Source organism: Bradyrhizobium sp. WSM4873, from assembly GCF_055811355.1.
Map to the genome: position 1 here is coordinate 1 of NZ_JBVVPS010000002.1, position 54,468 is coordinate 54,468.

Here is a 54,468-nt window from a genome sequence, read left to right on the forward strand (position 1 = left end):
GGCGCAGGGTCACCGGCGCGGTAATTTCCGCAGCGCGAATATTCTCAGGTCACGGCCGCTGCGGCCACCTGCGGCCGCCGGCGGCCGAGCAGGACCAGGATCAGCACCGTGGCGCAGGAGCAGACGAAGGTGAGACCGAGCGCGCCGCGGCTGCCGAACTGCGTGAGCAGGCCGACAAGGAGCGGCGGCGAGACCGCGGAGGCGAGATTGAGCGGCAGCGCGATCATCGACATCGCCTTGGCGAACTCGGCCTGATCGTAAAACACGAGCGGGATCGTAGCCCGCGCCACCGCCATCGCGCCGCTGCCGGCGCCATAGAGCAGGATGAAGGCCGCAACCGCCCAGGTCGCGCCATCGCTCGTCATCAGCAGCAGCATGGCGACCGGGAGCGCCGTGCCGGCGACGAGCCCGGTCGTGATTCCGTCCCACCGCCCTCCGCCGAGAAAATCGAGCCCGCGGGCGCTGACCTGGATCACGCCCAGCATCGAGCCAAACGCAAGCGCCTGCGCCGGGGGAAGCCCCTCCGCCCTCAACAATTCGATCATGATGGCGCCGATGCCGAAATTGACGAAGGCATTGAGCGTGATCGCGGCGACGACGAGGCTGAACGTGCTCCTGGGAATCGCGGGCGGCGGCGAAGATTTCGCCGGCTCACCACCACGATCACCGGCGATTTTCCGGCGCGGTGCGAGGAACGCATAGAGCGGAAGGTTGATGACGACCATCATCGCCGCATAGACGAGGCACATCCCGCGCCAGCCGAGCAGACCGCTGAGGAACGACGTCGTCGGCCAGAAGATGCTGCTCGACAGGCCCGTCACCAGCATCAGCGCGCCGATGGCATTCTTGGCCTGCCGCCCGGCGACCTCGTTCAGCATGATATAGGCGCCGGTCGAAAGCGTGGCGCTGCCGGCAATGCCGAGGACGATCCAGGCCGCGAAATACAGCGTCGGCTCGCGCGCGAGGGACAGCAGGATGAAGCCCGGCACGGTGAGGACCGTGCCTGAGATCATCACCTTTCGTGCACCGTGCCGTGCAAACGACTTGGCGAGCCAGGGCGCGCACAGCCCCATCGACACATAGAGAACGGACGTCCCGGCGAACACCGCCGGCAGGCTCATGCCGAGATCGGCCGCGAGATCACGGCCGACGATGGCGGGAAGACCTATCGTACCCCACCCGACAAGCTGGGAGACCGCAAGCACCAGCAGGACCCCGATGAGCCTGCTGTCAGATTTCAAGAACCGCATTCCAACCGTCGTCTGCCCGGCAGGCGCCGATCACGCCTGTGGCGCCAGTCTTAGCCGGAGACTCAGCGCACGGAAACGCCGGCCGACGAATGGCAGCAGGCGGCCGGGAGCATGTCAGGAGGCGGCAGGAGCTCCCTGCCCCGCGAGCCCGAGCAGGGATCGCGCCTCGGCCGCAGTCGCCACGCGCCGACCGTGGCGCGCGACAGCCGCACCAGCGATGGTCACCAGCTCGGCGTTGCTGGCCGCGAGGCGCCCCTTGTCGATCCTGATATTGTCCTCGAGTCCGGTGCGGACCGCATCGGCGCCCCGCGCGAGCGCCCAGCCCATGACCTCGGCCTGGTGGCGTCCGATCCCGGCCGCCGTCCAGGTCGCCTTCGGGATCAGCCGCCTGAGCTCTCCCAGCAGAATGTCGAGGACATGCTCGTCCGCGGGCATGGCGTTCTTGACGCCCATGACGAACTGCACATGCGAATGCTGGTCGATCAGCCCCGCCTCGATCAGACGGCGGGCGCCATGCAGATGGGACAAATCGAAGATCTCGATTTCCGGCCGGATGCCATTCGCCTTCATGCCGGTGGCGAGGGTCTCGACCAGCGCGGCGCTGTTCTCGTACACGATGGTCGGAAAGTTCACCGAACCCGTGGACAGCGAAGCCATGTCCGGCTTCAGGTAGAGCGACGATCCGCGCGCCGAGGGATCGCGACCCCGCCCGCCGGTCGAGAACTGAACGATCATGCCAGGACAATGCTTCTTGATCCCCGCCTGCACCATGGCGAAACGCTCGGGATCGGAGGACGGCGTCTCGTCATCGTTGCGAACATGGATATGGGCGAGCGTGGCACCGGCTTCGAAGGCCTGGTGCGTCGATTCGATCTGTTCGGACGGCAGGATCGGGACCGCGAGATTGTCCTTCTTGCGCGGAACGGAGCCGGTGATGGCGACAGCAATGACAGCAGGGTTCATCTTGCAACCTCATATTGATTGCGCTCACGCGCGCCAAATTCGAATCGGCAGCCTGACTATGTAGTGAGGCCCTGCCGCCGCGAACATCATCGATCGCGGCGGCAGTTGCCTCTACCATATCCGTCAGGTCCGAACCGTGGCAGCCCCGCTCACCGCATCGCCGGCGCGCTGACGGTCATAATCTGCCCGCGGCATCGGAACGGCATTGGGATTGCCGAGATCGTCGATCCTGATCCGATAGGTTTCCCGCGCGGTCAGGGCCGCCAGCGCGGCGATGACCGTGATAGCGAAGGCAATCGCCCCCACCGTCAACGGAATGTTGGTCGAGCCGGGAGGCGCGACGGTCGCAAACAGGGCGGGAAGCAATGCGGTGATGGTGGTTCCGATGTTCTGCGAGATCGCCATCGCCGAGACGCGGGTGCGGGTCGGAAACAGCTCCGGGTAAAAGCTCGGGAAGATCGCGTTGTAGCCCTGATAGACGACGCCCCACATCAGCAGCGACACCAATATTGCCAGCGGCACATTCCTGATGCTGATGGCATAAAGATAGCCGAAAGCGAGCGCGCCCGAGAGCAGCGCGCCGACGACGATCGGAGGCTTGCGGCCGACCTTGTCGGAGAGATTTCCGACGAAGGGAATGACGAACACCGCCAGCATATTTCCGAGCACGGGGATCCATAGATAGACGTCCTTGGCAAAACCGATCCCGTAGGCCGGCTGCACCGCATAGGCCGCGCCGAAGATGGTCGCAACCACAGGAATGACGTTCATCAGGGCCATGCAGATGACCCTGAGCATGTCGCGCCAGCTCAGCCTGATAGCCTGGACGATGGGCGCCCTCGGCGCTTCTCCCCGCTCGCCCTCTCGGGCAAAGGCCGGAGTCTCGTCGACTTCGCGACGAATGATGTAGCCCGCGACGATGACGAAGAAGCTGAGCAGGAAAGGAATGCGCCACCCCCAACTGTTGAAGGCCTCGGTCGGCATGTAGGCCGCCAAGGGCAGGAAGATTGCTGCGGCGAGGATCTGTCCGGCCTGCACGCCCTGAAGGGCGAAGCTGGCATAGAAGCCCCGCCGACCGAACGGCGCGTGCTCCAGGATCATCGAGCTTGCGCCTGAGATTTCGCCGGCAACGGCAAATCCCTGCACGAGGCGCAGAATGACGAGCAGAATTGGCGCCAGGATGCCAACCTGCTGGTAGGTCGGCAGGATACCCACGGCCATCGTCGAGATGCCCATCAGGAACATGCAGATGATGAGAACCGTCTTGCGGCCGTGGGTGTCGCCCCAGTGCCCGAGGACGAACGCGCCAATCGGCCGGGCTACATACCCGACGCCATAGGTCGCCAGCGAGGCGACGATCGCGACGGTGGGATTCTCCGACGGGAAGAAGATTTGCGGGAAGATCAGTGACGCGGCGGTCGCGTAGATGAAGAAGTCATAATATTCGAGAGCCGACCCGATCCAGCCGCTGGCTGCGGCTTTCCTGGACTGACTCATCTGATTGATCGCGGTCATCTCAAAATTCCTCCCTTGGGTTTTTACTGACGTCCCGTTGACGGGCTTCGCTCAAAATTGGGCAGCACTCTCCGGCCGCTCTGCGGAGTTTCGCGAGCGCTTGTCATTGCCGATCGGTGTCTGCTGGGTGGCGACGATAGGCTTTCGCTGGGCTAACACAATTACCCAGTTATTCGACAAACCTAACATGATGTTATTTGTGCGAGAGCCCACGTCCCGGCGAACACCGCCGGCAGGTTCATGCCGAGATCGGCCGCGAGATCGCGTCCGGCGATGGTGGGGTGGGAGGCGGTTGACATTGGACCATTGCATGGTCCACTTTATGAAAATTGAGGAAGGACAATGAGATGCGGGTCTCCGTTACCGACGCAAAAGGACAATTGACCGATCTTGTCCGCCGCGCAGAGGCCGGCGACGAGGTGATCCTGACGCGGCATGGACATCCCGCGGTGCGGCTCGTCCCGGTCAAGCTTGCGCCGGACCGCGCCGCCCGCCGGACCGTGCTCGAGGCGGCGCGAAGGACCGGCGGGGCCAAAGCTATTCCCGGACCGAGCGCCGCGCGCAGTCAGGACTTTCTTTTCGGCGACGACGGACTGCCGGAATGATCGCGGTCGATACCTCCGCACTGATGGCGATCGTGCTCGACGAACCGCAGGCCGATGCTTGCATCACCGCGCTGGACACCGCCGACGAAATCCTGATCTCGGCGGCCTCCGTTGCAGAAAGCCTGATCGTCGCGGCACGGCGGGGCGTCGACGAAGAGATGAACAAGCTGATTAACGATCTCGGTTTCAACGTGATCTCAGTGACCCAATCTTCGGCCGAACGCGTGGCGCAAATCTACTCGCGTTGGGGCAAAGGCATTCGTCCTGCCGGTCTCAACTTTGGTGACTGCTTCGCCTACGATGTCGCCAAGGAGCATGGCTGCGCACTTCTTTACGTCGGCGACGACTTTGCCAAGACGGATATCGTTGCGGCGGCGTAGTCGACGACCGCCGGGGCGGCGACTTACCGGCCCGAACAGAAAAGCTGCGGGGCAGCCGTCAGGCTGTATGGCCGGGATCCACGTGCTTCGGCGTTTTCTTGTCGCGTTGGGGGGTCATCTTGGCCGGATCCGGCGCATTCGGCACGCCGCGCGGCCCGAGCTGGTCGCGCTGAATGTCGTCTTCGGAGCGGGAGGGCTCAATGCCGTTCGGCTCACCGGGCTTGGTCATCGCAGCCTCCTGAAGTGTTCTGCTCGGAGTGTCCCATCAAATTCCCAGCGCATTCTCGCCGGCTTCGCGGCCGGGCACGCTGACATGGACTTCGTGTCCCTCGCGAAGCGCCAGCGAGGCGGCAGCCACCGCCGACTCGAAGGCCGCTTCCTTGGTGGAGTATCTGTTCCTGACGTCGCCGTCGTGCAGCACGCCCCATTCATCCTGCACGGGCACGATCGTGTATTGAGCAAGGCCCATGGTGAAACTCCTCGAGATCTATCGCTGTGTGAGCTGCGGGTGCGCGGCGGTCACGCGCCACACCGTGTTGCCGCTGTCATCGGCGACCAGCAGCGCGCCGGTCTTGTCGATGGCGACGCCGACGGGCCGCCCGCGCGCCTGGTTGTCGCTGTTGAGGAAGCCGGTGACGACATCTTGCGGCGGGCCGCTCGGCTTGCCGTCCGTGAACGGCACGAACACCACCTTGTAGCCGTTCAAGACCTGCCTGTTCCAACTCCCGTGCTCGCCGACGAAGGCACCGCCGCGATAGGCGGCCGGCAAACTCGCGCTCGTGTTGAAGGCCATTCCAAGCGGCGCGACATGCGAACTCAGCGCATAGTCAGGCACGATCGCCTTGGCGACGAGGTCGGGCCGCTCCGGCTTGACTCGGGGATCGACATGCTGGCCGTAATAGCTGTAGGGCCAGCCATAGAAGCCGCCGTCCTTCACCGATGTCATGTAGTCCGGCACGAGATCGGGACCGAGTTCGTCGCGCTCGTTCACGACTGCCCACAGCGCCCCGGTCTGCGGCTCGAAACTGAGGCCGTTGGGATTGCGCAAGCCGCTTGCGAAGATGCGCCAGCGGCCGCTGGCACGGTCGATCTCGAGGATGGCGGCGCGATTGTGCTCGGCTTCCATGCCGTTCTCGGTGATGTTGCTGTTGGACCCGACGCCGGCATAGAGCTTTGAGCCGTCGGGGCTTGCGACCAGGCTCTTGGTCCAGTGATGGTCGATCGGTCCGCCCGGCAGCTGCGTCAGCACCGTGCCCGGTGCGGTGATCTTGGTATCCCCCTCCGTGTAGGGATATCTGACGATCGCATCGGTGTTGGCGACATAGAGGTCGTTACCGACCAGCGCGACGCCGAACGGCGAGTTGAGATGGTCGAGGAAGACGCTTTGCGTGTCCGGGACGCCGTCGCCATTGCTGTCGCGCAGCAGCGTGATGCGGTTGCTCTCGCCGGTGTCGCCGCCGGATGTCGCCCAGGACTCGATATATCCCATCACGATTTCCTTGGGCCGCTTGATCGGGGCACCCTTCGGCGCCTTGGATTCCACCACCAGCACGTCGCCGTTGGGAAGCACGTAGAGGAATCGGGGGTGCTGCAAGCCGGTCGCGAAGGCCTTGGCTTGCAAGCCCTGCGCAACGGCCGGCGTCTCGTCCTTTTTCCAGCCGACGATGCGGGCGATGTGCATCGGCGGCAGCAGATATTGCTGGATGTCGGGTAGCGTCGGGTTGGCGCCGGTTTGCGCCTTCGGATCGCCGCTGCCGTCATTGCAGCCGGCCAGACACAGCAGCGAAGCACACAACAGCGCGCGAGCGATTGCGGAGTTCATCGCGCAACTCCTACGCCGTGGCGGTACACCATGGCCCAGCCGAGCCAGCCGGTGACCGGCAGGATCAAGACGGTGATGGCTGAAAGAAGGAGCCCAGTCGGCCACACCGAGGTCCAGGCATCGCGCGTGTGGATCAACGCATTGACGATGGCGAGGACCAGCGCCAGCGCGTTGCCGATCAGATGCGGCCAGGCCGGCGGCTGCGCCCGCACCAGGCGGTTACCGAGAAAATCGGTCAGACCGGCGATGGCTGCCAGCACGCCGAAGATGACGCCGACGACCAGAAGCCAGGCGGAAAAATCCGCCCACATGATCTCGGCAGTGACGACATAGGCGATGTCGGTCAGCAGCGCCCCGATGAAGCACGCGATCGGAATCGGCACCAGCATCGGATGAATGGGATGGCCTGCGATTTGCGCGGTGGAGCGCACACGCAAATTGTCTTGCACGGTTGGCCTCTTGTCAGATCGCCACCCCTCCCCGTTGGAAAACACCCGCTTCCAGCGAAGGTTCCTGATCGTCGGCCTCAGCGTCGCCGCTCCTCAACAGCTGCGGCGGCGAAGCACTCACGAGGAACCCCTCGCCGCTCCGGGCCTTGAGATGAACCGGCCCTTCAGGAGACCGCGGAGTGGACCAGCCTGGCGACGGCGCCTCCTTCAATCCAGCCTCGAAGCTCGACGGCGTTTCGCGGCGCCAGACCGAGCAGATCGAATCCCAAAGCCGGCCGAACGCCGCACTCATCCACGAGACGATCCGCGCCGAGGGTGAGCAGGAACTGGAGCGGCGATGGTGGGCTATCGTGCTGTCCGGTCTCGCCGCCGGTCTTTCGATGGGATTGTCCCTGATCGTCCAGGGCGAGTTTCACGCGCTGATCTCCGACGAGGCCACCCGGCGCCTGGTGGCTCCGCTCGGCTACACGGTCGGTTTCCTGGTCGTGGTGCTGGGACGGCAGCAGCTCTTCACCGAGAACACGCTGACACCGATCCTGCCGCTGTTGCACAACAGGGATCTCGCCACGCTGTGGAGCGTGATCAAGCTGTGGGGCCTGGTGCTGGCCTCCAACATCGCGGGAACCTGGGCGGTCGGATCCGTGCTCGCGCACACCAGCATCTTCGAACCACGCATCGTGGACGCCTTCGTGGATCTGAGCCGCCACACCATCGAGGGTACGTTCGCGACGACCTTTGTCCGGGCGATGTTTGCCGGCTGGCTGATCGCCTTGATGGCGTGGCTACTGCCTGCCGTGAAGGGATCGCGCCCGCACCTCGTCGTCGTGATGACCTATGTGGTCGCGCTCGGCCAGTTCGCGCACATCATCGCGGGCTCGGTCGAGTGCGGCTTCCTGGTGCAAAGCGGCCGGGCATCGCTCTCACAATATGCCTCGGACTTCTTCGTACCGACACTCCTCGGCAACATTCTGGGCGGAACGACCCTCGTCGCCCTGCTGAACTACGGACAGGTCGCCCCCGAAATCGACGACCACAGGGAATAAAGAGCCTGCACAAAAGCTGCCGCCTCGACAGGAACGATGGGCGTGAGCCGCGCTTGCCTCAGCAAATCAACGTGCGGCGACGAGCAGGATCAATCATGAGCACCAATACCAAGAGCCCATCCGACAAGGAACCGGCAGAAGGATCACGCGACATCGTCGATCGTGAATTGCAGCGTGCCGAAGACGCCGCCAACAATAAGGTCGATCATCTCCCCGGCGTGAAGGTCGGCGGGCAGCCCCAGGGCGGCGCAGTCGATCGTGCCCGGAAGCAGCGCGAGGAGAAGGATAGCGAACAGGAATAGAGTCGCTCTGCCGACCCGAAACGCACCCGGTGATCGCGAGACCACCTGCACCAAGCTCCAGCCGACATTGGGACTGGCTTGACCCGGGAAAGGTCGGTTCATCGAGATGCATCAATTGTTGGGATGGAGCGGGTGAAGGGAATCGAACCCTCGTATTCAGCTTGGAAGGGTGTCGAAAATCGAATGATTTCATAGCCGGTTCGGACAAACTCCCGCAAACATTGTGCTTAGAAGCCGACGGTTTTTCCCGAATGTCCGAATGTGTGTTAGTCGACGAGACTCTGGGGTAAACAAGGTCGGGCGCCAACTTGATCCACACCCACGACCGGCAGTAGCTCGCCGCCCATCGATGCCCCTACAAATCGATAATTTGCAGCCCGACAGGAGCCGCGTTTTCATGCCGGCATGCCACCCCCAAAGATTACCATCAGCGAGATGCGCGCCTCCGGCGTTCGAGGCGTCCTGGTCCATTGCGGCAACTTCCGCTGCCGCCGCCACGTCGCGGTCAACGCCGACACTTGGCCCGACGAACTCCGACTGAGCGAGATCGAGGAGCGCTGCGTCTGCTCCGCCTGCGGAACGCGCGGCGCTGACGTCCGTCCCGATTGGACCAGCAAGGGTCCTCGCGCCCTGACGTCGCGGTGATCGAACTAGGCTGGGGGACGGCCTTTCGACAATCCGATCAAGGCGCCGGGAGGCGAGTTGGTCACCTTGCTGGGCGCGGGCCGCTACATCGCAACCTGCCGGAGGCGGTTCACGACTGGCCGGAATGGCAGGCGGGATGGAGCGCTGCTGCTGGTCACGGAGCGCGGCGGGCCGGTGATGTTCGCCCAGATCGGGATCATGCACGCGCTCAATGCTGGGAAGGCAAACCCACAGATTGCGGCAGCTCGACGCTCAGAGCTCCAACACGAGATCGACAGACAACGGGTTGAACTCATTCAGCTGTCGGCCCACATAAGCTGCCTAGGTGTCGCGGCGCGCGCTGTCGAAAGCGCGCTTCTAACCACCGCCCCTCTCAGGGATGGATTGGAAGAAGCTGCCAAGCAATTGCTCGAAACCGTTGCCGATCAACGTTCCCAGCTTTTCGGCATTCGAGACGAGGAGCAGTGGAACTTGATAAGGTGCGCTATCGCGGCACGGCCTCGATCTGTATTCCTGACGTAAATGAGGGCCATCAGCCGATTGGCGTATTAGTCGCAACGAGCAGCAGGGTTGGACGTTACACTCAGGCGAACGTTCAACCGCTTAGAGATTTAGCCCAATCGATTGGCGCTATATTGAGCCCAAGACCAGACGTCGTAGACTCGATCGCAGCGGGAGCATGAGATGACGAAGCGCATCGAACTAAAGCCGGACCGCACTGCGGTAATCGACGGCAAGCTGCGCGGCGTCTTCCGTGAGATTGTTTCTGGCAAGAACGTCAGCGCCATGCGATCGAACGACGAGGTGCGTCGTATGTCGAACGAGCGCAGCGAGATCATCACATCTCGGAATACGCCACGGCCTGCAAAAAAGTAGGATCGAGGGGCCAGCACCGGCCTTGCTCGCCGGTTCTCGCGGGGCAGCCCGGAACCGTTCGCGGGCGCGACGCCGCGAACACGATCACCACCGTAGGTCCATCAGCCGGAACGATTCACGATTGCTCCCTTTGTCCAAGAGTTGCGTCATGCCTCATGCGCCGTCGATCGTGCCGCTGGATCGTCTCGACCGGGATGTCTCCTTGGTCCTGGAAGACTTCGGCGCCCGCGCCGGTTGCTCCTGGCGTGAGACCGACGAGCAGGACACCGCTATCGAGACCATTATCCGCGACCTGCTGTCTGGCCAGTATGCTTATCCGGTCCGGATCGTCGCCTTCAACGCCATCGAGGGCTGGTCTCGCGATGCGACCAGGGAGGTCGCCGATGAGCTGGCCGAGCGCGTCGGGGCCCGCGACCAGATCACGGCGGCCAAGCCAACGCTTCAAGGTCCTTCGCTGTCCAACTGGCGCTGCCTCTACGGGGAGCTGCCTGACCTCAACTCTGTGATCGTGATGTTGAGTCTGTGAGTGGCGTCCCAGCGTAAGGAGGTCGTGCCGATCGGGGTGAAGGCGCCGTATCCCGGTTTCATCGAGCCGCTGCTCGCCGAGCAGTTCGATCAGGTCCCACGCGGCGGCCGCTGGCTCCACGAGATCAAGTACGACGGCTACCGCGCCCAGCTCCACATCGTCAGCGAGGACTTCAAGGTCTTCACCCGGCGCGGCCATGACTGGACCAGGCGGTTTCGCAAGATCGCCACCTCTCGACCATGGGCGTTAATGGGCGCATTCTTGTGGACATGCATCTGATCTCGCTTCGACTCGCAACCGCTGCTTGCTCGGTTCAGACCAAACCGCCCCTCCCGAAAAGACCACACCTAGTCGGCCGGCTTGGTCGCCGCGCTGGCGAGCGCATCGCGCAAGATCTTTTCCTTGCTCTCGTCGAGAGATGTCTTCAACACAACCCCGCCGGCATCCTTGATCTCCTTGAGCACCTTGTCCGCGGTCATGTTCTTGACCAAGACGAACAAGGCGGCGTTGCCCGGCTGGATGCTGGCCGACAGCTCCTTCATAAATCCATCGTTGATCCCGAAATCGGACAGCGCACCGCCCAGCGCTCCCGAAGCGGCGCCCAACGCGACGCCTATGACCGGATTGAGAAACAGAACGCCGATCAGGAGCCCCCAGAAACTTCCAGACATTGCGCCCGTCACGGTCGTGTTGACAAGTTGATTCAGCTTGATGCTGCCTGCTTCAGTCTTGACCGCAATAACGGCGTCACTGATCGTGATCAGGTACTCCGTTTGCAATCTGAGGAGACGTTGACGCACTTCTTCCGCTTTTTCTTCAGACGGGTAGACGATCGCCACGAGATCGGACATGAAAACCTCCCGCTCGACGGAAACTCCGTTGGCCAAGCTAGAACACAGGCGTAGCCTCATTAAGTTAGCCGGCGACCTACCGTTGCGACATCCTAGAAAACCCTGGGGCAACGCGATGAATAGTACCGATCGCTCGAGTGCAGAATGCTGCGCGGCGCGCGTCCGTTCGACTACGGACCTACAATCATGCGACATGCGGCGCCATCGTTTTCCACCAGCAGGATGGATGCGAGATAGCGCCCGCCGCACGCCGCCGAAGCTGTCTGCATCGGCGTGCTCGGTACCAGTTGCTCAGCACCCACTAAATATCGGAGCCGGCCATGACGCGATCGTCGTGGTGGTGGAACTGCTCGCCGAACACGGGATCGTTGAGGACCTAGGTGAAGTTGTCGTTGAGGTCCAGCCGACACTTCGCGCGGTAGGCGTTTGCCCTGCCAGGAGCCGAGATCACCGCGTTGCGTTATGCGGCCGAAGAGCGCCAAGTAATTGGTGTTTCCGCCACTGCTAGAATTCATTCTTGGAGCCAAGCCTATCGAGTAAGCCGCGGATAGATCGCACGCTGCCGCCACTATCGCTACGCCGCAGCGTCCGCTCGGCTCACACCGCCTCGGTCGCATCGGGGCGCGGGGGCACATCCGATGCTAGCCGCCGATGGTCAGCAAACATCCGACGATAGAGGACGACAGAGACGAGCCAGGCAACCGCAAACAGTGCGATCACGACGAGGCCGAAATTCGCCAGCGACTCGTTGAGACGGTCTACCAGCGACCATATTCCCCCCGACAGGCCGAGTCGATCGCCGACGAGCGCGAGCACCTCGATGCCGCCGATGAACAGCGCGACCGCAACAGACGCGCCCGTGATCGTCAGGTTGTACCAGAGCTTACGCAAGGGATCGACGAACGCCCAGCGATAGGCGCTCACCATCAACGCCGAGTCGGCGGTGTCGACCAGCGCCATGCTGGCAGCGAACAGGGCGGGAAAGACCAGCACATCGGCGAGCGAAGCGCCGCGCGCGGCTTCTGTAGCGGAAATACTGAGCAGGCCGATCTCGGTCGCGGTGTCGAAGCCGAGCCCGAACAGCAGTCCCAGCGGGTACATGTGCCACGGCTTTGTCACGAGACGGAACATCGGGCCTAGCAATCGCGCCAGCTTTCCGCGATTGGCAAGCAGCGCATCGAGGCCTTCAGCGCCACCAACACCCTGCTCGCGTGCCGCGCGAAACGTCCGCCACAAGCCAACGAAGATGGCGAGATTGACGGCTGCGATTGCCAGAAGGAAGATCGCCGACACTGACGTGCCGATCAAGCCACCGATCTCCCTGAGCAGGCTGTCCCCGCCAAGCGTCCCCACTCCCAGCGCCAACAGCATGGTCGCGACCACGACGACGGTCGAATGGCCGAGCGCAAAATAGAGGCCCAGGGATCTTGGCGCATCGCCTGCATGCATCAGTTTGCGCACGACGTTGTCGATAGCGGCGATATGGTCGGCATCGATGGCGTGGCGCAGCCCGAACACCCAGGCAAGCAGAGCGGTCGCCATCACTGCGGGCTGTTCGGAAAACAGCGCGAAGGCCCAGGCCCAGACCGCAATGTTGGCGGTGAAGAGCCCACCAAGCAAAACAACCGTGGTCGAATGGGTGACCGGCAGAGACCATTTCGGCGAGTGGCCCATCACGGCCGCACCCCAGTAAGACGTTTAGCGGCAACGATCATATCGGGGAAAAGAGCTCTCGGGCAAGGCGTCGCAGGGGCATTCGGCTCGCTAAGTATTTTCCGACACATGACTAGGTAGAAGCCCCATTGCGCGTTACGGCGCGCGTCTGCATGACTGGATACATGAATGGGCAGCTGCCCTTGGCTTGCAGCCCCGGGAGTGCTGTATGCAGCTCACGCCAAGAGAATTCGACAAGCTGCTGGTCTACATGATGGCTGACGTTGCACTGAAGCGGCAAGCCAAGGGCCTGAAGCTGAACTATCCGGAAGCCGTAGCGGTGATCTCCGCGACTGCGCTCGATGGAGCACGTGCCGGGAAGACAATCGAGGACGTTACCAACGAGGCGCGCACCGTCCTGAGCAAGGCCGATGTGATGGATGGCGTCGCCGATCTGATTCCAATGGTGCAGATCGAGGCGGTGTTTACCGACGGGAGTCGTCTCGTGACCGTACATACGCCGATTCAGTGACGGAGGGAGATCGACATGGCCGGACCGAAGATCGGCCCCAAAGTTGCCGCCGATGCCGACCCCGCGTCGATGGATGTGCCGGTCGGGGGCTACATTTGCAGCCCATCAGCGATCACATTCGATGCCGATCGCCCGGTGACGACGCTCAAGGTCCGCAACGCAGGAGACCGGCCGATCCAGGTCGGGTCGCACTTCCATTTCTTCGAGGTCAATCGCGCGCTGGAATTCGATCGCGCCGCGGCCTTCGGGATGCACCTCAATATCCCTTCGTCGACGGCTACGCGGTTCGAGCCCGGCGACGAACGTGAGGTTCAACTCGTCCGTTATGGCGGCAAGCGGGCCGTTTATGGCTTCAACAACCTCGTAGACGGCCCGACTGCCGGCCCGGACGCCTCCACAGTCAAATCCAACGCGGTCGCGCAGGCAGCTAAGCGAGGATTTCGCTCCACATAAGACGGCCTCGAACGCAACTTTTTCCAAATGGGAACGCGATGGCCAGTATTTCTCGGCACGAATATGTCGGCCTCTTTGGCCCGACGACAGGAGATCGCATCCGCCTCGGCGATACGGGTCTATTCGTCGAGATCGAGCGCGATCTGCGGGGCGGCTACGGGGACGAAATTGTCTTCGGCGGTGGTAAGAGCATGCGCGAAGGCATGGGTATGGACAATCAAGTGACACGGGCCGGTGGTGCTCCCGACCTGGTGATCACCAACGTCACCGTGATCGACGCGATGCTTGGCGTCGTGAAAGCGGATGTGGGAATCAAGGATGGCCGAATCTGTGCCATCGGCAAGTCCGGAAATCCGCAGATCATGGATCGGATTACGCCGGGCCTTGAGATAGGGCTGGCCACGGACGCCATCTCGGGTTCCCATCTCATCCTGACGGCCGCCGGGATCGACACACACATTCATTTTATTTCTCCGCAGCAGGTGGAAGCCGCACTGTCGAATGGCACGACGACGTTGATAGGCGGCGGGACTGGCCCTTCAGACGGCTCCAATGCGACGACAGTGACATCCGGTCCCGGCAACATCAGTATGATGTTGCGGGCGTTCGAGGGTTGGCCGCTCAACGTCGGCATTCTCGGCAAAGGCCATGGACATGGCAAAGCGGCCCTCGTCGAACAGATCGAGGCGGGCGCAGTCGGCGTAAAATGCCACGAAGATTGGGGCACTACGCCGGCGGTGCTGCGCTCCGCCCTCACCGTTGCCGACGAAACGGACACCCAGGTCTGCATTCACACGGACACCCTGAATGAGTCCGGCTTTATCGATGACTCGATTGAGGCCTTCGAAGGGCGGACGGTCCATTCTTTCCATACCGAAGGTTCGGGCGGTGGCCATGCGCCTGATATCATCAAGATCGCCGGCCTCCCGAACGTTCTGCCATCTTCGACAAACCCAACGCTCCCCTATGGCATCAACTCGCAGGCGGAGCTCTATGACATGATCATGGTGTGCCATCATCTCAGTCCGGACATCCCGTCGGACGTCGCATTCACCGAGAGCCGCATTAGGGCCGAGACCATTGCAGCGGAAAACGTTCTTCAGGACCTCGGGGTCATCTCGATGTTCTCGAGCGATTCCCAAGCCATGGGACGCATCGGGGAATGCTGGCTGCGTTGCATCCAGACCGCCGATGCGATGAAGATCGGCCGCGGCAAGCTCCCGGAGGACGCGCCCGGCAACGACAATTTCCGAGTGCTGCGCTACGTTGCGAAGATCACGATCAATCCCGCCATCGCGCACGGCATTGCCGACGTGCTCGGCTCCATAGAGGTCGGCAAGGTCGCGGACCTAGTCCTTTGGGAGCCCGCGTTCTTCGGCGCGAAACCCAAGATCGTGATCAAGAACGGCTTCATCAGCTGGGCCGTCATGGGCGATCCGAACGCGTCGCTGCCGACCCCCCAGCCTACCTACTATAGGCCCATGTTCGGAACTCAGGGTGGTGCGCTCGCCGCGAATTGCATCACCTTCGTTTCCGGCATCGCGCATGCTGCGGGAATTAAGGAGCGGCTGGGTCTCCGCCGGCAGGTGATGCCGGTGCGAAATGTGCGCAACATCAGCAAGAGCAACATGGTCCGAAATGCCGGCACGCCGAACATCGAGGTTAATCCGGAGACTTTCGCGGTGACTGTCGACGGCAAACACGCGACCGTTCCGCCCTTGAAGACGGTCTCTTTGAACCAAAAATACTTCTTCAGTTGAGGCACCTGTCATGATCCTCATCGAGACCGTCATGGGCAACATCGGCGAGCGGGAGTGGCACGAACGCCTGGCCGCCGCCGAGACCGACTTGCTGGAGATCGACCAGTGGCAAGCGCAAAAGAGCCGCTTCCGCACGACGACGGCAAAGGGTGTACAGGTCGCGGTCTCGATGGATCGCGGTACCCATATTCGCGATGGAGACGTCCTGCTCTGGGACCCTCAGGTGGGTTCTGCAATCGTCGCACGCATAGAGCTGCGTGACGTGATGATCGTCCATCTGCACGAGTTGATGAGCGTCGCGCCCAAACTGGCGATGCGGACATGCTTGGAGCTCGGCCACGCGATGGGCAATCAGCATTGGCCGGCGCTAGTAAAGGACACAGTTGTCTATGTCCCGCTCACCGTTGATCGCAAGGTGATGGCGTCCGTCATGAACACACATCGCTTTGAGGGGCTCCGCTACGAGTTCGTGCCCGGTCGGGACGTCATCCCGTATCTCGCTCCACATGAATCACGGCGGCTCTTCGGTGGCGCAGAAGGACCGGTACATTCGCACGTGCATGAGAGCTACGCTGGCGTCGAGCTCGGTAGCGGACAAGTCTACGGGGATCCGCCGATGCGTCTCCACGTCCACTCGGAACCTTCAGGCCAATCTTCGCCGGCAGCGGCCGGTTCCGCGCATGACCATCGAGAATGAAAGCGCCGACGCGCCGGTCAACGCTGCATTTCTCTCGCGGATGCTGCAGTTCGGTGACTCGATGTTCCCCATCGGCGCCTTCTCGTTCTCTTCGGGCCTGGAATCCGCGATTCAGAAAGGCGTCGTCACCAACACGGCCACGCTTCGATCGTTCGCCTCCACTGCGCTCGATCAGGCGGCACGCGGCGACTGCATCGCGCTGATTGCCGCGCATCGCGCGGCAACCGTGGACGACGTTGATACTCTCGCCTGGATCGATGCGAACGTCTACGCGCGCAAACTTTCCGAGGAAACTCGGGCGATGTCGGTTCGAATGGGCAAGAAGTTCACAGAGATGGGAGTAGAGGTGGTCGGTGCGCCACTGCTTCGCACCTGGCGTGAATGCATCCGAGCATCTGCTACGCCCGGGTGCTTCCCCATAGCACTCGCGATCGGCTTTGCCGTACAGAACCTGCCGGCCAGCCAAGCGTTCGTCGTGCATCAATACGGAGTTGCGACGACGATCCTCGGGGCAGCCTTACGGCTGATGAAGGTCAGTCACATCGACACCCAGAAGATTCTCTACGAGCTCATCCGGAAGGCGGAAGAGACGTACCCGACAGCCGCGGCTGCGCGGCTTCAAGACATGGCCGGCTTTGCGCCCTTGTCGGAAATTCTGGCCGCCGTCCACACCAAGGCGCATGTCCGCCTGTTCATGAATTGACGAATGGAGTTTCGATGTCGAAGAACATCACACGCATTGGCATTGGTGGCCCGGTGGGATCAGGCAAGACTGCGATTGTGGAAGCCATTACGCCGCGTTTGCTCGATCTCGGTGTCAAGGTTCTCATCATCACGAATGACGTCGTTACGACCGAAGACGCCAAGCATGTCCAACGCACACTCAAGGGAATTCTACTCCAGGAGCGCATCATCGGAGTCGAGACCGGGGCATGCCCTCATACGGCGGTGCGCGAAGACCCGAGCATGAACCTCGCGGCGGTCGAGGACATGGAGCGGCGTTTTCCGGACAGCGACGTGGTGCTGATCGAAAGTGGCGGCGACAACCTGACGCTGACTTTCTCCCCCGCGCTGGTGGACTATTTCATTTACGTGATCGACGTCGCCGCGGGCGATAAGATTCCGCGCAAGAACGGCCCCGGGATCACCTATTCCGACGTGCTGGTCATCAACAAGACAGATCTTGCGCCCCATGTCGGAGCTAGCCTCGACGTGATGAAGCGAGATTCGCAGATGATGCGGGGCCTCAAGCCGTTCCTGTTCACAAACTGCAAGACCGGAGAAGGCATCCCGGAATTGGTCGCCCTGATCGAGCAGGAATTCCTTTTCGATGTCCAGCGACGGCTTCCAGCATGATACCCGCGGCGTTCCCCCCCTGGGCTCGCGCCGAGGCCATCGGCGCATCCAGCCTGGAGTTCGCCTCGTTCCAGGACGAACCGCGGCAGATGAGGAGCGGCGCGATTGGCAAGTCCGGTTTCCTGCGCCTGGGCCTCGAACACCGCTCCGGTCGAACGGTTCTGGCGACGCTGGAGCGGCGTGCGCCGTATATGGTGCAGCGCGCGCTCTATTGCGACGAGGAAATGCCGGGTATGGCGTCCCTCTTCCTGATCACCACGACGGGCTGCGTGCTCCAGGGAGACAGGCTCGCCCTCGATATCACCGTGGGGCGGGGTGCGCAGGTGCACCTTACCTCGCAATCCGCCACAAAGATCCACACGATGGACGCGAACTATGCGGCGCAGAGCCAGACCATCACGCTCGCGGATGATGCCTACCTGGAATTTCTTCCAGATCCCGTCATCCCGCATCGGCATTCGCGGTATCTTAGCGATACGCAGATCTTCGTCGCGCCTTCGGCCACCCTGCTTCTATCTGAGATCATTCAGCCGGGCCGCAAGCACCATCATCGGGACGAGTGCTTCGGTGCCACGATACTTTCCATCTCAACGTCCGGAGCGCGGCCCGACGGCCGCGTGCTGTTTGCGGAGAAGTTGGTCATCGAGCCGCAACGATACGCGATGCGGCAAACCGGCGTGATGGATTCGTTCGACGTGTTTGCTAACGTGATCCTGTGCGCCTCCAAGGACAAGGCCGAACGCATCCACGAGCGTACCGTCGCCGATGTGGATCTGAGGGGCGGCCTGGCGTTCGGCGCCTGTCGACTGCCCAATGACGCTGGGCTCGTTTTCAAGGTACTGGGCCGCGAGACCGCGCAGGTGAAAGCCAAGGTTCGCGAATTCTGGGGGCTGGTCCGCGAGGAGGTCATCGGCGCCGCGCTACCACCCCCCTATCTTTGGCGGTAGCGGGCGATCGTACCCGAGAACTGTGCCTACAACAGGCCTGGACGGGGCCGAGGAGGCAGGAATGGTAACGATCCTGGCGAAGTGGGAGAGCCTCTGCGCACGTTCGGCCGTGTTGCGATTCCTGGACATAAATTTGCGCAGCACCGGCCAAGTGATGTTTCAGAACAACCCGCTCACCGGGGTCCTATTTCTGGCGGCGATCGCCTGGGCCTCGTACGCCGCTGGCGTCAGTAGAATCGGAATCGCCGGTGTCCTCGCGCTGGTCGTTGCAAACCTCACGGCCCAATGGCTTCGCGTCGATACTGCGTCGCTTCATTCGGGACTTTATGGATACAACGCCATCCTGGTCGGACTGGCGCTCGCGACATTTCTATCGCCGAATGCACTCATGTGGGTCTATGTGGTGCTGGGAGCGTCGGTCTCGGTCATTGCAATGCTCGGGATCGCCAACAGCGTCAAGCCGCTAGGATTATCCAGCCTCACGTTCCCCTTCGTACTCACGACATGGCTTCTGTTGTTGGCCACGTATGGGTTTTCCGGTCTCGTAGGAACTGCGCTGCCATCCGGCAATGTCGTCTCGGCGTTTCAGTCCTATGAGACTGACCCGCTCAAGCTCGCGGATCTTGTCCGGGGCGTCCTACGAAGCATCTCGCAGGTGTTCCTGAAGGGAAATGGCGTGGCTGCGTTCCTGCTGCTCATCGGGCTCGCCGTGAATTCGATGTCGGCCGCCGCTTTCGCAATCGCGGGTGCGACGCTGGCCGTCCTGACGGCCCATCTCTTCGGAGCCGAGAGCGAACTGATCACCGGCGGCCTTCTTGGGTTCAGTCCAGTGCTGACGGCGATCGCCCTAGGAACCGTGTTCTACCAGCCGAGCTGGCGAGTCGCGATTTATGCCATGCTGGGTACGCTGGTCACGGTCGTCGCACAAGCCGCGCTCAACGTTGCATTGACGCCGCTTGCGATTCCCGCACTCACCGCGCCGTTTGTGCTCGTCACATGGATGTTCCTTCTCCCGCGCCAACGTCTCGAACCTGCCTCGGCTGGTACCCACGACGACGCGGCAGCGCTTGCGGCGTAATTCGGCACTCGGCGGAGGCTTGGGTCATGGGACTCGTTGGGATACTTCTCGGTCTCGGTTTGCTGATGTGGCTCGCCTATCGCGGGTGGAGCGTCCTCATGCTGGCCCCGGCAGCAGCACTGCTGGCGGCCGCTATATCGGGCGAGCCCCTCCTCGCCCACTGGACCCAGACATTCATGGGCGGTGCCGGGCGGTTCGTGACGCAGTGGTTTCCCATGTTCCTGCTCGGCGGATTGTTCGGCAAATTGATGGACGATAGTGGTTCAATCGCGTCGATTGCTCGGTTCTTGACGGATCGACTGGGCACCCGCCGCACGATGCTCTCGGTCGTATTGGCGTCAGCCGTCGTTACCTACGGTGGCGTCAGCGTCTTCGTCGCGTTTTTCGTGCTGGTCCCAATGGCGAGAGAGATGTTTCAGGCAGCGAACCTCCCGCGGCGCTTGATGCCTGCCGCAATCGGTCTGGGGGCGTTCACGTTCACGATGTCTGCAATGCCAGGAACGCCGTCCGTCAACAATGCCATTCCGATGCCTTACTTCGGCACAACGACATTCGCGGCGCCCGGGCTAGGCATCATCGCCTCGATCATCATCATGGTTCTCGGCATGTGGTGGCTCCGGCGCGCAGAAGCGGCGGCGCGCGCGGCAGGCGAGGGTTATCACGACGGCTTGGTGGGTTCTCCCGTGGACGAGACAATTCGCGTGCAGGCGTCGGCGGCGGGCGATTTTGATCCAGCCGAACTTCGGCACGGCAAGCACAGCGCCAGTGTGCCTCCGTTTGCTGTGGCGATATTGCCGCTGGTGGTCGTCATCGGCACGAACTTCCTCATGTCACTCGTTATCCTCCCGCGCCTGGATTTTTCGTTCCTGGCCGAAGAGGTGTGGGGCGGAACCTCCATCGGGGCGGTGGCGGGCGTCTGGTCGGTCGTCATTGCGCTGACGGCGGCGACCTTGACCGTCATCGTCCTGAATTATAAGCGTCTTCCAGCATTGCGCGAGAGCCTCGACGCGGGTGCCATTTCATCCGTCTTGCCGATCCTGACGATCGCCAGTCTCGTTGGCTTCGGCGCGGTGGTCGCCGCCCTGCCCGCCTTTGCGGATGTGCGTGACGCGCTGCTTGCGGTCGGCGGGGGTCCCCTCATCTCGCTCACGATCGCCGTAAATGTGCTCGCGGGGCTGACCGGCACCGCGTCCGGCGGAATGGCGATCGTACTCAATATCCTTGGCGACACCTACGTTCGGCTCGCCGCAGAGAACGGCATCGATCCCGCACTGATGCATCGTGTGACCACGATTGGAGCTGGCACGCTCGATGCCCTCCCTCACAATGGCACCGTTCTGCTGCTGTTCCAGATCAGCGGGTTGACCCACCGCGAGAGCTATCTCGACATGGTGATGACCGTGATCGTAACCTGCATCATCGCGCTTGCCGCCATCCTCGTTCTGGGAACGATTTTTGGATCGTTTTGAATGGTTGATCCGGCGCAGCCGACATACAGCTACCGTCGGCCACCTATCAGGCGCAGCAGCATCATGAAAAGATTGAGGAAGTTGAGGTAAAGTGACAGCGCGGCGATGACGGATTTGCGCCCGGTCGCAGTCTGGTCGTCCTGCCCGTCATACATGGCCTTGATCCGCTGCGTGTCGTAGGCGGTGAGTCCCGCGAAGACCCCAACGCCTACAATCGAAATCAGCCAATCCAATCCGGACGACCTCAGGAAGAGGTTGACCAGGCTTGCGATTACGACGCCGATCAAGCCCATGAACAAGAAGCTACTGAGCCCTGACAAGTCACGCCTGGTGGCGTAACCAAACGTGCTGAGCGCCCCGAACATCGCGGCGGCGATGAAGAAGACCTGCGCAATCGAGGTGCTTGTGTAGATGTGCAGGAGTGTAGAGAGCGATATCCCGACCAAGGCGGCGTAGACGAAGAACAAGATGCGCGCCGTCCCAACCGACAGCATGTTGATGCGCGATCCAATGAAGAACACGAGCGCAAGCGGCGCCAAAATGAAAATCCACATCACCGGGCTCTGCAGCAATGCGGGACCCGCGAGCTGATAGCTCAGCCATGCCGCGACAGCCGTCAGGCCGACGCCCGCCGCCATATAGTTGTAGATGCGCAGCATGTAGTCGCGGAGTCCGACGTCGATCGCAAGCGCGTCGCCGCGGGCGCCTGGTTCTGCCAAATCTGGATCATAATTTGACATTCTTGCCTCCTCGAATGTGGTCGCGGGGCCAAGTCGGCCTCTCGCCGATGGCCACGGCGGGGAACTTCGGGGATCAGCCGAGTGCCCCACCGCATATCGCGGTAAGCGCATCGATCCGCAACATCCCGTCAGCGGCAGTACCTGATGGACACCGGATGGGAACGTCCATTGCGGGCGCGGTACCAGCACCGACCGTTGCGTCAATAATAGTTGTGCCACCGACGATGCCGCGAATTAGCGCCCGCGATGGCTCCTGCGGTAGCACCAATTGCCGCACCGCGCCGGCCGCCCACCGCCCCGCCAACAATAGCGCCTGAGACGGCTCCTCGCGCAGCATTACTTTGCGCAAGAGCCTCAGCAAAGGAAACCGTTGCGGCAAGGCCGATAAGGAAGAGCAAAATCAGTAGTCGCCTCATATCACGCTCCTCGTCAGGTGCCTCGCGGAGTTCCAGGTCCTTCGCCATGCCGAATAGGCGATCGCAAGCACGCCGGCACCTCCGCCCGCTTTACTTGATGAGGCGCAATGCGGCGTTCCTCAAAAACCCTAATTGCCGGGCGGGAATATACCCAACGCGTCGCTTTCTTCCTCGACCAAGTCCCTCAAGGCGCGACCAGCTTCTTGCGGATCGCGTAGCGGACCAGGTCGGCCGTGGACGACGTTCCTAGCTTGCGCATGGCCGATGCGCGGTGCGTCTCCACCGTCTTCACCCGCAGCTTCAGAATCGCGCCGATAGATCTGTTGGTGTGTCCCTCCGCAATGAGCTGAACCACGCTCTGCTCGCGCGAGGTAAGCAACAGGTCGGACCTATTGTCCTTGTTGACCTGATAGTCATGAAGCATCTTTTCCAGCAGGAGGCCGGTGAAATACGGATTGCCGTCCAGCAGCGCCTCTATCGCGGAAACTAGGTGCTTCCTCGCGTCAGATTTGAACAGAAAGCCCCGAACGCCAGCCAGAATCGCTTCTGTCAGCAGCTCCTCACTTTCATGCATTGTCAGTATCAACACCTCCGTGCGCAAATGCATGGATTTAAGTCGGCGACTGACCTCCAGCCCGTTCATCATCGGCATCGAATAGTCGACGATCACGATGTCGGGTAGCGTCTCCAGCGCTAATGCAACGGCTTCCGCGCCATTGGTCGCTTCTCCGCTGACGGTCCAGTCGGGACGAGCTTCGATGATGGCGCGAAGCCCAGAGCGCACCACCTCATGATCATCAGCAACAACGATGCGCTTCACTGCGTCGTTCCCGCGTGCCGGTTGGCGGCCCATGCGGCGTCAAGGAGACTGCCGACCGCAGACTCAATCTACGATACCGGCAATCATTGAAGACGTTATCCTAGAAAACCCTGATGTCGCCCGGCGAATACCCGATCCTCGCGGGCCTGCTCACACCTCGATTAACCTGGAGCGGACCGCGTATCGGACCAGACCCGCAGTCGAATTCACGTCGAGCTTCCGCATTGCCGCCGCCCGATGCGCCTCAGTCGTCTTGACGCTGAGGCTCAAGATCGCACTGATGCCCTTGTTGCTGTATCCTTCTGCCACGAGCTTGACGACGAGTTTCTCTCGTGGAGTGAGCCCATGTTCGGGCTCCAACCCGATGCTTTCTGCGCGATCAAATTCGTTCGGCCTATTCCTGACACTGAATGGTCTATGTGCAAGAAGCGAATCGACGGCCGTCAGCAAAAACCTGCTCGCATCCGACTTGGACAGGAAAGCGCGCGCGCCGGCCTGAAGCGCCTGTTGCGCGAGCAGACTGGAATTGTAAACAGTGAAGATCAACACTTCGGTCTGAAGCGGATACTCCCTGATCTGACGCGCGACCTCAACCCCCGTCATGCGTGGCATCGAGAAGTCCACGATGGCGACATGAGGCTTGTGCTCAATGGCTGCGGCAACGGCTTTGCTTCCGTCAGTCGCCTCTGCGACGACCTCCCAATCCGCACGCTGCGAGAGCACCGCCCGCAATCCTGAACGCACCACATCATGATCGTCAGCGATAAGGATCCGTTTCATGGCCGAGCACTCCAAGGTTTCTTGACACGGGAGCCGGGCCTCTCAAACGGGAGAGGCCCGCCGCCGGTAACCAGTGTTCTTCTACGTGCCTGCGTAAACCGGATGGTTCCTAATGGCGTCTTCCGCCGACTGGGCTGTTCAACGTGAAATCATGAGGCAATACTGCACATACCGTCGTGCCGTGGCTCGGCGGCCCCAAATCAGACTGGATGTCTAGCGTGCCGCCGAGCCGCTCTGCTCTGGCCTTCATCGCGGGAATCCCGACGCCGATCGATGTCGATTTCCCACCTCTGGAGAGGCGGCTGAGCGGCAAGCCGCGCCCGTTGTCCCTGATCGTCAGTCGCAGGTGCCTATCGGTCGCGTCGACCGCGATCTTCACTTCCGTCGCCTTAGCGTGGCGAAATACGTTTGTCAGCGCTTCCTGAACGATGCGCAGCAACGAACGCTGGCTCTCGTAAGGCAAACGATCGACGACGGCCGGAATCCTGGTGTTGATCTCCAGCGATGCGCGCGTTCCAAAGCCTCTGGCGTACTGCTCGATCGTAGCCTTCAATCCATCGAACGTCGGGTTCTGGGGGTGTAGCAGATACGTCAAGGCACGGATTTCTCTCAGCGCCTCCTCGATCGAAGCGTCGACTTGGTCACAAAGCTGCTCGGCATCGACGAGAGCACCGAGATGCGTGCGGATCCGCATCAGACCGAGGCTCGCCGCGATCAGATGCTGACAGGTCGAGTCGTGGAGCTCTGATGCAATCCGCTGCTGAATGTCCTCCTGGATGGACGTCAGGCTGAAGGCGTTCAGTTCAGTCGCGCCGTCAAAGGGCTTCCCGTCGAGAGCCCGATGGCTGCCTATCAAGCGGACAATTACGCCGGCTACCGAATCGATGATCGGGATGATCCTGGTCTCGAAGTTTTGCCGTGGCCCGCCAAGCGCGAGTGGGTGACGAATTCTCACCTCGGCCCGGTCCGCGAGGCAAGCCTGTAACGCCTCACAGACGGAGCCGGCGTCGTTCCTGCCCACGCAGTCGGAGACGTCCAGATTCCAAATATCCTGGGAAGACAAGCCAAGCCGCGATTCAAACGAGGGGTTCACCCCCTCGTAGACAAAATGGCCATCAGCTAGGGGGCGTACCGCAAAGAGCAGGTCCTCGGCGCAAGTTCGGTACGACCGGTCATCGCCGACATCGAAAGCAACTTGAAATTCAGGACTGGACTTCACGACGCCACCCTAAAGTTGTCTTACTATACACTGCTCGCCGGTTGCATCACCAATACTTTTTCAGGCGAGCCTAGAATCTTGGAGAAACTGGTCGACATCCGATGCAGCTAGTCCGGCCGACATGCGACAAAAACATTCAAAAGCAGGACAAAGTCGCCTCAAACTGACTGGCGGCCGTGTCACTCGGCGCGCTGACTGGTCCCGAGGGAGAATGAGTTTGTAGAAGCCGGCGCAGTAGCATTATCCGTTTGGCCAATACGTCTGACATATTGGTCACTGGAGGCATGGGCTGCCGGCTTAGTCGACCGCGTACAGCACGAACCCATATCTCGAGGGCTACGAGTCATCTTCGAGCGTGCCGATCCAACTCTGTTCTCCTGCACGCCGGTGGATCGCGGTGGAACTCCGCACGGCGCTTTTTTTGGAACGAGCATCCTGCTTGTCGCCTGCCGGCTTGTCCGCAAGCCACCTCGGTGAACGGCGCCAGAGTAAGGCCAGTGCTGACCGCCCATCTCTATGCCGGCATTCGAACGCGCCGATTCCCGCCCCTGCCGTCTACAGAGAATTCCTGATGTGCGAGCGGTAGTCGGCCTTTAAGGTTGCGGCTCGGGAGGCCAATACCCCGTGCTCAATCCGAAGAGTGCATGCCGGTCGACGTCTCATTATTCATGGGAGCTGAAGATGTATGCCCGCATCATATGTTGCGCTCTGCTCGTAGGCGGATCCATAGCAACCACGCAACCGACCTCCTCCCTGGCTCAGTCGTCGGGATCAGGCGCATCCGCGACAAAGCAGCCTGTTGCCCCCGCGGTCGGCAGCACGGCGACTACCCCGAACACCAATTCCAGCCCCACCAAACATCGCTATTGGCGTCATCGCGGAGGCGTGCATCCGCACTACGGCAGTCGGCGCGTTCGCACCTAGGGTGCGCACGTCACCATACTGCGGCCCACCTTGCGAGATGCCTAATCGATGAATAGTGCGATAACAGGAGAGGATCGAGGTCACGACAAGGCGCAACGCAGCGCTCCCGTTGAGGTGGCTGCGGCCGAAGGACGACCCAGCTATCTTACTGCAAGCCTAGTCGTGCTCGCCACCTGCATCGTCTTATTTCTCGTGTGGCAAACGACCCCAAGCCTCCTCGTCATCTTTGCGGGTGTGCTGTTTGCAGCGTTCTTGGACGCTGCCGCGAGAGCACTCTCGCACGTTCTCCCGCTCGACCGCGCCTGGCGAATGACTTCAGTCCTTCTCCTGCTCTCGGCGTTGACCGTGTCCGGGCTGGTCTGGGGCGCGACCAAGGTGCCGGAGCAAACGCGACTCCTACTGAGTGTCATGGACGCCCAGCTCGATCTGCTGCAGAAGCATCTTTTGACCTACGGGGTGGAGCTGCTCGGCCCGGATTGGGGGCGCGACTTCACGCAGTGGCTGCTGTCTGATCAGGGGCGGCTTCTCAGTCAGGCCCGGTTCGTCCTCGGAGGCGCCACCAGCGTTCTGACCACCGCGCTCGTGATCACGTTTCTCGGCATCCTCTTCGCCTTCGATCCGATCAGCCATCGCGAAAGCCTCGTGTTGCTTGTGAAGCCCTCATATCGCTCCCGGACACGAGCGGTCATGGATGAGATGGGGCAAGTGCTGCGCCTGTGGTTCGTCGGGCAATTGGTCCGCATCATCCTGATGACGCTGTGGGTATGGGCTGCGCTCTACTTCATCGGTCTTCCAGGTCCCTTCGTGCTTGGTCTCCAGGCGGGCCTGTCGAACTTCGTTCCATACCTTGGTCCCATTGCCGCCGCGATTCCGATCGCTCTCGTCGCGATGCCTCTCGGCAGCTCGCTGTTGATTTGGGCGGTGGCCGTCTACACCGTCATTCAATCCGTCGAGGGCTACGTGATTGGTCCATTGATCCAGCGTCAGGCGATAGAGATCCCTCCCGGCTGGACGCTGGTCGCGATCGTCCTGTTGGGAGCGTTGTTCGGTGTCATGGGCATCGCGCTCGCCATGCCGCTCGTCGCCATCGGCCGAATTGCGGTCATCAGGTTTTACGCCGAAGACTACCTCGGCGACGCCCCCGGCGATCCTGACGCGCCAGGATCGGCCGCTGGGGGCCTGCCCACCGATTCCCGCTACCAGATGGAGCATTGAATGCGAATGCGCCTGCATTTTTGGGCCATTGGAGCCTCCGCATTGCTTTGCGCCGCTGCACCGTCATCCCGTGCGGAGCCGTTCAGTGTCGGCAGACTCTTGTGCGCCAGCACGCCCCGCGTCGGTTTGGTTCTGGGATCAGTCCAGGAACTGCGTTGCGTTTTCCGCGCAAGAAATCCGTCTCGGCAATACATCTATGAGGGCCGGATCAGGCGTGTCGGTCTCGACCTCGGCGTGACCGGTGCCGGCACGCTCTCCTGGGCCGTCTTCGCCAGGAACTCACGCATCGGCCCCAGCACATTGCGCGGAAGCTATGTGGGTGCGAGCGGGAACATCGCACTAGGTCCCGGCCTTGGCGCCAATGTCCTGATCGGCGGCTCTCGCCGAACGGTCATCCTTCAGCCGCTGTCGCTCGAACGGTCGATCGGACTGAACCTTGCAGCCGGAGTGACCAACCTTAATCTGGGCCCGCGCGCGAGGAGATGACGACATGCCCCGAGCGAGTTATCCGGATGCAAAAAATCAAGTGCGCTGGGATTGTTCTTGCGACATGCACCTTTCTCACTCCGGCGGTGGCGCAGGAGCGCACTGCCGTAACTGTTTTCGAGAACGTGCGCATCTTCGATGGGCAAGAGCCATTCTCCGCTCCGGCAAATATCCCCGTCGGCGGCCGTCGCGGCTTCGTCGCTGGTGAATTTGCCACTGGCGTCACGGCGCCGTCATTGTGATTAGCGATGCGTTAGCGACTGGAACCCAACGTTGCTCGGTGAACCTTGCGAGGCCCTGCGGAAGCCCAGCCAGGTGAAGGGAGGAAAGCGTGTCAAGCAGGATCCAAACGTTCATCGGCTCCGTAATCGCAGCACGTCTCGTCGCGACGACCTGGCACCTGGTATCCATTGATCGGTATCAATCTCGCCGCGCATCACCAACGTGAGGCTGGGTCCGCGGGGCGGCCGATGATTGCAACAGCGATCTCGTGATCGTTGCGGTCGGGGCCATGAGAACATTCCCGCCCGGTCGCTCAGGGTTTCCTCGGATGTCGACGGCGCGGGCTCGAAGCTACCATCCGAAGCGTGCCGATCATCATGGAGATCAGGAGGATGGCATGACAGTCTATGACCGCCGGTCCGACATCGAGGCTTTCGGCGCCCCGCCGCTGTGGGTGTGCGCCCTTCTCGGAATTGTGATGATCGGCGCAGGCTTCGCAGCTCTCAGCGACGTGGTATTTGCGACCATCATCAGTGTCAAAATCATCGGGCTGACGGCCATAACAGCCGGTGCTTTCGAGATCATCCATGCCTTCTGGACCAAGGGATGGGGCGGGTTCCTGTGGCAGATCCTGCTGGGCGCGCTCTATGCCGCCTTCGGCCTCGTGCTGCTCCTCCAGCCCGTCTCCGGTGCCCTGATCCTCACCTACTTCCTCGGCGCGGTGCTGTTCGCCTCAGGCACCATTCGATGCGTGCTCAGCTTCGCCCATTGGCGGCAGAACGGATGGATGATGCTGATCTCGGGCATTTTTGGGCTGCTCGCGGGCGTGCTGATCCTATTCGGCTTTCCGACCATCAGCGTCTGGGCCCTCGGATTTCTGCTTGGCGTCGATCTGATCTCGCACGGTCTCGCATGGCTGTTTTACGCGCTTCAGTCCGTACGGCGGACTGCGTAACAATGGAGACAAAGATGATGGACACTCCCACCCGTCGGGTTTTCCTTGGCTTTGCCCAGAATGCCGTTGCCGCCGCGGCGATCGGCGCCATCGGGGTTCGATTCATTGCGGCAGCGGAAGCGATGCCCATTGCTCACGAGCTCGGCCAGACCAGCGAGCGATCGCGCGACCTGACGCAGGCACAATGGGGGCCACCCCACCGTCCAGGCTGGGGTCCCCCGCGATCGCCGCGGCGTCGACGTCGCTGGGTGTGCTGGTGGCATCGCGGTCGTCGTCATTGCGGATGGCGGTGGCGCTAGCATCAGTCCTCGCGCATTCCGCGTCGACCGATTCGCCGCGAAGCCCGTGCCAGTCCCAGCCCAACGAAGGAGGCAGCCTTGCGCATCACGAATCGATGGGTCGTTGGGACCTTTCTGGCAGCTCTTCTCGTTGCGGCAGTCTGGTACTGCGTGGCGGTATGGCAGGCGACGCCATCAATGCCGCTTTACCGCAACGTCATTCTGGGAGGCGCAGCTATCTTGATGCTGGTGATCGGCTGCGGCCTGATCGGGCTGATGTTCTACAGCCGGCGCAAGGGTTACGACGAGCTCGTGCAACGCAATCGGATACGGCCGAAGTAGCGAAGCGCTTGTGAAGCACTGACCCGTCCGGCCCGCACGTCCGGTGCAAGGAGGAGACAATGAACGTTGCTGGCGCCTCACCCAAGGCTGGTGACGGCATTTTTCCTGAAGATTATCGCCTGACCCAGCCGACCCGGCCGTGCCACCTTCGGGCGGCATAGTGGAAGCGACCAGGCGGCCGATGACCGAGAGCGGTGAATTCCTCGCGCGCCAGGAGATGACGACATGCCCCCCGAAGTCACTGTGCGGATGCAAAAAGCCGCATGCGCTGCGATCGTTCTTGCGTCATGCAGCTTTTTCACTCCAGGGCTGGCGCAGGAGCGCACTGCCGTAACTCTTTTCGAGAACGTGCGCATCTTCGACGGGAAGAGCAAGGCGCTCTCCGTTCCATCGAATGTCCTTATCCGAGGCAATACCATCGAGCGGATCGCGATCGCTTCCATTCCGGTCGATCGTCGGCCGGACACCCGCATCATAGCAGGCGGCGGACGCGTGCTGATGCCTGGGCTCAGCGACATGCATTGGCATGCGACGATGGTTCGTCCGACCCCTGCTCAAATGCTTTCGAGCGACCTGGGTTACACGATGCTGCTCGCGGGCGCGGAAGCCACTGCTACGCTGATGCGCGGGTTCACCACCGTCAGGGACATGGGCGGCCCAGCTTTCGCGCTAAAGCGCGCCATCGATGAGGGGGTCGTTGCAGGCCCTCGCATCTATCCGTCGGGTGCCGTCATCACTGTCACGGGCGGCCACGGGGATTTCCGTGAGCTCTGGGAGCTGCCGCAAAGTCGGGGCGGAACGAGCCGCGTCGAGCAGCTCGGCGGAAGCATGATCGCAGACAGCCCCGACGAGGTTCGCAAGCGCACGCGTGAACAGCTGATGCAGGGCGCATCCCAAATCAAGCTGACGGCAGGCGGCGGCGTCGCCTCGCCGTTCAGCCCACTCGATGTGACCACCTTCAGCGAGGCTGAATTGCGGGCGGCCGTCGCAGCGGCAACTGATTGGGGAACATACGTGGCGACCCACGCCTATACGCCCAACGCCATTCGGCGCTCGATCGCGGCAGGCGTCAAGGTGATCGAACATGGTCATCTCATGGATGAGCCAACCGCACGTCTCATCGCTGACGAGAAGATCTGGCTGAGCACGCAGCCATTCGTGGACCTTGGCGGCGCAGCCATGCTTCCGCCCGCGCAACAAGCGCAAATGCGCCAGGTCGTCGCAGGCACCGACGCGACGTACGGCTTTGTCAAACAGTTCAAGATCAAGACGGCCTTCGGGACTGATATTCTTTTCTCCAAGGCATTGGCTGAGCATCAAGGTCAAGGAATCGTGGATCTCACACGTTGGTTCACTCCGGCGGAAGCATTGGCAATGGCGACTTCGGCAAATGGAGAGTTGCTCGCCCTCTCCGGCGCGCGCAACCCCTATCCCGGCAAGCTCGGAGTGGTCGAAGAAGGCGCGTTGGCGGATCTCCTTCTCGTTGACGGTAATCCCTTGGACGACATTCGCCTCATCGCGGATCCGGAGAACAAATTCCTGGTCATCATGAAGGATGGCATCATCTATAAGGACGTTGGTCCGAAATGACCCTCTCCTGACTGGGCGGGATGTCTCGCGCGCGCAGCCGGCTTTGCTCGCACCCGCAATTCACGTCCGCGCAGGTTCAATTGCCGCTGCGGCTTCCCGATCACAAGCCCGCATCGGAGAGAGGGGCGAAATGAAGATCGTCAAGAGTCCAGCGCAGATTGTTTGGCTGTACGTGGTATCTCTGTCAGGCGTTGGGTTGGCGTTGGGGGCATTGTTCTTCGCAGCCGCACTTACGCCGACGCTCGTCCCAAGAAGCTATTTGATCCAGGGAGTCCTTGCCGGCACCTGCTTTGCGATCGGTCACGAGCTAGGTGTGCTCTGGCGCTGGCTATGGCGCTATCTCGAACTTCCCGAGCCATCGCCCCTAATCCGATCGACGGCCAATATGGCGGTCGCGGTCGGCTGCTTCCTGACGATCATCCTGTCGCTCTGGCGGGCGGCGGAATGGCAGAATTCGATCCGTACCGCCATGAACATGGAGCTGGTTGAAACCGCCCATCCTGCCAAAGTCTCCGCGATCGCGCTCATCACATTTTTCGCGCTGTTTTGGCTGACGAAATCGTTCAAGCTGGCAACCGGTTTTGTCTCCGGCCGCATCCGGCGGTTCATTCCTAGAAAGATCGCGAACTTCGTTGGCCTTCTCGTCGCTGTCCTGCTGATCTGGTCGATCGCCAACAATCTGCTCATCCGTGCCGCCTTCAGCGCGTTGGATTCCTCGTTTCGGGAATTTGACGCCCTGCTTGAACCGGAGCGACCGCAGCCGGGCGAAGCCACCAGAACGGGGAGTGCAGCATCGCTGGTGAAATGGAATCAGCTCGGCCGTGCTGGACGGGAGTTCGTGGCTTCCGGACCGACCGCCGCGCAGATCAGCGCATTCACCGGCCGCCCCGCCCGGGATCCGCTCCGCGTCTATGTGGGATTGCGCGGCGCGGACACGGCGCGCGCGCGCGCAGAACTGGCGCTGGACGAGCTCATGCGCCAGAGAGGCTTCGAACGTTCCGTTCTCATCGTTATTACTCCGACGGGAACCGGCTGGATCGACCCGGCTGCAATGGATGCGATCGAGTATCTCACCGATGGCGACGTTGCCAGCGTTGCCGTGCAGTATTCCTATCTCAACAGTCCCCTGTCCCTGCTGTTTCAACCGGAATACGGGGCCGAAGCCGCACGGGCCCTGTTTGCCGCGATCTACGGACATTGGACGGCGCTACCGAAGGATCGGCGCCCAAGACTTTACCTGCATGGCCTGAGCCTCGGCGCCATGAATTCGCAAAACTCCGCTGAGCTATTCGAGACGATCGGCGATCCGATCGCTGGGGCTCTGTGGAGCGGCTCACCTTTTACGAGCCGGATCTGGCGCTCGATCACCGCGAACCGCAATGCCGCCTCTCCCGCCTGGCTGCCGGAATTTCGTGACGGCCGCTTCGTGCGGTTTATGAACCAGAACGGGCCGACGGTCGCCCCCAGTACGCCGTGGGGGCCAATGCGCGTCGTTTTCCTTCAATATGCAAGTGACCCGATCGTGTTCTTCGACTATCGCTATGCCTACCAGCGCCCGACCTGGATCAATGCGCCGCGGGGGCCGGATGTTTCGGCGGAACTGCGATGGTATCCGGTCGTGACTATGCTGCAGATCGCCGTTGATATGGCGGTCGCAACGGGCACGCCACTCGGATACGGCCATGTCTACGCCCCAGAACACTATGTGGAAGCATGGGTTGCTGTCGCCGACGTCCGCGATTGGCCGGCCGAAGCACTTGGAAATCTGAAGAGTCATCTCGGAAATGCTGCGAGGGCCTCTGTCGGCGCCGGCAGCGATAATCCCTACGTCCACAGGGGAGGATAGAGCGCCCGCGATCCTAGAGCAGCTGCCAGCTTAAGACTGCCAAGCGGTGATCGCCAGTCGTAGCGCGAGGGCTGCAGCGTAGCCGAAATGCAGGTCCGGAAAGTTTCGGTTGGCCTCGATTCCTCGAGCAAACCAAGCGGCTGCTTCGAGGTCTGCTGCAACCTGCATTTTGGCAAATCCGGCTGTATACATCCAATGGAAGGCGAAGATATCGCGCGGAGACAGGCGCAGTGCTTGATTGACTTGGGACTCCGTGTCTGCACCGCATCCCCTATAAAATTCGGCGACCCCCATCAGCACATGAGCGTCAGCCAAATTGCGATCAAGATTCAAAGCTCGCTCGCACACAGCTACACCTTGGCCCACCCGATTCGTATTGATGAGTAGCGTAGCCAGCGTGAAATGAGCCCAGGGATGGTCCGGTGCAAGGCGAAGTGCCTTTGGCACCATGGCCTCTGACGCCGTCAGATGTCCGAGAGGGTGGTCAGTTAAGAACAATAGTCCAAGTGCCGCCTCAACCGATGCCGTCCAGCTCAGGGCGTCAACATTATTAGGTCAATCGCCGACGCCAGCTCAAAAGAGCGCCGACCTTCCATCAAACATTCGGATGTCAGTCCCTTACTAATGGAATGGCGGCCTTGGAAATAGAGATCCATGGCGTCAGGATTCAACGTTTTTTTCTGCCCGCCGCGCCTCGGCCACCATGAGTTGGATGTCAAGGGTCCGCGCAATCCTGGTTACAATTTCATCCTGCATATCGAGCAAGCCGGCAATGGGCTTGTCGAAGCGCTCGGCCCAAAGATGATTGCCGGTCTTCGCGTCGATCAATTGAACATTCACCCGGAGAATATTTTCGCAACGCTGCAGCGAGCCTCCGAGCGCATAGCGAACATTTAGCCCGCGACCAATCTGGCGGATATCAATGCTTTTGCCTTTGTAGGTAAAGGCAGTGTGTTGGCCGATAACAAGCGATCCACCGATGCGTGACAGATCGGTGGTGAGGCTGCCCGTCACACCATCCACGAAGTAGTCCTGCTCGGGATCGCCGCTGAGATTGGCGAAGGGCAGCACAACCATGGAAAGGCGAGGTGGCGACTACCAAACGAACGACTCGGCAGATCATGAACGGGGCCAAGAAACGCCCAGCGTCCCGAACAAAAGGCGGACAATTGTCCGAATGAGCGCAGCCCACTTGTCCGAATAGAAAAACGGCGACCGGAGAAGTGCCTGAAATCGTTGGAGCGGGTGAAGGGAATCGAACCCTCGTATTCAGCTTGGAAGGCTGCTGCTCTACCATTGAGCTACACCCGCGACAGGGGCTCCCTAACACGGCCGGGCGGCGGTCTCAACTACCCAGGATCACCTGCCCAAGACAAGATCAACCGCCCAATCGACTGCTTTCCAGCGCCTTCCGGCCCTGCGAACAGCCGCTGGTTCCTCCGACCCGCCTCCCCTTAACAACACCGGAATTGCCGCCTATATTGATGTCTTCTGCAACCAACGAAAGGAGGTGATCCAGTGTCTCTTACCAAGCGCTGTCACCTCGCTGGGATCGCCCGCTAAGCTTTGAATAAAGGCTTGGCATCGGGGCGCTCTCAGCCCTGGACCAGCGAGCAAGAAATCGGGCGCGACGGGGCCTCCCCGCCGCGCCTTTTTCGTGGGTCACGCGCCTGCTGCTCAGGCGGGCGGCTCGCCGCCGAGCACCTCGCGGACCCTCAATGACAGGTCCGCCTTCCGGTACGGCTTCCTCAGCAGCGCAACGCCGGAACCGAGATGACCCTCGTGGTCGAGGGCGTTGTCGGTAAAGCCGGACGTATAGAGCACCCTCATCCCCGGGCGGAGGCGCCGCACGGCCTCGGCCAATTCCTGCCCGTTCATGCCGCCGGGCATGATGATGTCGGTGAACAGCAGATCGAATTGGGCACCCTGCTGCACCAGCGCAAGGGCGGTTGCGCCGTCGCCGGCTGCGAGGGTGCGATAGCCGAGGCTGCCGAGCTGGGCGATGACATAGCCCTGCACCAGCGGATCGTCCTCGACGACGAGAATCGTCTCGTGCCCGCGTGCCGCCGCGGGCGCCTGCAGTGGCCCGGTCCTGGCCTGCGCTCCGCCCGCAGATCGCGGCAGAAACAGCCGAATCACGGTGCCGCGGCCCTCCTCACTCTCGATCGCGACGCTGCCGCCGCTCTGCTTGGCGAAGCCGTAGACCATGCTGAGGCCGAGCCCGGTGCCGCGACCGACCCCTTTGGTGGTAAAGAACGGTTCGAACACGCGGTCGCGGAGGTCGGCGGGGATGCCATGGCCGGTGTCGGCCACCGCGACCATGATGAAGGCGCCGCGCGTCGCGTCGCCGTCAACAGCACCATCCGCGCCATCGAATTCGCGGTTCGCGGTCTCGAGCGTCAACGTGCCCCCGCCAGGCATCGCATCGCGCGCATTGACGGCGAGATTGATGATCGCCGACGACAGCTGCGACGGATCGGCCATCGCCGGCCAGGCGTCGTCCGCGAGGTGGGTGACGATTTCGACGTTTCCGCCCAGGGTCGGCTTCAACAGCTTCGCCGTCTCGAGCACGAGGCCGTTGACGTCGATCTCGCGCGGCTCCAGCGGCTGGCGACGCGCAAAGGTCAGGAGCTGCGAGGTGATCTCCGCGCCTCGCGCCGACGCATCGTCGATGAGCTGGGCGATGGCGGCGAGGTCGGGCTTGCCCGCCAGCCCCTCCCGGATGATCTCGATGGTGCCGGTGATCACAGTGAGCACGTTGTTGAAGTCATGCGCGACGCCACCGGTGAGCTGACCGATCGCATCCATTTTCTGCGACTGGCGAAGCCGCTCCTCCGTCTCGTGCTGCTCGGTCAGGTCGGTGGCCGAACCACGATACCCCATGAAGCGTCCGTCGGCGCCGAACACCGGCTGGCCGTTGACGCTGAAATGGCGTGCGCGCCCAGCAGCATCGCGACCGCGATACTCGAACTTCCGGAACGGCTCGTGGCGATCCAGCGTCGCCAGGTGACCGCGCCATTTCTGCGGCTCGGCATCGCGGTCGAAGGCGGCATCTGAGCGGCGCCTCCCGATCAGCGCCGTGTGGTCCATGCCGAAAGCATCGGCCCGATCTGAAATGTAGGTGAACACGTGATCCGGACCGGTCTCCCAGAACCAGTCGGATGCGGTCTCGGCATAGTCACGGAAGCGCTGCTCGCTCGCGCGGGCGTTCTCCTCGGCGCGCTGCCGGATCTTCAGGTCACGCTCGAGATTCCCATTGGCCTCGCGCAGCTCGCCATAGGCATGTTCGAGGTTGGCGCACATCGCGTTGAAGGCAACGACCACCTTGTCCAGCTCGTCGGCCTCGTAAGGCGGCCGGCGCTCCAGGCGCAGCGGCGGCGGCGGCCGTCCGAGGCTGTATTTGCCGACGTACTCGGCGATGGCGACGAGATGCCGGGTCACCAGCAGATGAAACATGTAGATGATGAACAACGAGACGAGGAACGTCTTTGCCGCTTGGCTGGCCAGAATGACGAGGGCCCTGTTCAGCAATTGCTGGTAGACGTCGGTCAGCGTCGCCTCGACCCGGAGCGTGCCGATGGCACGCGAGGTCCCCTGCACCATGGTGCTCAGCGGAAATTCCCGGGTCATGATCGAACGGGTGTTTCGCTCGCCGACTTCGACACGGATCGGATTGGGCCGATCGGCGATTTCGCGGACCTCCGCCGCACGGATCTCAGGCAGCCGCAGAATGCCATCGAGCTGGAGCTTGAGCTGGTTCTGGTCGAGATTCCACAGGCTCTCTCCGAGGCTGCCCGTGGTGCTGCGGCCGATCTCGTCCAGCCGCGTCTCGATCAGTCCGACCTCACGATTGTAATCCAGATAGAGCTGGAGCGCGGTCAGGGTCAGCGTCACGACCGAGGAGAACAGCAGCACGGCGGCAAGCAGCCGGGGCCCCACGCCGCTGCGCGACCAGTTGAAGATGCGCGACAGGAGTGCCGCGAACATCGCAGGCGCGAGCGCGGCGCCGATGCCGGTCAAATCCTGCTTCGCAGCCGCCGGCGCAATGGCGCGGCCGCGCTTGGTCTCATCGTCACCTGCGTTGCCCATGCACCACGTCCCCGAAAATGGCGGCACCTGCTCAGCCTACCCGGCCGCAACCGCGAGCGAAGTGAACGGTTGAGGCCCTGCCTCAGCACGCGATACACGTGGCGATCCTGTCGGCCGATAATCCTGCCGGCCCTTGGGCGGCTTGAGCTCGACGGGGTCATATCTTGCGCCCAGCAACAGGATTCCCAGGCAAACTACCATCTCGCGTGCTAGAATGACATCGGTGAAAGTCCGGAGCCGCCCGCACAGCAGGAAGGCGCTGTCAACGTTGCGGACCGGCGCAGCTGCCATCTCCGGTAGATCGCGCGGCACCGGAATCCGGTGGTAGCAGAGCACGCCAAAAGGCATGACTAGGGAGATGCGTCATGAGGCGGATAGTCGTGGTCTGCCTCTTGCTGCTCGCGGCAAGCCCGTCGCAGGCGCAAGAGGTCATCCGGCTTGCACGCATCGCCGATATCCCCGATCAATATGTCGGCGGCGAGATGCTCCGCGCGGTCTATGCCCGGCTGAACATCAATCTCGAATTCGAGGATGTCCCCGGCAAGCGCGCGCTCACGCTGTCGAGCACCGGCGAGGTCGACGGCGAGGTCCAGCGGATCGGAACGCTCTCTCGCGACTACCCGACGCTGATCCAGGTGACACCTGCGATCAATTACATCGAGCCCGCTGTCTTCACCACGAAACTGCAGTTCGACGTCGCCGGCTGGAATTCAATCAGGGACTACAGCATCGGCATCGTACGCGGCGTCGGCTCGTCGGAAGCCGGTACGCGCGGCATGACCCGGGTCACGGCGACCACAAGCCTCGACAACATGGTCAAGATGCTCGATGCCGACCGCTTCGACGTGATGGTCACCGACCTCTTCAGCGGATTGGCTGCGGTGAGGAAACTCAATCTCCAGGCCAGGATCCATCCGCTCTCACCGCCCCTCGAGCGCATCAGCATCTACCACCATCTGCATGAACGGCATCGCGATCTCGTGCCGAAGGTCGGAAGGATAATCGAGCAGATGGAGGCGAGCGGCGAACTCGCCCGGTTGCGGGAAACGCTGATCAAACAGGTGCTGAGCGGGATGTGACACCCGGTCAGTTCGTGCGAGTCCGCTCCCGCACCGCAACCGCCGCGATCAACAGCCCGACGCACCAGGCCATGGCCGCACGCGGCGGCTCGCCGCCGAGAAGCACGGTGAAGATGCCCGCAAGCAGGCATGGCGCGATCGCCTTGCCGGACCTGCTCGCGAGCGAGAGCAGGAACGGCATCGCGGCGATCGATATCTGCACGACGTTCATTGTCGCAGGCTGTTTTGCAAGCGTCGGGCTTAGAAGCCGCAAACGTTCATCGCGCGCGGGCGCTTGCCGCGCCGGCTTTCGACGATGCGCTCGCCGCCGCTCTCGGCCGAGCTGCCGTAATAGCGGTGGTGGCCGCTCTGGTCGTGCAGATCCGCAGCGTCCGACTTTCCCGCCCGACGCGCGTCGCAGATGATCTTGCAGATAATCTTGATGGTCGACATGGCCGCCTCCGAAGTGTTCTTGGTGGCCATCAGTCGCGCCGATTTCGAACGGCGTTCACACCTTTCGGCCGCAATCGGGTTTCGGGAAGGTTTCGTCGCCGCACCCCGCGACGCAATATTTTCCGCAGCCCCATTGTCGGCTGCGACGGTGGTGATACGTCCTTGGGACGCGCGCAGCGAAAATCAACGAGGTGACGATGCTTTACGCCATCCTGGCCTATCACGTGGAAGACGAGATCTTGTCCTGGACGCCCGAGAAGGACGCCGCGGTCGTGGCCAAAGTCATTGAGGTTCAGGCTCCGCTGCGGGCAAGCGGGCATTTTGGCCCGGCCGCCCGCCTGGATGAGACGCGAAAGGCCCGCACCCTACGGGGCCCCGGCGCGGGCGTGGTGCTGGACGGGCCGTTTGCCGAGACCAAGGAGCAGCTTCTGGGCTTCCACCTCGTCGAATACGACACGGACGAGGAGGCGATCGCGGCCGCGCGGACCCTGCGCCAGGTCAATCCGTCAGCGGTCTACGAAATCCGCCCGGTCAAGCTTTACGTGCCGGCCGACGGGTTCGGCACGACACCTTCCGGCGAATGAGCGGCAGGCCTAATTGTCCGTCCCGGTCGGCCCGACATAGAAGCGCTGGATCAGCAGCCCGCCGAAGGCGATGAACCACACGAACGGCGCGACTTGCGGCGCGAACGCCGCAACGACGGTGCCCGGGATGAACACCAGCAGCGGAAACAGCGAGGCCATGATCTCGTGGCGCCAGCCGCCCAGGATCCGCCACCACAGCCAGGCATTGAGGCCGGCGATCGCGGTCAGGTGCAGGCCGTAGAGCACGGCGACCGCACTGCTCACGGGGTAGTTGGTGTAGAGGCCGTTGGTCACCGGCAGCAGCACGATCGAGAGCAGGAAGAACAGATTGAGGATCACCGCGCCGCGGCTGCCGACGGGCTGGCGCGCCAGTCGCCGGTGATGGCTGATCCAGAACACGCCGGCGATGATGAAGCTGAGCGCAAGACCCGCGAGCTTGCCGGAATAGACCCGGGCGAGATCGTTCCAGTCGGGCGCGCTGGTGAAGACCGCGGCCCTGGGCAGGTCGTAGGCGAGCAGCGTCATGGCGACGCCAAAGATGGTGTTGCTGAGCGATTCCAGCCGTCGCATCTCGAACTGGTCGGATTTGAGCTCGGTCATGCCGGGGTGGGCGCTTTTTCGGACTGGAACCTTGGGCCGTCTTGTCCCTAGGTCTTAACATCGGTCCCGTCCAGACGCATTGCGATTCGCAGCGGGATCGCCGAGTCTGGCTGTTTCACCGGGGCGATTCGTGGCGACATATCTGGACACGCTCAATGCGGAGCAGCGCCGCGCGGTGGAGCATGGCGTGGCCGATGGTGCGACCGTGGGCGCGCCCCTGCTCGTCATCGCCGGTGCGGGCTCCGGCAAGACCAACACGCTGGCCCATCGCGTCGCGCATCTGATCGTCGCGGGCAGCGATCCGCGCCGCATCCTGTTGATGACGTTCTCGCGCCGCGCCGCAGCCGAGATGGCCGGCCGGGTCGAGCGCATCGCCCGAAAAGTCCTCGGCGAGAACAATGCCGCGGTCATGCGCGACGCGCTCGCCTGGGCCGGCACCTTCCATGGCATCGGCGCACGGTTGCTGCGCGAATATGCCGAGCGGATCGGCGTCGATCCTGCCTTCACCATCCACGACCGCGAGGATTCCGCCGACCTGATGAACCTGGTCCGGCACGAGCGCGGATTGTCGAAAACGGAGAGCCGCTTTCCCGCCAAAGGCACCTGCCTGTCGATCTACTCGCGCTGCGTCAATGCCGAGATGGAGATCGAGAAGGTTTTGGGCGCGCACTATCCCTGGTGCGCAGGCTGGGCGGCCGAGCTGAAGGGCCTGTTCGCGGCCTATGTCGAGGCCAAGCAGGCTCAGCACGTGCTCGATTACGACGACCTGCTGCTCTACTGGTCGCAGATGATGAGCGATGCGCTGATCGCGGAAGAAATCGGCGGCCGCTTCGATCACATATTGGTCGACGAATATCAGGACACCAACCGCCTGCAATCCTCGATCCTGCTGGCGCTGAAGCCGGACGGACGTGGTCTCACCGTCGTCGGCGACGACGCGCAGTCGATCTATTCGTTCCGCGCCGCCACTGTCCGCAACATCCTGGATTTCCCGCAAAGCTTCTCGCCCCGCGCCGAGATGATCACGCTCGATCGCAATTACCGCTCGACGCAACCCGTGCTGGCGGCGGCCAACGGCGTCATCGGCCTGGCGCGCGAGCGCTTCACCAAGAACCTCTGGACCGACCGCAGCTCCGCGCAAAAGCCGCAGCTCGTCACCGTGCACGAGGAGGCCGACCAGGCCCGTTACATCGTCGAGGAAGTGCTGGCCAACCGCGAGCAAGGCGCGCTCCTGAAGCACCAGGCGGTGCTGTTCCGGACGTCCTCGCATTCGGGCCCGCTGGAGATCGAGCTCACCCGCCGCAACATTCCCTTCGTCAAGTTCGGCGGGCTCAAGTTTCTCGACGCCGCGCATGTCAAGGACGTGCTGGCGCTGCTGCGCTTCACCGAGAATCCGCGCGACCGCGTCGCTGGCTTCCGCATCCTGCATCTGTTGCCGGGGATCGGACCTGCGACGGCGCAGCGTGTGCTCGACCAGATGGCGGAGAGCTCCGATCCGCTCGCCGCGCTCGGCCAGCTCCCGGTGCCCCCGCGCACCGGCGCGGACTGGACCGACTTCGTCCGCACCATCGAAAATTTGCGCTATTCGGAATGGCCGGCCGATCTCGAACGCGTGCGGCTCTGGTACGAGCCGCATCTCGATCGCCTCCACGAGGATTCCGAGACGCGCCGCGCCGATCTGATGCAGCTCGAGCAGATCGCGAGCGGCTATGCCTCGCGCGAGAAATTCCTGACCGAGCTCACGCTCGATCCGCCGGATGCGACCAGCGACAAATCCGGGCCACCCTTGCGCGACGAGGACTATCTGATCCTCTCCACCATCCACTCCGCCAAGGGCCAGGAGTGGAAATCGGTATTCGTGCTCAATGTCGTCGACGGCTGCATGCCGTCGGATCTCGGCGCGGGCACCTCCGCCGAGCTCGAGGAGGAACGCCGCCTGCTCTATGTCGCGATGACGCGTGCCAAGGACGATCTGCACCTCGTGGTGCCGCAGCGCTTCTTCGTCCACGGCCAGGCCGCCAAGGGCGACCGCCACGTCTACGCCTCGCGCACCCGCTTCATCCCGGAGCAGCTGGTCTATCTGTTCGAGCGCACCGCTTGGCCGAAGACCGCGGCAGGCGCGGCCCGCACGGCGGCGCAAGGGCCGAAGGTCGACATCGGCGCGCGGATGCGGGGGATGTGGCGGTAGACGCAAGAGGCCGGTCCAGGGACCTGTTAGAATAACTGGACCAACGGGAATCCGACATGAAAGCCGTCGTCGTCGAGCAATACGCGCCCATCGATCAAATTGAGCTGAAAGACGTTGCGCCTCCGCGCATCGGGCCCGGACAGCTGCGCATCCGGGTAGAGGCTGCGGGAATCGGATTTGTCGACGGCTTGAAGATCGAGGGGCGCTATCAGACCAAGGATCCCCTGCCCTTCATTCCCGGAACTGAATTCGCAGGGATCGTGGACGAAGCGCCCGGTGCACCGGGCGGCTATCGACCCGGCATGCGCGTGATGGGGATGACGCGCTCGGGCGCGCTTGCCGAAGAGATCGTCGTCGCCCCCGAAGCGCTCTATCTTCTGCCGGACGGCGTCGCGGCGGAGGTCGCCGCCTCGTTTCGTGCCAATTACCTGACCGCCCTCTATGCGCTGAGTGCGCGCGCGTCGCTCGGCGCAGGCGAACAGCTTCTGGTGTTGGGCGCAGCGGGCGGCACGGGAATCGCGGCTGTCCAGATTGGCAGGCTGCTCGGCGCCCGCGTGATCGCAGCGGCATCGACACCAGACAAGCGCGAGTTCGCGCGACAGCACGGCGCCGATGCCGTGGTTGACTACACGCAGACCAACTGGCGCGACACATTGAAGGAATTGACGGGAGGACACGGCGCCGACGTGATCTTCGACCCCGTCGGCGGCGAAGTCTCGGTTCAGGCCTTTCGCTCGATCGCATGGCGCGGCCGTCATCTCGTGGTCGGTTTTGCCGCCGGCGCGATCCCTGCATTGCCGTTCAACCTGCCACTGCTGAAGGGTGGCGCCCTGCTCGGCGTCGACCTCGCGCAGCTTCCAATCCGCGAGCCCGAGGTGCAGAAGCGCCTGATGTCGGAGCTGACGGCATGGTTGGCCGAAGGCCAGCTGAAGCCCGTGGTCGGTCGCGTCTTCACGCTGGATGATTTCCGGGAAGCGTTCAGGACCATGCAGACGCGCGGGGCGCTTGGCAAGATGGTGGTGCGTATCTCGAAATAGGACGCACCGGCGCGCGGGATGTGGCGGCAGCTAAGCGTTGAGCCGGTCGAACTGGACCTTGCCAGCCTTCATCACCAGCGGAATGTGCTCGCCCTGGCCGAGCAGGCAGGCCACGTCGCGCAGCGGATTGCCGTCGACCACCAGCAGGTCCGCAATGGCTTCGGGCATGACGCGACCGAGCTTGCCCTCCATGCCGAGCACCTCGGAGCCGATCAATGTCGCGCTGGCGATGACGGCGCGCGGCCCGAGAATTTCGGCACGGATGCGGAATTCGTCGCTCTGCAGACGCTGCGACGGTCCGAGCAGGTCGCTGCCGAACCCCATCTTCACGCCGGCGTCGCGGTAGATCGTGAGCGAGCGCAGGCCGGCGTCGCGGACATCGGCGATCTTGGCAACGCTTTCGGACGGCAGGCCGTATTGGGCGCCCTCGTTGGCCAGCGCCTCGTAGGTGACGAGCGTCGGCACCACATAGGCGCCCTTCTCGGCCATCAGTTGCGCGGTCGGAGCATCGACCAGATTGCCGTGCTCGATGGTGCGCACGCCGCAGCGCACCGCGCGCTCGATCGCGGCAGCGGTGTAGGCGTGGGCAAGCACATAGGTCTGACGCCCGCGCGCCTCCTCGACGATGGCGCGGATCTCGTCCTCGGAGTAGCCGAAGGCGCCGACCGGATCGGTCGGTGAAGCGACGCCGCCGGAGGCCATGATCTTGATCTGATCGGCGCCCATCTGGAGCTCTTCGCGGGCCGCCTTGCGCACGCCGTCGACGCCATCGGCAACGCGCGCCAGCGCGCCGACACGCACGCAGCAGGGGCACGGTGCGTCGCTGGCGAGATAGTCCGAGCGCGCCCGCATGTCGCCGTGGCCGCCGGTCTGGCTCAGCGCACGTCCCGAGACGAACAGCCGCGGACCATCGGTGAGCCCGGTCTCGATCGCCTGCTTCAGGGCATGGCCGGCGCCGCCGGCGTCGCGGACGGTGGTGAAGCCCCGCCGCAGCATGCCGCGCAGCAGCAGCGTCGAGCGCAGCGTCACCAGCACGTTGGGCATGTGCACCTGCTGCGCCAGGTTGAGCTCTACGGCGATTGCATGCACGTGCAGGTCGATCAGGCCGGGCATTAGCGTCTTGCCCTTCAGATCGATGGTGCGGTCGGCTTCCACCTGGAGCGGCCGATCGGAGACCTCCTTGATCAGACTGTCCTCGACCAGCACGTGATGTCCCTCCAGCAGGTCCGGCTGAAGCGGATCGAGCAGAGCGGCGTTCTTGAAGAGCACACGGGACATGACGACTTCCTGTCTGATCAGGACTGGATGAGCAGCGCGGGCAAGGCGAGCTGGGCGAATGGAAGACACGCTGCGATATCGTCCTCGCCGTACCAGCCTGCCTCATGGAGTAGATTGAGCGAGCCGAGCGTGCGCCCGCGCCAGCACACGGGCATGTTGAGCACGCTCTCGCAGCCGAGCGAAGCGATCAGCTCGTGATCGGAAAACACCTCGCGCAGATCGTCCCGGGTGCGGCCGATATAGCCCTCGCCGCGGTCGAGCACGGCCTCGGTCCACGGCCCCGGCGCCAGGCGCTTGCGTCCGCCCGCGGGGTAAGGTCCGGGGAGATTGGAATACACCCGCGCTGCTTCCCTCGTGTCGTCGTCATAGGTCAGGATCGTGAACAGCTTGTGCCCGATCGCCGATTTCAGGGCGTCGTCCAGCGCCGAGTACAGGGCATCCGGCTGATCCGGCCTGCCCTGCGCGGCCGCCACCGCGCAGAGCAGCGGATCGGATCGGTGTTTCGTCTTCCTCATGCGACTTCGCCCGCCGCGATCTCTTCCAGCGAACGGCCGCGCGTCGGCACCCCCATCAGCACCACGGTGAGCGCGCCTAACAGCAGCACGCTCGTGGTGAGGCCGAACACGCCGGCGAAGCCGAAATTTGGATAGAGATAGCCGACCAGGATCGGCGAGACGATCGCACCGATGCGGCCGATCGCGGAAGCGAGCCCGGCGCCGGTGGTTCTGACCGGCGTAGGAAATACCTCGGCGGTATAGGCATAGACGCCGGCATAGGTCCCGTTCATGAAGAAGGACAGCAAGATTCCCGCCACCATGATGTGCTGGTCGCTCTGCGCGAACGCCAGCCCGAGCGCGCTGGCGCCGCCGAGCACCATGTAGGAGGCGATCGTCGCCTGCCGGCCGATGCGCTCGTTGAAGTACGCGGCGCTGAAATAGCCGGGGATCTGCGCGCAATAGATCGCAATCGAATAGGCGAAGCTCTTGGTAATGCTCATGCCGTTCTGGACCAGAAGGCCGGGAATCCAGACGAAGAAGGAATAGTAGCTGAACGTGATCGCAAGCCACATGATCCAGGTCATGATGGTGACGCGCGCCTGCCGGCCGGCGAGGAGCGCGGCGAAATTGGCAAGCAACGTCCCACCAGTCGCGGCAGGCGCCGCGGCTTCGACGACCGGTTGCGGCAGGACATGGCCTTGGCTCGCAAAGCCGGCCTCGATCCTGTCGAGCACGGCTGCGGCTTCCTTCTCCCGGCCCCGGCTTTCCAGCCAGCGCGGCGATTCCGGCAGCGCCCTGCGCCACCACAGCAGCATGACGACCGGCACCGCGGTGATCACCAGAACGATGCGCCAGCCGTTCTCATAGGCGGGCACGATGAAATAGCCGAGCAAGGCTGCCGCGACGAAACCGAAGGAGAAGAAGCCGGCCAGCGCGCCGGTAAAGCTGCCGCGGTAACGCCGTGCGACGAATTCCGCCAGATAGGGCGCAATGATTGCGCTCTCCGCGCCGGTGCCCATGCCCGCGACCACGCGGGCGGCGAAGAAGGACGACCAGTCGTTCACCGCCGCGCTGACGATGGATGCGACGCAATAGAGCGCCAGCGCCGACATTATCACCGCACGACGGCCGATCAGGTCACCCAGCGTGCCCGCCAGCAGCGCGCCGAACAGGAAGCCGATATAGGTGCTGCTGCCGAGCACGCCGATCTGCACGCTCGACAGATTCCAGGTCGTGCGCAGCACCGGCAGGATGAACGCCAGCACCGCTGCATCCATCGCGTCGAACGTATAGCCGAGCCCGCCCATCAAGAGCAGATGCTTATGGAAGCGCGCGAATGGAAGGCGCTCGATGCGCGCCGAGATCATCGACATGAAAGTCCCCTCTGTCTGGCGGCCCGGCACTCCGCTCATTCCCGGGGGGAACCATAGACAATGAGATATTATCGTCATAATTTATAATCATGATCTAGTACATCACTGTGGTGAATGTTCTGTCGTTCCGAAAGCTCGACCTCAACCTGCTGAAAGTGTTCGAGGCCCTGATGACCGAGGGCAGCGTCACGCGCGCTGCCAACGCGCTTCTGATGACACAGCCGGCGGTCAGCAACGCGCTCGCACGCCTGCGGGACGCGCTCGGCGATCCCTTGTTCGTCAGGTCCGGCACGGGCATCCGTCCGACCCAGCGCGCCGTGGTGCTGTGGGAGCCGATCGGGGAAGCGCTCGAGACCGTCCGCGGCGCGCTCGATGAGCAGGTGTTCGATCCGCGCCGTGCGCAGACCGAATTCAGCCTGTCGATGTCGGATTACGTGGCTTCGCTGGTGATGCCGAACCTGCTGAACCATTTCGGCAAGGTCGCGCCCAAGGCGCGAATCCACACCGTCCCCAACACCGTCGTGGAGATCGCAGATCAGCTCGAGGACAATCGCGTCGATTGCGTGCTCAGCGTCTATGTCAACGAGGCGCAGCAGCCGGCCGCCATCCGCTCGCGCTCGCTGTGGACCGTCGATTACGCCTGCTTCATGCGGCGCGGCCATCCGCTCGCGGCGATGAAGCGGCTGAGCACGCGCAGCTTCCTCAACGCGGGGCATGTCGATGTGAGCCTCGTCGGCAAGACCTTGCCGTCCTACGACCTCTTCCTCGCCTCGCGCGGGCTGTCGCGCAACCTGGTGGCGACCGTCAATCACTACAGCGCCGCCTACGAAGTGGTGCGCCAGTCCGACCTGATCGCCGTGCTGCCGAGCGATTTGCGCTCGCAATCCCGGCACGCGCCGTTCATGCACGCCATGCCGCTTCCGCTCAAGGCGCCGCCGCGCATCGTCAGCCTGTTCTGGCACCAGCGCAACGACACCGTACCGGCGCAGCGCTGGCTGCGCGAGACCCTGGTCGAGATGTTCGCCAGGTCCGACTGAAGCCACGGGCGGCGCGCCCCCCCGACACCATGAAAAAAGGGAAACAATGGGTTTCTCGAAGCAGCATTGTGCACCAGTCCGCGCTGCCTAGCTGCAACCGAGGCAATCCCCTCCCCCAGTGACAGGCGCGCAAGCCGCGCCCGCAGAGATCTCAGCAATGACCGCACCACTCGAATTCGGACTGGACACCTTTGGCGACGTCACCAGGGACGTCTCCGGCGCGATGCTTCCGCACGCGCAGGTGATCCGCAACGTCGTCGACGAGGCGGTGCTCGCCGACGAGCTCGGCCTCGACTTCATCGGCCTCGGCGAGCATCACCGCGCCGACTTCGCGATCTCCTCCCCTGAGACCGTGCTGGCGGCCATCGCGTCGCGGACCAGCCGCATCCATCTCGGCTCAGCCGTGACGGTGCTGAGCTCGGACGATCCGATCCGCGTCTTCCAACGGTTTGCGACACTCGATGCGCTCTCGAACGGGCGCGCCGAGGTGATCCTCGGCCGCGGCTCGTTCACCGAATCCTTTCCGCTGTTCGGCTTTGATTTGCGGGCTTACGAAGCGCTGTTCGAGGAGAAGCTCGATCTGTTCGCAGCACTGCTGTCGCAAGAGCCGGTGACCTGGGAAGGCAAGCTGCGTCCGCCGCTCAAGGGGCAGCTGGTCTATCCCCCGGTCGAGAACGGCACGCTGAAGACCTGGATCGGCGTCGGCGGCAGCCCGCAATCGGTGGTGCGCGCGGCGCATTACGACCTGCCCTTGATGCTCGCGATCATCGGCGGCGATCCCGCGCGCTTCGCGCCCTTCGTCGATCTCTACCGCCGCGCGTTCAGGGAGTTCGGCCGCCCGGCACAGCCGATCGGCGTGCACTCGCCAGGCCATGTCGCCGAGACCGACGAACGGGCGCGCGAGGAGCTGTGGCCCGACTACAAGGCGATGCGCGACCGCATCGGCAAGGAACGCGGCTGGCCTCCGATGGGCCGCGACGAGTTCGTGAACGAGGCCGAGCACGGTTCGCTCTATGTCGGCTCGCCCGAGACGGTCGCGCGCAAGATCGCCAAGACCGCAAAGGCACTCGGCATTTCGCGGTTCCAGCTGAAGTATTCGGCGGGCCCGCTGCCGCACGAGAAGCTGATGAAGAGCATCGAGCTCTACGGGCGGAAGGTGGTGCCGATGGTCAGGGAGATGATGGGGTGACTTGCGCGCTACGAAAGCCCGCCTGCGCCGTCAGGCTACGGAGCGGCAGCCTCCGTTAGCTTCGCTTGACGCTGATCTGGGCTGGCTCGCCCAGCCGTAGCTCGCGAAGCGAGCGAAGGATGGTGGGGGAGGCAGGACTCGAACCTGCGAAGCCATAAGGCGGCTGATTTACAGTCAGCTCCCTTTGCCACTCGGGACACTCCCCCGCTCGACGGCAGCACAATCGGGCCGGACCTTGCCGGCGACCGAAGACGGCCATGGAACGTGAAGGCCGCGACAGCCCGGATGGGGGCGCGACCGGGCGCGGTTATCGGCGAAGCGGTGGGGTAAAGTCAACCGAGGCGAACAGCTAAAATCGCCCCCGACACCACCCAAATTGCCATATTCCGGGACCCGTGACACAAGCGAGCCCATGAAGGATCGAAAATTCAACCCGAGGGGCCCCCGCGGCGGGTCTAAGCCCTTCAACAGACCCGGAAAATCGGCCGGTCGCCCGGCCCGGCGCGAACGCGATTCGGACACCGACGGTCCCGTCATCCTCTACGGCTGGCACACCGTCTCCATGGCGCTCGCCAACCCCCAGCGGCAGATCCGCAAGCTGACGCTGACCGAGAACGCCGCAAGGCGTCTGGCGGACGAGAACATCGCGATCCCGGTCGCGCCCGAGATCGTCCGGCCCCAGGAGATCGACCGGCTGCTGTCGCCCGACGCCGTGCACCAGGGCCTGCTCGCCGAGGCCGATCCCCTGCCCTCCCCCGACATCGAGGATCTTGAGCAGGACGGCATCGTGCTGGTGCTCGACCAGATCACCGATCCGCACAATGTCGGCGCCATCCTGCGCTCGGCGGCGGCGTTTGCGGTGAAGGCGATCGTCACCACGGCGCGCCACAGTCCGGAAGCGACCGGCGTGCTGGCCAAGGCCGCCTCCGGCGCGCTGGAGCTGGTGCCGATGGTGACGGTGCAAAACCTCGCCCGGGCACTGACCACGCTGAATGAGCTCGGCTTCCAGACCGTCGGGCTGGACAGTGAAGGCAGCGCGGATCTCTCCGAGGTCACCCTGCGCGAGCCGCTCGCGCTGGTGCTGGGCGCTGAAGGCAAAGGCCTGCGGCAATTGACACGCGAGACCTGCAGCGTCGTGGCGCGGCTCGACATGCCCGGCGAGATCAAGAGCCTCAACGTCTCGAATGCCGCCGTGCTCTCGCTCTATGTCGGCGCCAGCCGTCTCGGGCTGATGAAGCGCTAACAAAACAAAACGCCCGTCCGCATCGCGGACGGGCGTCTCGTTGGTTCAGCCGATCAGGCGATCAGTAATAGCGGCGCAGCACGCGGTGGCCGCCATAGTACGGCGCATGGCGCGGGGCGTAGCCGTAGCGCGGACCGTAGCCGTAGTGCGTGCGCGGCAGATAGCCGGCGCGCGGGCCGTAGCCGTAGCGATACGGACGGTAATACGGGCGGCGGTAGGGATAGGCGGCCGGCGCTTCGACTGCGGCGGCGCGATAGCCATAGCCGTGCCCATAGCCATAGCCACGGCCGTAGCCGTAATTGGCGGGCGCAACCACCGCGTCCTCACGATAGGTCGGATACGGCGCGAAGGCGCCCGGGCCGGTGTAGGTCGGGCCCTGGTTGACGTGATAATATTGCGTGGTGGGCTCGGCGAGACGCTCATAGGCGCCGTAGCCGTAGCCGTAGCCGGCCCCATAACCGCCGCAGCCGGTGTTGCAGCCGGAATAGACCGGCGCGACCGGCTGGCACGGATCGAAGCCGCAGGCCGCGGCGGGCGCGGTGGCGGCGAACATCACGGCAGCCGCCGCGACCAGTCCCGAAATCATCTGACGCATTACTCTCTCCTGTTGATTTCCGTTTTTTTGGATTTTGTCGTTTCTTAACCCGGCGGCCTGCCGGGTATCTCTGCATGCGGCCGCGGCCGAGGACGCCGCGGGTGGTCATTGATCTCAGGCGCGAGGATCACCGGCGGCGGATTGACGGGTACGTCCATCTGCGGCGGCAGCGGCGCCGATTGCGCGCCCCAGCTTTGGTAATAGCCCTCGGCGGGCTTGGGCAATTTGCGGTTCGCGGGCGGCTCGACCTCGAGCCGGCCATAGCCGGGCCGCAAGCCCAGCGTCGGGTAGTAGTGGCCGACGTCCGTGGGCTGGCGCTCGGCGACATAGCGCCCGCCATAGATCGTGGGCTGCACTTGCACGTTCTTCCCCAGGCCCCAGGTCCCCTCGACCACGGCATAGGACGCGTCGATGTTGTTGATGATGATGGGCACGCCGGGGCGGCCGGGGACGACGATATCGAAGCCGCCGCCGGCAAACGCCGTCGCGGGCAGTCCGATCAGAAAGGCGGCGAGCGCAGATGCGCGCATGAGGGGATCCCATTTATCCGGCGACAACCTACCCGATGGCGACGCAGAGAGGGTTAAGGCCCTGTCACCAATTGCCGGTAAGCCTAATGTGTAAGGATTGCGCGCCGCTCAAATCCTCCAAAGCGAGCTAGCGAAGCGTTAACGCCGCCGGATCCTGCAGTCCGGAACCATGGCGCGTGCTCACTTCCGTTTGACTATCGCCGACGAAAATCCCCCGGTTTCAGCGGAACGTCCGGCGTCCTTGGCGTTTAGCCCCCGTCAACAAAACGGGAGCCAAACAATCATGAACGTCAAACTTCTCGGAGCCACGGCGATTGCGGCGACCCTGGTGGCAGGCTCTGCCATGGCGCAGGCCGTGATCACCAATCCCGGCCGCTGCGCGGCGCAATTCCCCAACGCCAACTGCCAGAACGTCGGACCGGGAAATCCGTACACCGATAGCGGCTATCGGCATCGTCGCGTGTCCTATCGCCAGACCAACAACGGCGACTGGAATAACGACTGGAACAGGAGCCGCACCGGCTTCTGGCCGACCGACGTCGCCGCCGGCGCGGTCGGAACAGCCGCTGGCGTGGCCGGCGCAGCCATCGGCACTGCGGGCGCGATCGCCACCGCGCCGTTCCGTGCCCCGAACGACGCCTACGCCTACGACAATCGTTGGGATAATTCGTGGAATAATTCTTGGGACAATCGCGGGTGGGACACCCGCACCTACGCCCAGCGCAACGGCTTCGTTTGCACGCCCGGCACCTGGTTCAAGGGCCAAGACGGTCGCCGGCACATCTGCCAGTAAGGCGGCTTGAACCGAACGCGACAGATCAGGCGGCCCTCGGGCCGCCTGATTCATGTCTGCATCGGGGATCGCGGGTTCTGGCACTTTCCGGTCAAGTCTGGTATTGCGGCGCGCACGCGGGCGGATAGACCCGGCATACGCCGGCCCTGCCCGTGTCTCCAGGCGTCGCCGGCTTAGCTCAGCGGTAGAGCAGCGGTTTTGTAAACCGAAGGTCGGGGGTTCAATCCCCTCAGCCGGCACCAACGTTTACAATGACTTAGCGCAGAATGTAGCCCCGATTTTTCTAGATCAAGGCGCGAATGGTGTTGGGGGATACAGGGGCTACACTCCGGTAGTGAAACTCGCAGAGGTGTCAAGCCAGCGAGAGATGCTGCGCCAGAAGCGGGGATGGCGCGACATGCGGTTCTTGCTGCTCTGCTCGAGCTACATTGACCTTGACCGCGAGATTGGCGTCCTCGGTACTGTCACGACACGCGCCGTCCAATACTTGCGCGGTGTGAAGGATGAAAGGCGCGAAGTAGAGATCCTCGCGGCGCCGCGCTCGATTCGGTTGCCAGCATTCCCGGAAGGCGATCGCGAGACGAACCTACTGGCCCTCATGCTCCAATTGTTCGGCAAGTCCGTCATATTCTTCAGTCAGATCCTTCAGCTTTTCAGCGAATTCCGGGTGAGCCGCCCCTTCGGCTAGTTGACGCAACCACACGGCCCTTCTGCGCGACCTTTCCGCGTCAAGATCGATCGGAGCTTTCAGATGCATTTGCTCTTCCTCCTATGCTCACAGAAAAGCCGCCCCGAAGAGCGGCCTTTCCATTCTTGAACGTGATTGTGTGCGGCGTTCCAGCGCCGTCTTTGGCAGACGTCGCAGCATACTCCCACTCCTCGGGAGATTGCCATCGTGCAACCCACCAGACCTTTCGTGCTGCCGACAGTGTTGCGCTAGGCTCGCGGACACGCCGTGCTTTCGTGGCTTGATCACCGAAAAACTTTCGAAATGTGCCAAGCCATACAGGCAAGTAGAGCAATGCAGATGCCCCCCTGCCAATTGAGGTTTTTGACACAGAGCCACATTCACGACCGAACCTTCCCGCCCGAACGGATGTCCTGATAGTCAGGATTTTCCCGACGGGCGACAAGCGATCTCCCGACTGCCTGGCGAGCTGCCAATCACTACATTCCGTTCGGCCTAAAGTGATCGTTCATGGAAAATCCCGGCGAAACGCATATTTTTGAGAGCGCCCCGGCCGGCATCTTTTTTCCGCAGCATCAGAAACACGTAGAGCCGAAAACCTTTGCGTGTAGATGCCGCCAAGTCTCAGGCTGCAGGCATGGCCTCGCGTGCGTACACTTACCTGCCTGCTTCTGTCAGCATGTGCAATTGCTTGATCGTCGACTTCACTCTACCCTCCACGCACGTTGTCGAACCACGCGCTCCTCACAAGAGCCGCTCGGCAGGAGTCATCTGAATGTATGGCAGCCTGCTGCTACTCGTTATTCTAATCGCTGTCTCCGCCTTCGGCCTCGTTGCCTTAGAGGTCGCGGCACGTCGATCGTCTGGCGGTAAATCTCAAGTGACCAGGCCGAAGCGGCGTGTGAGATAATCCACGTTTCGCAGTCGGTCCGCTGGAGATTGCTCAGTCGATAGCGACCGTGCAACGGCAGCTATCGCGGCGGCCTGTCCTTTACCGGCAGATGCGCATTCGGAGGCGAATTCGGTGCGCCACTCGTTGCATATCATTGTCCGCTTCATCGAATGGAACGCCCCGGCTTCTCCGGTGGTCCATCACGCTTTGCTTTGGGATGCTTGTCCAGCAGTATCGATAGAACCCGGGGATGGCGCGCAACCGTAAGCATCAGGCGCTGCTTGGGATCAAGGGCTTCGTGCGTCAGGGTCCTGCGACAGTCGGTGATCTTGCGCGCTTTGCCGCGAGCCAACTCTACTCCCGCTTGACTGATGCCTGGGAGTGCCGACATGCCCTACGCATTCGCCTCCTGGACGACGGCTTCCAACCCACGCCGTGACCGATTGCATTTTGGGCGGGTTTGTAGGGTCGTCTCTACGTCTCGAAAGGCGACTATCTGGTGAGCAGGCCTGAAATCAGGGCCGCAGCGCCGAGGCCAATGAACGACAAGATCATTGGAGGATACAGAACCAGCGCTGCTTCAAAGCGCAGGAACTTCGGTTGCACGCCGGTCCGATCGGGAAGCCCAATGAAGATCAGGATGCCTGCTACCGCAAGCATCGCAGCTCCGATCAGCATGTTCATATTCGCCTTCCTCCACATCACGGAGCAAAAATCGCAAGCACGAGAGTGCGACTGAGCTGTCGTTTTGGAAAGAACCAACCGTACGCTTTGGTACCGATTTTCTTGAAGACCGCTTTGAAGAGGCCCCTCAGATCTGCTTCACGCCATGACCGGCATTGGTGGCCAGGCCAAGAACCCGCTCGCGAGTGCGACTTCGCGCTGCGTCCACCAGCATCGTGCCTGCCCAGCGATAGACGTTATGCTCCTTGACCTGCTGTCGCATAAGCTTCATGCGCTCGGCCTGCTCCTCGATTGGCATTGTAAGTGCAAGCTGGATAGCCGATGCCATTTCTTCGGTGTCATAGGGATTGACGATGAGAGCCTCGGATAATTCTCGTGACGCCCCGGTGAAGCTCGACAAGATAAGAACCCCAGCGTTGTCTTCTCGCGAGCTAACGAACTCCTTCGCGACGAGGTTCATTCCGTCATGCAGGCTGCTGACGACGCAGGCATCGGCCGCTCTGAACAGCCGGAACACGTCTGACGGCTCGTAGTGCCGCGCGACCAAATGCATCAAGGGTTGGCGACCGCGGTGCCGCTCGTTTATTTCGGCAGCGAGCGCCTCCGCTTCAGCCTGGAGCTTCGAGTACGCGTTGAGTTTGCTGCGCGTCGGTGC

Annotated in this window: 60 protein-coding genes, 3 tRNA genes and 1 pseudogene (1 of these 64 only partly in view); 35 read left to right on the top strand and 29 right to left on the bottom strand. The window is 62.7% G+C overall.

The genetic code is table 11. The features are described 5' to 3' along the window. Positions 1-44: 44 nt before the first annotated feature. The 3 genes from AC0L21_RS03955 to AC0L21_RS03965 form a co-directional block, all read right to left on the bottom strand. Positions 45-1,250, bottom strand: coding sequence for an MFS transporter (locus tag AC0L21_RS03955; protein WP_473258401.1), 1,206 nt, complete (start codon positions 1,248-1,250; stop codon positions 45-47). Between the two features lie 114 nt (positions 1,251-1,364). Further along, the gene (locus AC0L21_RS03960; RefSeq protein WP_473258405.1) at positions 1,365-2,213 is read right to left on the bottom strand and encodes a 3-oxoadipate:acetyl-CoA acetyltransferase; all 849 of its coding nucleotides are present in this window, start codon (positions 2,211-2,213) and stop codon (positions 1,365-1,367) included. 123 nt (positions 2,214-2,336) lie between these two features. Beyond that, positions 2,337-3,728 (bottom strand): MFS transporter, encoded by a 1,392-nt coding sequence (locus tag AC0L21_RS03965; protein ID WP_473258408.1) that lies wholly within the window; start codon positions 3,726-3,728, stop codon positions 2,337-2,339. Between the two features lie 347 nt (positions 3,729-4,075). Here AC0L21_RS03965 and AC0L21_RS03970 point away from each other — a divergent pair, with 347 nt between their 5' ends. Both AC0L21_RS03970 and AC0L21_RS03975 read left to right on the top strand, forming a co-directional pair. Then, a complete protein-coding gene (locus AC0L21_RS03970; protein WP_473250990.1) occupies positions 4,076-4,333 on the top strand; it encodes a type II toxin-antitoxin system Phd/YefM family antitoxin in 258 nt (85 codons plus the stop codon). Beyond that, positions 4,330-4,713, top strand: a complete 384-nt coding sequence (locus AC0L21_RS03975) for a type II toxin-antitoxin system VapC family toxin (RefSeq protein ID WP_473258411.1) — start codon at positions 4,330-4,332, stop codon at positions 4,711-4,713. Before AC0L21_RS03970 ends, AC0L21_RS03975 begins: the two co-directional genes overlap by 4 nt. A 58-nt stretch (positions 4,714-4,771) precedes the next feature. Here AC0L21_RS03975 and AC0L21_RS03980 read toward each other — a convergent pair whose 3' ends face one another. From AC0L21_RS03980 to AC0L21_RS03995, 4 genes are read right to left on the bottom strand one after another with little or no spacing between them, the layout of a single operon-like run. After that, positions 4,772-4,942, bottom strand: coding sequence for a hypothetical protein (locus AC0L21_RS03980; RefSeq protein ID WP_473258416.1), 171 nt, complete (start codon positions 4,940-4,942; stop codon positions 4,772-4,774). A 36-nt stretch (positions 4,943-4,978) separates the two neighbouring features. Next, positions 4,979-5,182: a hypothetical protein gene (locus AC0L21_RS03985; protein WP_007602912.1), complete on the bottom strand. Its 204-nt coding sequence runs from the start codon at positions 5,180-5,182 to the stop codon at positions 4,979-4,981. An 18-nt stretch (positions 5,183-5,200) separates the two neighbouring features. Then, positions 5,201-6,535 (bottom strand): PQQ-dependent sugar dehydrogenase, encoded by a 1,335-nt coding sequence (locus AC0L21_RS03990; RefSeq protein WP_473258423.1) that lies wholly within the window; start codon positions 6,533-6,535, stop codon positions 5,201-5,203. Continuing rightward, positions 6,532-6,984, bottom strand: a complete 453-nt coding sequence (locus AC0L21_RS03995) for a DUF2231 domain-containing protein (protein WP_473258426.1) — start codon at positions 6,982-6,984, stop codon at positions 6,532-6,534. The genes AC0L21_RS03990 and AC0L21_RS03995 overlap by 4 nt, the downstream gene beginning before the upstream one ends. Before the next feature lie 179 nt (positions 6,985-7,163). On the opposite strand from AC0L21_RS03995, the gene AC0L21_RS04000 reads away from it, so the two are divergent. The 7 genes and pseudogenes from AC0L21_RS04000 to AC0L21_RS04030 all read left to right on the top strand — a co-directional run bounded on the left by AC0L21_RS04000 (position 7,164) and on the right by AC0L21_RS04030 (position 10,655). Then, positions 7,164-8,027 (top strand): formate/nitrite transporter family protein, encoded by an 864-nt coding sequence (locus tag AC0L21_RS04000; RefSeq protein ID WP_473258428.1) that lies wholly within the window; start codon positions 7,164-7,166, stop codon positions 8,025-8,027. Positions 8,028-8,122: 95 nt separating this feature from the next. Next, positions 8,123-8,329, top strand: a complete 207-nt coding sequence (locus AC0L21_RS04005; RefSeq protein ID WP_473258431.1) for a hypothetical protein — start codon at positions 8,123-8,125, stop codon at positions 8,327-8,329. A gap of 405 nt (positions 8,330-8,734) precedes the next feature. Then, on the top strand, positions 8,735-8,974 hold the full coding sequence (locus AC0L21_RS04010; protein ID WP_473258434.1) for a hypothetical protein: 240 nt from the start codon (positions 8,735-8,737) through the stop codon (positions 8,972-8,974). Positions 8,975-9,031: 57 nt separating this feature from the next. Further along, positions 9,032-9,496 (top strand): hypothetical protein, encoded by a 465-nt coding sequence (locus AC0L21_RS04015; protein WP_473258436.1) that lies wholly within the window; start codon positions 9,032-9,034, stop codon positions 9,494-9,496. Between the two features lie 162 nt (positions 9,497-9,658). After that, positions 9,659-9,850: a hypothetical protein gene (locus AC0L21_RS04020; RefSeq protein ID WP_473258438.1), complete on the top strand. Its 192-nt coding sequence runs from the start codon at positions 9,659-9,661 to the stop codon at positions 9,848-9,850. A gap of 148 nt (positions 9,851-9,998) precedes the next feature. Continuing rightward, a pseudogene (locus AC0L21_RS04025) lies at positions 9,999-10,342 on the top strand (hypothetical protein). Between the two features lie 34 nt (positions 10,343-10,376). Beyond that, positions 10,377-10,655, top strand: coding sequence for an ATP-dependent DNA ligase (locus AC0L21_RS04030; RefSeq protein WP_473258440.1), 279 nt, complete (start codon positions 10,377-10,379; stop codon positions 10,653-10,655). 68 nt (positions 10,656-10,723) lie between these two features. Here AC0L21_RS04030 and AC0L21_RS04035 read toward each other — a convergent pair whose 3' ends face one another. Further along, positions 10,724-11,227, bottom strand: a complete 504-nt coding sequence (locus AC0L21_RS04035) for a DUF1269 domain-containing protein (protein ID WP_473258442.1) — start codon at positions 11,225-11,227, stop codon at positions 10,724-10,726. Between the two features lie 597 nt (positions 11,228-11,824). Further along, a complete protein-coding gene (locus tag AC0L21_RS04040) occupies positions 11,825-12,901 on the bottom strand; it encodes a HoxN/HupN/NixA family nickel/cobalt transporter (protein WP_473259409.1) in 1,077 nt (358 codons plus the stop codon). Positions 12,902-13,109: 208 nt separating this feature from the next. Here AC0L21_RS04040 and AC0L21_RS04045 point away from each other — a divergent pair, with 208 nt between their 5' ends. The 9 genes from AC0L21_RS04045 to AC0L21_RS04085 all read left to right on the top strand — a co-directional run bounded on the left by AC0L21_RS04045 (position 13,110) and on the right by AC0L21_RS04085 (position 21,172). Continuing rightward, entirely contained in the window at positions 13,110-13,412 is a 303-nt protein-coding gene (locus AC0L21_RS04045) for an urease subunit gamma (protein WP_473258444.1), read from the top strand. A 69-nt stretch (positions 13,413-13,481) separates the two neighbouring features. Continuing rightward, positions 13,482-13,865, top strand: coding sequence for an urease subunit beta (locus AC0L21_RS04050; RefSeq protein ID WP_473259411.1), 384 nt, complete (start codon positions 13,482-13,484; stop codon positions 13,863-13,865). 38 nt (positions 13,866-13,903) lie between these two features. Next, positions 13,904-15,625 carry an urease subunit alpha gene (locus AC0L21_RS04055; RefSeq protein WP_473258446.1) on the top strand — a complete coding sequence of 574 codons (1,722 nt, stop codon included), beginning with the start codon at positions 13,904-13,906 and terminating at the stop codon, positions 15,623-15,625. Positions 15,626-15,635: 10 nt separating this feature from the next. Next, positions 15,636-16,322, top strand: a complete 687-nt coding sequence (locus tag AC0L21_RS04060) for an urease accessory protein UreE (protein ID WP_473258448.1) — start codon at positions 15,636-15,638, stop codon at positions 16,320-16,322. Beyond that, the gene (locus AC0L21_RS04065; protein WP_473258450.1) at positions 16,306-17,025 is read left to right on the top strand and encodes an urease accessory protein UreF; all 720 of its coding nucleotides are present in this window, start codon (positions 16,306-16,308) and stop codon (positions 17,023-17,025) included. Before AC0L21_RS04060 ends, AC0L21_RS04065 begins: the two co-directional genes overlap by 17 nt. Positions 17,026-17,039: 14 nt before the next feature. Then, the gene (ureG, locus tag AC0L21_RS04070; RefSeq protein ID WP_473258452.1) at positions 17,040-17,678 is read left to right on the top strand and encodes an urease accessory protein UreG; all 639 of its coding nucleotides are present in this window, start codon (positions 17,040-17,042) and stop codon (positions 17,676-17,678) included. Next, entirely contained in the window at positions 17,675-18,625 is a 951-nt protein-coding gene (locus AC0L21_RS04075) for an urease accessory protein UreD (RefSeq protein ID WP_473258454.1), read from the top strand. Before ureG ends, AC0L21_RS04075 begins: the two co-directional genes overlap by 4 nt. Positions 18,626-18,686: 61 nt before the next feature. Then, positions 18,687-19,703 (top strand): urea transporter, encoded by a 1,017-nt coding sequence (yut, locus tag AC0L21_RS04080; protein WP_473258457.1) that lies wholly within the window; start codon positions 18,687-18,689, stop codon positions 19,701-19,703. 26 nt (positions 19,704-19,729) lie between these two features. Next, the gene (locus AC0L21_RS04085; protein ID WP_473258460.1) at positions 19,730-21,172 is read left to right on the top strand and encodes a GntP family permease; all 1,443 of its coding nucleotides are present in this window, start codon (positions 19,730-19,732) and stop codon (positions 21,170-21,172) included. 29 nt (positions 21,173-21,201) lie between these two features. Here AC0L21_RS04085 and AC0L21_RS04090 read toward each other — a convergent pair whose 3' ends face one another. From AC0L21_RS04090 to AC0L21_RS04110, 5 genes are all read right to left on the bottom strand, one after another. Next, on the bottom strand, positions 21,202-21,912 hold the full coding sequence (locus tag AC0L21_RS04090) for a Bax inhibitor-1/YccA family protein (protein WP_473258462.1): 711 nt from the start codon (positions 21,910-21,912) through the stop codon (positions 21,202-21,204). Positions 21,913-22,112: 200 nt separating this feature from the next. Further along, on the bottom strand, positions 22,113-22,376 hold the full coding sequence (locus tag AC0L21_RS04095) for a YMGG-like glycine zipper-containing protein (RefSeq protein ID WP_473258465.1): 264 nt from the start codon (positions 22,374-22,376) through the stop codon (positions 22,113-22,115). A gap of 136 nt (positions 22,377-22,512) precedes the next feature. Then, a complete protein-coding gene (locus AC0L21_RS04100) occupies positions 22,513-23,148 on the bottom strand; it encodes a response regulator transcription factor (protein ID WP_473258467.1) in 636 nt (211 codons plus the stop codon). A 150-nt stretch (positions 23,149-23,298) separates the two neighbouring features. Continuing rightward, the gene (locus tag AC0L21_RS04105) at positions 23,299-23,928 is read right to left on the bottom strand and encodes a response regulator (protein WP_473258470.1); all 630 of its coding nucleotides are present in this window, start codon (positions 23,926-23,928) and stop codon (positions 23,299-23,301) included. Between the two features lie 109 nt (positions 23,929-24,037). After that, complete coding sequence (locus AC0L21_RS04110) at positions 24,038-25,147, bottom strand: sensor histidine kinase (RefSeq protein WP_473258473.1); 1,110 nt, start codon at positions 25,145-25,147, stop codon at positions 24,038-24,040. Positions 25,148-26,119: 972 nt separating this feature from the next. On the opposite strand from AC0L21_RS04110, the gene AC0L21_RS04115 reads away from it, so the two are divergent. The 7 genes from AC0L21_RS04115 (at position 26,120) to AC0L21_RS04145 (ending at position 33,005) form a co-directional block, all read left to right on the top strand. Beyond that, a complete protein-coding gene (locus AC0L21_RS04115; protein ID WP_473258476.1) occupies positions 26,120-27,286 on the top strand; it encodes an AI-2E family transporter in 1,167 nt (388 codons plus the stop codon). Between the two features lie 6 nt (positions 27,287-27,292). Further along, entirely contained in the window at positions 27,293-27,772 is a 480-nt protein-coding gene (locus AC0L21_RS04120; protein WP_473259413.1) for a DUF992 domain-containing protein, read from the top strand. A 26-nt stretch (positions 27,773-27,798) separates the two neighbouring features. After that, positions 27,799-28,014 (top strand): hypothetical protein, encoded by a 216-nt coding sequence (locus tag AC0L21_RS04125; protein WP_473258478.1) that lies wholly within the window; start codon positions 27,799-27,801, stop codon positions 28,012-28,014. Positions 28,015-28,391: 377 nt separating this feature from the next. Further along, a complete protein-coding gene (locus AC0L21_RS04130; RefSeq protein ID WP_473258480.1) occupies positions 28,392-28,949 on the top strand; it encodes an HdeD family acid-resistance protein in 558 nt (185 codons plus the stop codon). A 377-nt stretch (positions 28,950-29,326) separates the two neighbouring features. Further along, positions 29,327-29,569, top strand: a complete 243-nt coding sequence (locus AC0L21_RS04135; protein ID WP_473258482.1) for a hypothetical protein — start codon at positions 29,327-29,329, stop codon at positions 29,567-29,569. 225 nt (positions 29,570-29,794) lie between these two features. Beyond that, entirely contained in the window at positions 29,795-31,159 is a 1,365-nt protein-coding gene (locus AC0L21_RS04140; protein WP_473258484.1) for a metal-dependent hydrolase family protein, read from the top strand. A 130-nt stretch (positions 31,160-31,289) separates the two neighbouring features. Next, the gene (locus AC0L21_RS04145; protein WP_473258486.1) at positions 31,290-33,005 is read left to right on the top strand and encodes an alpha/beta hydrolase; all 1,716 of its coding nucleotides are present in this window, start codon (positions 31,290-31,292) and stop codon (positions 33,003-33,005) included. Positions 33,006-33,035: 30 nt separating this feature from the next. Here AC0L21_RS04145 and AC0L21_RS04150 read toward each other — a convergent pair whose 3' ends face one another. The 4 genes from AC0L21_RS04150 to AC0L21_RS04165 form a co-directional block, all read right to left on the bottom strand. Continuing rightward, entirely contained in the window at positions 33,036-33,455 is a 420-nt protein-coding gene (locus AC0L21_RS04150) for a hypothetical protein (protein WP_473258488.1), read from the bottom strand. Positions 33,456-33,665: 210 nt separating this feature from the next. After that, positions 33,666-34,082, bottom strand: coding sequence for a hypothetical protein (locus tag AC0L21_RS04155; RefSeq protein WP_473258490.1), 417 nt, complete (start codon positions 34,080-34,082; stop codon positions 33,666-33,668). A gap of 160 nt (positions 34,083-34,242) precedes the next feature. Next, a tRNA-Gly gene (locus AC0L21_RS04160) sits at positions 34,243-34,316 on the bottom strand. A gap of 366 nt (positions 34,317-34,682) precedes the next feature. Further along, positions 34,683-37,094, bottom strand: a complete 2,412-nt coding sequence (locus AC0L21_RS04165; RefSeq protein ID WP_473258494.1) for an ATP-binding protein — start codon at positions 37,092-37,094, stop codon at positions 34,683-34,685. Positions 37,095-37,459: 365 nt separating this feature from the next. Between AC0L21_RS04165 and AC0L21_RS04170 the strand changes: the two genes are divergently transcribed. Continuing rightward, the gene (locus AC0L21_RS04170; protein ID WP_473258496.1) at positions 37,460-38,173 is read left to right on the top strand and encodes a substrate-binding periplasmic protein; all 714 of its coding nucleotides are present in this window, start codon (positions 37,460-37,462) and stop codon (positions 38,171-38,173) included. A gap of 7 nt (positions 38,174-38,180) precedes the next feature. On the opposite strand, the gene AC0L21_RS04175 is transcribed toward AC0L21_RS04170, so the two are convergent. Beyond that, the gene (locus AC0L21_RS04175) at positions 38,181-38,384 is read right to left on the bottom strand and encodes a hypothetical protein (RefSeq protein WP_473258498.1); all 204 of its coding nucleotides are present in this window, start codon (positions 38,382-38,384) and stop codon (positions 38,181-38,183) included. A 29-nt stretch (positions 38,385-38,413) separates the two neighbouring features. Beyond that, complete coding sequence (locus AC0L21_RS04180; protein WP_473258500.1) at positions 38,414-38,605, bottom strand: hypothetical protein; 192 nt, start codon at positions 38,603-38,605, stop codon at positions 38,414-38,416. Between the two features lie 197 nt (positions 38,606-38,802). Here AC0L21_RS04180 and AC0L21_RS04185 point away from each other — a divergent pair, with 197 nt between their 5' ends. Next, positions 38,803-39,189, top strand: a complete 387-nt coding sequence (locus AC0L21_RS04185) for a YciI family protein (protein WP_247287075.1) — start codon at positions 38,803-38,805, stop codon at positions 39,187-39,189. A 9-nt stretch (positions 39,190-39,198) separates the two neighbouring features. On the opposite strand, the gene AC0L21_RS04190 is transcribed toward AC0L21_RS04185, so the two are convergent. After that, the gene (locus AC0L21_RS04190) at positions 39,199-39,789 is read right to left on the bottom strand and encodes a TMEM175 family protein (protein WP_473258502.1); all 591 of its coding nucleotides are present in this window, start codon (positions 39,787-39,789) and stop codon (positions 39,199-39,201) included. 130 nt (positions 39,790-39,919) lie between these two features. Between AC0L21_RS04190 and AC0L21_RS04195 the strand changes: the two genes are divergently transcribed. Beyond that, a complete protein-coding gene (locus AC0L21_RS04195; RefSeq protein ID WP_473258504.1) occupies positions 39,920-41,977 on the top strand; it encodes an ATP-dependent helicase in 2,058 nt (685 codons plus the stop codon). 56 nt (positions 41,978-42,033) lie between these two features. Continuing rightward, positions 42,034-43,014, top strand: coding sequence for an NADPH:quinone oxidoreductase family protein (locus tag AC0L21_RS04200; protein WP_473258506.1), 981 nt, complete (start codon positions 42,034-42,036; stop codon positions 43,012-43,014). Positions 43,015-43,044: 30 nt separating this feature from the next. On the opposite strand, the gene AC0L21_RS04205 is transcribed toward AC0L21_RS04200, so the two are convergent. The 3 genes from AC0L21_RS04205 to AC0L21_RS04215 are packed head-to-tail and all read right to left on the bottom strand — an operon-like array spanning position 43,045 to position 46,162. Next, positions 43,045-44,292, bottom strand: a complete 1,248-nt coding sequence (locus AC0L21_RS04205) for a metal-dependent hydrolase family protein (RefSeq protein ID WP_473258509.1) — start codon at positions 44,290-44,292, stop codon at positions 43,045-43,047. A gap of 17 nt (positions 44,293-44,309) precedes the next feature. Next, entirely contained in the window at positions 44,310-44,807 is a 498-nt protein-coding gene (locus AC0L21_RS04210) for a GAF domain-containing protein (RefSeq protein ID WP_473258511.1), read from the bottom strand. After that, positions 44,804-46,162 carry an MFS transporter gene (locus tag AC0L21_RS04215; RefSeq protein ID WP_473258514.1) on the bottom strand — a complete coding sequence of 453 codons (1,359 nt, stop codon included), beginning with the start codon at positions 46,160-46,162 and terminating at the stop codon, positions 44,804-44,806. Before AC0L21_RS04215 ends, AC0L21_RS04210 begins: the two co-directional genes overlap by 4 nt. Positions 46,163-46,269: 107 nt before the next feature. Here AC0L21_RS04215 and AC0L21_RS04220 point away from each other — a divergent pair, with 107 nt between their 5' ends. Together AC0L21_RS04220 and AC0L21_RS04225 are read left to right on the top strand one after the other, a co-directional pair. Then, on the top strand, positions 46,270-47,199 hold the full coding sequence (locus tag AC0L21_RS04220) for a LysR family transcriptional regulator (protein WP_473258517.1): 930 nt from the start codon (positions 46,270-46,272) through the stop codon (positions 47,197-47,199). A 157-nt stretch (positions 47,200-47,356) separates the two neighbouring features. Beyond that, entirely contained in the window at positions 47,357-48,388 is a 1,032-nt protein-coding gene (locus tag AC0L21_RS04225; RefSeq protein ID WP_473258520.1) for an LLM class flavin-dependent oxidoreductase, read from the top strand. 120 nt (positions 48,389-48,508) lie between these two features. Here the strand turns inward: AC0L21_RS04225 and AC0L21_RS04230 are convergent. Next, positions 48,509-48,594, bottom strand: a tRNA-Tyr gene (locus tag AC0L21_RS04230). 206 nt (positions 48,595-48,800) lie between these two features. Between AC0L21_RS04230 and rlmB the strand changes: the two genes are divergently transcribed. Continuing rightward, positions 48,801-49,631, top strand: a complete 831-nt coding sequence (rlmB, locus tag AC0L21_RS04235) for a 23S rRNA (guanosine(2251)-2'-O)-methyltransferase RlmB (protein WP_473258522.1) — start codon at positions 48,801-48,803, stop codon at positions 49,629-49,631. A gap of 61 nt (positions 49,632-49,692) precedes the next feature. Here rlmB and AC0L21_RS04240 read toward each other — a convergent pair whose 3' ends face one another. Further along, the gene (locus tag AC0L21_RS04240; protein ID WP_085383403.1) at positions 49,693-50,226 is read right to left on the bottom strand and encodes a hypothetical protein; all 534 of its coding nucleotides are present in this window, start codon (positions 50,224-50,226) and stop codon (positions 49,693-49,695) included. A 44-nt stretch (positions 50,227-50,270) separates the two neighbouring features. Beyond that, positions 50,271-50,756: a hypothetical protein gene (locus AC0L21_RS04245; protein WP_473258525.1), complete on the bottom strand. Its 486-nt coding sequence runs from the start codon at positions 50,754-50,756 to the stop codon at positions 50,271-50,273. Between the two features lie 283 nt (positions 50,757-51,039). On the opposite strand from AC0L21_RS04245, the gene AC0L21_RS04250 reads away from it, so the two are divergent. From AC0L21_RS04250 to AC0L21_RS04260, 3 genes are all read left to right on the top strand, one after another. Further along, a complete protein-coding gene (locus tag AC0L21_RS04250) occupies positions 51,040-51,549 on the top strand; it encodes a hypothetical protein (protein ID WP_473258527.1) in 510 nt (169 codons plus the stop codon). Positions 51,550-51,716: 167 nt separating this feature from the next. Continuing rightward, a tRNA-Thr gene (locus AC0L21_RS04255) sits at positions 51,717-51,791 on the top strand. Positions 51,792-51,916: 125 nt separating this feature from the next. Beyond that, the gene (locus tag AC0L21_RS04260; RefSeq protein ID WP_473258529.1) at positions 51,917-52,237 is read left to right on the top strand and encodes a hypothetical protein; all 321 of its coding nucleotides are present in this window, start codon (positions 51,917-51,919) and stop codon (positions 52,235-52,237) included. A 1,384-nt stretch (positions 52,238-53,621) separates the two neighbouring features. Here AC0L21_RS04260 and AC0L21_RS04265 read toward each other — a convergent pair. Then, a complete protein-coding gene (locus AC0L21_RS04265; RefSeq protein ID WP_473258531.1) occupies positions 53,622-53,813 on the bottom strand; it encodes a hypothetical protein in 192 nt (63 codons plus the stop codon). Positions 53,814-53,940: 127 nt separating this feature from the next. Then, positions 53,941-54,468 carry the end of an alpha,alpha-trehalose-phosphate synthase (UDP-forming) gene (locus AC0L21_RS04270; RefSeq protein ID WP_473258534.1) on the bottom strand. 1,737 nt of this gene lie beyond the right edge of the window, so 528 of the gene's 2,265 nt are visible here — the last part of the coding sequence; its start codon lies beyond the right edge, outside the window; it ends in the stop codon at positions 53,941-53,943.

Excerpts from the sequence above, each read along its gene's own strand:
- AC0L21_RS04155 (WP_473258490.1), bottom strand. The coding sequence starts at position 34,082 with ATGGTTGTGCTGCCCTTCGCCAATCTCAGCGGCGATCCCGAGCAGGAC.
- AC0L21_RS03970 (WP_473250990.1), top strand. The coding sequence starts at position 4,076 with ATGCGGGTCTCCGTTACCGACGCAAAAGGACAATTGACCGATCTTGTC.
- AC0L21_RS04045 (WP_473258444.1), top strand. The coding sequence starts at position 13,110 with ATGCAGCTCACGCCAAGAGAATTCGACAAGCTGCTGGTCTACATGATG.
- AC0L21_RS04240 (WP_085383403.1), bottom strand. The coding sequence starts at position 50,226 with ATGCGTCAGATGATTTCGGGACTGGTCGCGGCGGCTGCCGTGATGTTC.
- AC0L21_RS04225 (WP_473258520.1), top strand. The coding sequence starts at position 47,357 with ATGACCGCACCACTCGAATTCGGACTGGACACCTTTGGCGACGTCACC.
- AC0L21_RS04130 (WP_473258480.1), top strand. The coding sequence starts at position 28,392 with ATGACAGTCTATGACCGCCGGTCCGACATCGAGGCTTTCGGCGCCCCG.
- rlmB (WP_473258522.1), top strand. The coding sequence starts at position 48,801 with ATGAAGGATCGAAAATTCAACCCGAGGGGCCCCCGCGGCGGGTCTAAG.
- AC0L21_RS04040 (WP_473259409.1), bottom strand. The coding sequence starts at position 12,901 with ATGGGCCACTCGCCGAAATGGTCTCTGCCGGTCACCCATTCGACCACG.
- AC0L21_RS04265 (WP_473258531.1), bottom strand. The coding sequence starts at position 53,813 with ATGAACATGCTGATCGGAGCTGCGATGCTTGCGGTAGCAGGCATCCTG.
- AC0L21_RS04165 (WP_473258494.1), bottom strand. The coding sequence starts at position 37,094 with ATGGGCAACGCAGGTGACGATGAGACCAAGCGCGGCCGCGCCATTGCG.
- AC0L21_RS04035 (WP_473258442.1), bottom strand. The coding sequence starts at position 11,227 with ATGTCCGATCTCGTGGCGATCGTCTACCCGTCTGAAGAAAAAGCGGAA.
- AC0L21_RS03985 (WP_007602912.1), bottom strand. The coding sequence starts at position 5,182 with ATGGGCCTTGCTCAATACACGATCGTGCCCGTGCAGGATGAATGGGGC.
- AC0L21_RS03980 (WP_473258416.1), bottom strand. The coding sequence starts at position 4,942 with ATGACCAAGCCCGGTGAGCCGAACGGCATTGAGCCCTCCCGCTCCGAA.
- AC0L21_RS04205 (WP_473258509.1), bottom strand. The coding sequence starts at position 44,292 with ATGTCCCGTGTGCTCTTCAAGAACGCCGCTCTGCTCGATCCGCTTCAG.
- AC0L21_RS04090 (WP_473258462.1), bottom strand. The coding sequence starts at position 21,912 with ATGTCAAATTATGATCCAGATTTGGCAGAACCAGGCGCCCGCGGCGAC.
- AC0L21_RS04120 (WP_473259413.1), top strand. The coding sequence starts at position 27,293 with ATGCGCCTGCATTTTTGGGCCATTGGAGCCTCCGCATTGCTTTGCGCC.
- AC0L21_RS04180 (WP_473258500.1), bottom strand. The coding sequence starts at position 38,605 with ATGTCGACCATCAAGATTATCTGCAAGATCATCTGCGACGCGCGTCGG.
- AC0L21_RS04250 (WP_473258527.1), top strand. The coding sequence starts at position 51,040 with ATGAACGTCAAACTTCTCGGAGCCACGGCGATTGCGGCGACCCTGGTG.
- AC0L21_RS04105 (WP_473258470.1), bottom strand. The coding sequence starts at position 23,928 with ATGAAACGGATCCTTATCGCTGACGATCATGATGTGGTGCGTTCAGGA.
- AC0L21_RS04150 (WP_473258488.1), bottom strand. The coding sequence starts at position 33,455 with ATGGTGCCAAAGGCACTTCGCCTTGCACCGGACCATCCCTGGGCTCAT.
- AC0L21_RS04170 (WP_473258496.1), top strand. The coding sequence starts at position 37,460 with ATGAGGCGGATAGTCGTGGTCTGCCTCTTGCTGCTCGCGGCAAGCCCG.
- AC0L21_RS04060 (WP_473258448.1), top strand. The coding sequence starts at position 15,636 with ATGATCCTCATCGAGACCGTCATGGGCAACATCGGCGAGCGGGAGTGG.
- AC0L21_RS04140 (WP_473258484.1), top strand. The coding sequence starts at position 29,795 with ATGCCCCCCGAAGTCACTGTGCGGATGCAAAAAGCCGCATGCGCTGCG.
- AC0L21_RS03965 (WP_473258408.1), bottom strand. The coding sequence starts at position 3,728 with ATGACCGCGATCAATCAGATGAGTCAGTCCAGGAAAGCCGCAGCCAGC.
- AC0L21_RS04115 (WP_473258476.1), top strand. The coding sequence starts at position 26,120 with ATGAATAGTGCGATAACAGGAGAGGATCGAGGTCACGACAAGGCGCAA.
- AC0L21_RS04075 (WP_473258454.1), top strand. The coding sequence starts at position 17,675 with ATGATACCCGCGGCGTTCCCCCCCTGGGCTCGCGCCGAGGCCATCGGC.
- AC0L21_RS04095 (WP_473258465.1), bottom strand. The coding sequence starts at position 22,376 with ATGGCGAAGGACCTGGAACTCCGCGAGGCACCTGACGAGGAGCGTGAT.
- AC0L21_RS04190 (WP_473258502.1), bottom strand. The coding sequence starts at position 39,789 with ATGACCGAGCTCAAATCCGACCAGTTCGAGATGCGACGGCTGGAATCG.
- AC0L21_RS04020 (WP_473258438.1), top strand. The coding sequence starts at position 9,659 with ATGACGAAGCGCATCGAACTAAAGCCGGACCGCACTGCGGTAATCGAC.
- AC0L21_RS04145 (WP_473258486.1), top strand. The coding sequence starts at position 31,290 with ATGAAGATCGTCAAGAGTCCAGCGCAGATTGTTTGGCTGTACGTGGTA.
- AC0L21_RS04175 (WP_473258498.1), bottom strand. The coding sequence starts at position 38,384 with ATGAACGTCGTGCAGATATCGATCGCCGCGATGCCGTTCCTGCTCTCG.
- AC0L21_RS04215 (WP_473258514.1), bottom strand. The coding sequence starts at position 46,162 with ATGTCGATGATCTCGGCGCGCATCGAGCGCCTTCCATTCGCGCGCTTC.
- AC0L21_RS03955 (WP_473258401.1), bottom strand. The coding sequence starts at position 1,250 with ATGCGGTTCTTGAAATCTGACAGCAGGCTCATCGGGGTCCTGCTGGTG.
- AC0L21_RS04065 (WP_473258450.1), top strand. The coding sequence starts at position 16,306 with ATGACCATCGAGAATGAAAGCGCCGACGCGCCGGTCAACGCTGCATTT.
- AC0L21_RS04010 (WP_473258434.1), top strand. The coding sequence starts at position 8,735 with ATGCCACCCCCAAAGATTACCATCAGCGAGATGCGCGCCTCCGGCGTT.
- AC0L21_RS03960 (WP_473258405.1), bottom strand. The coding sequence starts at position 2,213 with ATGAACCCTGCTGTCATTGCTGTCGCCATCACCGGCTCCGTTCCGCGC.
- AC0L21_RS04005 (WP_473258431.1), top strand. The coding sequence starts at position 8,123 with ATGAGCACCAATACCAAGAGCCCATCCGACAAGGAACCGGCAGAAGGA.
- AC0L21_RS04210 (WP_473258511.1), bottom strand. The coding sequence starts at position 44,807 with ATGAGGAAGACGAAACACCGATCCGATCCGCTGCTCTGCGCGGTGGCG.
- AC0L21_RS04200 (WP_473258506.1), top strand. The coding sequence starts at position 42,034 with ATGAAAGCCGTCGTCGTCGAGCAATACGCGCCCATCGATCAAATTGAG.
- yut (WP_473258457.1), top strand. The coding sequence starts at position 18,687 with ATGGTAACGATCCTGGCGAAGTGGGAGAGCCTCTGCGCACGTTCGGCC.
- AC0L21_RS04185 (WP_247287075.1), top strand. The coding sequence starts at position 38,803 with ATGCTTTACGCCATCCTGGCCTATCACGTGGAAGACGAGATCTTGTCC.
- AC0L21_RS04125 (WP_473258478.1), top strand. The coding sequence starts at position 27,799 with ATGCAAAAAATCAAGTGCGCTGGGATTGTTCTTGCGACATGCACCTTT.
- AC0L21_RS04050 (WP_473259411.1), top strand. The coding sequence starts at position 13,482 with ATGGATGTGCCGGTCGGGGGCTACATTTGCAGCCCATCAGCGATCACA.
- AC0L21_RS04055 (WP_473258446.1), top strand. The coding sequence starts at position 13,904 with ATGGCCAGTATTTCTCGGCACGAATATGTCGGCCTCTTTGGCCCGACG.
- AC0L21_RS04260 (WP_473258529.1), top strand. The coding sequence starts at position 51,917 with ATGCTGCGCCAGAAGCGGGGATGGCGCGACATGCGGTTCTTGCTGCTC.
- AC0L21_RS03975 (WP_473258411.1), top strand. The coding sequence starts at position 4,330 with ATGATCGCGGTCGATACCTCCGCACTGATGGCGATCGTGCTCGACGAA.
- AC0L21_RS04245 (WP_473258525.1), bottom strand. The coding sequence starts at position 50,756 with ATGCGCGCATCTGCGCTCGCCGCCTTTCTGATCGGACTGCCCGCGACG.
- ureG (WP_473258452.1), top strand. The coding sequence starts at position 17,040 with ATGTCGAAGAACATCACACGCATTGGCATTGGTGGCCCGGTGGGATCA.
- AC0L21_RS04085 (WP_473258460.1), top strand. The coding sequence starts at position 19,730 with ATGGGACTCGTTGGGATACTTCTCGGTCTCGGTTTGCTGATGTGGCTC.
- AC0L21_RS03990 (WP_473258423.1), bottom strand. The coding sequence starts at position 6,535 with ATGAACTCCGCAATCGCTCGCGCGCTGTTGTGTGCTTCGCTGCTGTGT.